Genomic DNA, 57,671 nt, shown 5'->3' on the forward strand with positions numbered 1-57,671 from the left:
CCGGCATCCGCAACGGCCGCGGACCCAAGCAGATCTTCGCCCACAACGACCTCGCCGATCTCGAAGCGCGACTTAAGAAAGTGCCGCGCGACACGCCGAAGATCATCGCCTTCGAAAGCGTGTATTCGATGGACGGCCACATCGCGCCGATCTCGGCCGTCTGCGATCTGGCGGAGAAATACAACGCCCTGACGTATCTCGATGAGGTGCACGCGGTTGGCCTCTATGGCCCGCGCGGCGGCGGTGTCGCCGAGCGCGAAGGCGTCATGCATCGCATCGACATCATCAACGGCACGCTCGCCAAGGGCTTCGGAGTCATGGGTGGCTACATCGCGGCGTCGAAGACGCTTTGCGACGCCATCCGGTCCTATGCCCCGGGCTTCATCTTCACGACCTCGCTGGCGCCCGCCATCGCGGCCGGTGCAGTCGCGTCGATCAGGCATTTGAAGACGAGCAACGTCGAACGTGAAATGCACCAGGAGCGCGCCCGCTCGCTGAAACGGCGTCTTGTCGCTGCCGATTTCCCCGTCGTTTCAGGTCCGAGCCACATCGTGCCCGTGCTGGTAGCCGATCCGGTCCGCTGCAAGGCGCTGACGGACGTGCTGCTCGATCGCTACGGTATCTATGTGCAACCGATCAACTACCCGACGGTTCCGCGCGGCACCGAGCGGCTTCGGCTGACCCCGTCGCCGCAGCACACGGACGCCGACATGGAACATCTCGTCGGCGCGTTGTCCGATCTCTGGTCTCAGTGCCCCTTGGCGCTGATGGAGAGCCTCGCCGAAGCGGCGGAGTAAGCCGGCCGAACCGCCTGAGTTGCGCTGCAAAACCCGTCACCCGCGCCTTTATTACGCGGGTGCCGATGGAGTTGAGCGCTGGCGTGCGAGCCCGTACTATGATTGAAACCGCGTCCGGCCGGGCTTGCTCCAGGGTACCCGCCAGCGTTACAAAACACTTCCCAAAATAGAGGAAAGCCCATGTCGACTGCACCGGCCGCAGCAACTTCGCAGACCTCCCGCTTTTTCAAGGCGCATCTGTCCGAGACCGATCCTGAGGTCTTCAGCGCGATCCAGAAAGAATTCGGGCGTCAGCAGAACGAAATCGAGCTGATCGCTTCGGAGAACATCGTTTCACAGGCCGTGCTCGACGCAGCAGGCTCTGTCCTCACGAACAAGTACGCTGAAGGCTATCCGGGCAAGCGCTATTACGGCGGCTGCCAGTTCGTCGACATCGCAGAAGAACTCGCGATCGACCGCGCCAAGAAGCTTTTCAACTGCGGCTTCGCCAACGTTCAGCCGAACTCGGGCAGCCAGGCCAACCAGGGCGTCTTCAACGCGCTCGCAAAGCCCGGCGACACCATCCTCGGCCTGTCGCTCGCAGCCGGCGGTCACTTGACCCACGGCGCGTCCGTCAACCAGTCGGGCAAGTGGTTCAACGCCGTGCACTACATGGTGAAGCCCGATACGCACCTCATCGACTTGGACGAGGTGAAGAAGCTTGCCCACGAGCACAAGCCGCGCATCATCATCGCCGGCGGCTCGGCCTATCCGCGCAAGATTGACTTCGCTGCGTTCCGCGCGATTGCCGATGAAGTCGGCGCGACGTTCCTCGTCGACATGGCACACTTCGCCGGTCTCGTTGCAGCCGGTCTCATCCCGAGCCCGTTCCCGCACGCCCACGTCGTCACGACCACGACGCATAAAACGCTCCGCGGTCCGCGCGGCGGCATGATCCTGACGAACGACGAAGACATCGCGAAGAAGGTCAACTCGGCGATCTTCCCTGGCATCCAGGGCGGCCCGCTGATGCACGTCATCGCTGCGAAGGCCGTTGCTTTCGGCGAAGCGCTGCGTCCCGACTTCAAGGTCTACATCAAGAGCGTGATGGATAACGCCAAGGCAATGGGCGAAACGCTGGTTCAGAACGGCTTCGCGCTCGTCTCCGGCGGCACTGACACGCACGTCGTGCTCGTCGACCTCCGTCCGAAGAAGATCACCGGCAACAAGGCTGAGAAGGCGCTGGGCCGCGCACACATCACCTGCAACAAGAACGGCATCCCGTTCGACCCCGAGAAGCCGATGGTAACGTCGGGCATCCGCTTGGGTTCGCCGGCTGGCACGACGCGCGGCTTCGGAGTCGCCGAGTTCCAGGAAATCGCCCGCCTGATCACCGAAGTTCTCGACGGTCTGGCGAAGAACGGCGAAGAGGGCAACGCGCAGGTCGAAGAAGCCGTCAAAGCGAAGGCCACGGCGCTGTGCGCACGCTTCCCGATTTATGCCTGAGCTTGATGCCAGGGATTGATCAATCGAGAGCGCCGGATACGTCCGGCGCTCTTTTCTTTTGCCCAGATGGTTGGGCGGATCGGGAATAATGCTCCTCCGAATGTGACACTGCTTCATGAGAAGTGCCGCCGCACGTGCTGTAATTTCCGCTAATCTCAGGGGCCGATCTAAGATCAACCCACGGAAGGCCCTTTTCACATTGTTGAAAACCTCTCCGGAGGTCATCTGGGCGATGTGTGCCGCCGCCGGAATCTGGCTTGTGGTGAAGCAGAAGTCTGTTTGATTGGAAACAAGGCGGTGCCGCGCCGTTGCGGAGCGGGCGATTGCGAGGAGTCTGAACGATGCGCTGTCCCTTTTGCGGAAGCGAGGATAGCCAGGTCAAAGACAGCCGGCCGTCGGATGAAAATGCCGCGATCCGGCGCCGTCGCATCTGCGCCGATTGCGGCGGACGTTTCACGACGTTCGAACGCGTTCAGCTTCGCGAATTGACCGTCCTTAAGCGTTCGGGCCGCAAGGTTCTGTTCGACAGGGACAAACTCTCCAAATCGATCTCGGTCGCGATGCGCAAACGCCCGATCGAGCCGGAGCGGATCGACCGCCTCGTCTCGGGCCTCGTGCGCCAGCTCGAAAGCTCCGGCGAAACGGAGATCACGTCTGCCGAAATCGGCGAGCTCGTCATGGCGGCCTTGCGCGAACTCGATCCCGTCGCGTATGTGCGGTTCGCGTCCGTGTATCGCGATTTTCGCGACGCTGCGGATTTTCACGCGGTTCTCCGTGAACTCGCGAGCAATGTCCACGATCCGCTCGATCTCACCGAACGGTTCGGCACGCCCGCTCTCGACGAGATCGCGATTCAAAAGAAGCACTGAGCAGGTATGTCGAGTTCGAGTTCCCCGGGTAGTGCGTTCGACGACGAGATGATGGCAGTCGCGCTGCGCATGGCCGAACGTGGGCTTGGCGCAACCTGGCCGAACCCTTCCGTCGGCGCCGTCATCGCGAATGAAGCGACGGGTGAACTGATCGCACGTGCGAGGACGGCAAACGGTGGCCGCCCACACGCAGAGACAACTGCGATAGCAGCGGCTGGCGACAAGGCGCGTGGAGCCACCATTTACGTCACGCTCGAGCCGTGCTCGCACTATGGACAAACCGGCCCATGCGCCGACGCGATCGTCGCAGCAGGACTGAAGCGCGCCGTCATCGCCATCGAAGATCCGGACCCGCGCGTCGCCGGCCGTGGTCTCGACCGGTTGAGAGAAGCCGGCATCGAAGTCGTTCGCGGAGTCGGGGCGGCCAAAGCGCGATGGATCACACGCGGCCACGTCGTTCGCGTCACCGAGCGCCGTCCGTTCGTCACGCTGAAGCTCGCACTCGATGAAAAAGGCGATATAGCTCGCGGATCGGGCTCTCAACCCATCTGGGTCACGGGTGAAAGATCGCGCGCTCACGCCATGGTGCTGCGAAGCGAATTCGATGCGATCCTCGTCGGCGCCGGTACGGTCAGGGACGACGATCCTGAACTGACATGCAGGCTGCCGGGCCTTTTTGATCGTTCACCGGTGCGCATCGTACTTTCGCGCACGCTCGATCTCCCCGTTGAAGCCAAGCTCTTTCGAAGCGCTGGGAAAGTTCCGGTTTGGTTGATGACAGCTCCGGGCGCCGATGCGGCGAAGAAGAGCGCAATCGCGGCCGGCGGCACCGACATCATCGAAGCAGGTGTCGTTGGCAAGTCGCTCTGGCTGCCGTCAATCATGGAAGCGCTCGTCGCGCGCGGGATCACGCGTTTGCTTGTCGAAGGCGGGCCCGCGATCTGGCATGCCTTCGCGAAAGCGTCGCTCGCCGACGAGATCATTCTTTACATGGCGGGCAGCCCCACCGACCTTGACGCGCAGACAGCAATCGCGCGTTGGCTCGGCCCGCTCGGCATGACGGTCGCCGAACGGCGGATAATCGGTACCGATACGATGTGGCGGCTTCACCGCCTTGCGGAGAAGGCCTAGCGGACATGGAAGGACGCTGATCAGATGTTTACCGGATTGATTACCGATGTCGGTGAGGTGATCGCCAAATCGCCGGGCGGTTTTACTTTGAAAACGGCTCACAAGCTTAAGCCCGAAGAAATCGGGCTTTCAATCTGCTGTGATGGCGTATGCTTGACCGCCACCACCATAACGCCGCTTGCCGATGGCGCTGAATTTACCGTCGACGTCTCGAACGAGACGTTGGCCAAGACGACGCTCGCCAAATGGCAGCCCGGCCGGCGCGTCAATTTGGAACGGTCGTTGCGGGCCGGCGATGAACTCGGCGGCCACATCGTCTCGGGTCACGTCGACGGTATCGCTAAAATCATCGCAATCACCAACGACGGGGAAAGCAAACGCTTTCTTTTGGAGGCGCCAGAGCATCTTTCACGCTATATAGCTCCCAAAGGGTCTATAGCGTTGGACGGGACTTCCCTGACGGTCAACGAGGTTGCGGAAGCCCGTTTTGGCGTCAATCTCATTCCGCACAGCTTGACGGCTACGACCTGGGGCGCGAAAACCCCGGGCGATCTGGTCAACCTCGAAGTCGATGTATTCGCGCGCTACGTGGCGCGCCTGATGGAGTTTCGCCCATGATGACGGGCTCGACGAATGTACAATCCGCTCATAGCGGCAGTGCGCTCTCGCCGATCGAAGAGATCGTCGAGGAGATGCAGAACGGCCGTATGGTCATTCTCGTCGATGCCGAGGATCGCGAAAACGAAGGCGACCTCATCATCCCGGCGCAAATGGCGACGCCCGATGCTATCAACTTCATGGCCAAGTATGGCCGCGGGTTGATCTGCCTCGCGCTGACGCCTTCGCGCGCCAAGGATCTCAATCTCGATTTCATGGTCCGCTCGAACGGCTCGCGCAATCGCACGGCCTTCACGCAGTCGATCGAAGCCCGCGAAGGCATATCGACCGGCATCTCGGCATTCGATAGAGCGCGCACGATCTCGACAGCCATCGATCCCACGAAGGGCGCGTCCGACATCGTTTCGCCCGGCCACGTTTTCCCGCTCATCGCGCGCGATGGCGGCGTCCTCGTCCGCGCAGGTCATACCGAAGCATCGATCGATCTCGCAAGGCTCGCCGGCCTTTCGCCCGCTGCCGTCATCTGCGAAGTGATGAACGAAGACGGCACGATGGCGCGCATGGCGGATCTTGCCCGCTTCGCCAAGGTCCATGATCTCAAGATCGGCGCGATCGAGGATCTGATCGCCTATCGCCTGAAGAACGATCGCATCGTGAAGCGCGTCGCGCAGACGTCCGTCGAGACGACGAGCGCGGGCAACTTCGATCTGTACGTCTACGAGACGACGGTCGAGGTTGGCGAACATCTCGCGCTCGTCAAAGGCAATATCGCAAAGGGCGGACCCATCCTTGTGCGCGTTCATGCCGTGAACGTGCTGCACGACGTGCTCGACATCAACGGCCACGCCGAGTCCGGTTCGGTCGTCGAACAGTCGATGCGCGCCATCGAAGCCGAGGGCCGCGGCGTCATCGTCCTCATTCGTGACTTGCGTCCGAAATCCGTGTCTGATTGGGTGACGCGGAGAAACACCCCCGGCGCGCTCGCAGACGTGAGCAAGGAACGGCGCCAAGTCGAAATTGGCGTGGGCTCGCAGATCCTCGCGGATCTCGGCGTCAAGGACATGGTGCTTCTCACGACATCGCCCCAGCACGTCTACGTTGGCCTCGAAGCATTCGGGCTGCGTGTGACCGGAACGAGAAAAATCGAGTAGCTCGACACATGGTTCAGAAAATCCCAGGAGCGCCGCGGGACGAAAAGAGCGCGGCTCCCATTCGTGCGCATATTCTTCTCATCGAAGCGCGCTTCTATGACGACATCGCCGATCTTCTCATCGAAGGCGCGATTGCCGAGTGCACGAAACGCGGCGCGACCTACGAACGGATTTCCGTTCCTGGCGCGCTTGAAATTCCGCAGGTGCTGTCGGCCGCGGCTGAAGCGCGTTCGGCTGGACGGACCGCGTTCGATGGAGCCCTCGCTCTCGGTTGCGTTATTCGCGGAGAGACAGGGCACTATGATATCGTATGCAACAATGCCAACCATTGGCTGATGGATGTGGCCGTGCGCCAGAACGTTCCGGTCGGCAATGCTATTCTCACCGTCGAAACGCGCGAGCAGGCATTGGCGCGCGCTGAAGGCGGTATTGCCGGTAAGGGTGGCGATGCCGCCCGCGCGTGCTTGCGATTGATCGAGACGAAGCGCGCTTTTTGGGGAACGCCGGCATGACCGCCAAAGGCAAATCTAAGCTGGCGGAAATAACCCCGCGTACGGCGGCGCGGATCGCAGCCGTACAGGCGCTCTATCAGATGGATATGGCGGGCACGGACGTGAACGACGTCATCGCCGAATTCATCGAACGGCACTTCGAAGGCGACAGTCGCGACGAGGTTCTGGCGACCGCCGACCGGGTTTTCTTCGCCGATATTTTACGCGCGACCGTGCGTCGTCAGCGTGAGATTGATCCGATGGTGGACGAGCAGCTCGCGATCGGCTGGAGCCTCGTGCGCGTCGATTCCATCCTGCGTGCAATTCTGCGCGGCGGCGTCGCCGAACTTCTCGACCGCGATGACGTTCCGGCGCGCGTCGCCATCAACGAATACGTCAACGTCGCACACGTCTTCTTCTCCGACGATGAGCCGCGCGTCGTGAACGGCGTGCTCGACAAGATCGCGCGACGGCTTCGCGGCCACGAATTCGTAAGGCGGATAACGCCATCCTGAGGGTGTAGCGCGCGAGCGCAGGGCTTGGAAAAGATGCCTCCATCGCACGCCAACGCGCCAGAGACCTCGCCGGGGTCCACCGATCGGATCGAAAACGAAACCGATCTCATCCAGACCTACTTGGCGCCGCTCGCGGCCGGAGCGCCGGGCGCCTTTGGACTTCGCGATGATGCGGCCCTGATATCTCCGGAACCCGGAACCGATATCGTCGTCAGCAGCGATCCCATCATCGCGGGCGTGCATTTTTTCCCGAGTGACGCTGTCGAGGACGTCGCCTGGAAGGCGCTCGCCGTCAACGCTTCGGACATTGCCGCGAAGGGCGCGGCGCCGCTCGCTTATATCTTAACGCTCGCTCTGCCTGAGGCGCCAACCCGGGACTGGATGGCGAGATTTTCTGAAGGGCTGCACAAAGCGCAGGAAAGTTTCGGCTGCCATCTTGTGGGCGGCGATACGGATCGCACCCCTGGGCCGCTCTCGATCGGCATCACGATGATGGGCTCCGTGCCCACCGGAAAATTCGTCCGCCGTCAGGGCGCCAGGAGCGGGGACCACGTCTTCGTGACGGGAACGGTCGGAGACTCGGCGCTCGGCCTTGCCGTCTGCCAAGATCCCGCGGCCTTTGATAAGGTCTTGAGCGATGAGGAACGCGCATTCGTCGTCAACCGCTATCTTCGTCCGAGACCGCGCGTGGCCCTCGCTCAAGCCCTCAGAGATCATGCCTTGGCCGCACTCGATATTTCCGACGGCCTTCTGAAAGATCTTGCCCGGCTCGCCGGACCCTCGGGAATTTCTCTTCGGTTGAGTTCCATACCCACGTCGTCGGCGGTCAGCGCCGCATTGGCCCATGACCCAGACATCGCTCGGCTCATCCTCGCCGGAGGAGACGACTACGAGATCCTCGCCGCTGTGCCGCCGGGCTCCGTCGCGGGCTTCAGACAAGGAGCCGAGAAAGCAGGGATCGCCATCGCACAGATCGGCGTTCTCGAGGCGGGACGGCCCCTCGAAATCCTGGATTCGAACGGAACATCGATAGACGTCCGGCGGTTTGGTTACGACCACTTTGCCGGGTGAGCACACGCGGATTTGCTCCGCGCTGACGAGCGGCAAGGCTGCAACACAGACCTGCATTTCGGTCTCTGTTTGCGACGGGTTGGCTTTGGTAGATCGTCACTGTTTAGCCATATGCGTGGTGGACTTAAGTGGCTGAAAAGGCACGTATGCTGCCGCATAAATGCGCGGCGACGAAATTCAAAAGCGTGCAGCGCGGAAGTTTTATAACTGGTACGCATTATTTAGCGGAAAGCCGGACAAGCGGGATGAGGGATTTGGTTTTGACAACACGGGTGAGAACCTCGGTTCTCAGAACGGCCGCGCTGGCGCTGATTGTTTCAACCCTTCAACTTCTTCCCCAATTCGCGACGCCGGGCCACGCCCAGATCAGCATTTGGGATCAGCTGCAGGGACCGAGCTACGGTCGCGGCGCAAGCGACCCGCCTCCGCCGGTAAAGGCCGATACCCTTGACGATCTGCGGCCCGACGCAACGCCCTGGCGTAGCGATGTCATGCTGAACGCCGTCGCTGCTGCGATTGAGCGTTATCAGAAGATCGTCGATAGCGGCGGCTGGCCCCTGGTTCCGCAGGGCCGCATGTTGCGCGAAGGCGACGATGATCCGCGCGTACCCATTTTGAGAAAGCGCCTCAGGATCAGCGGCGACATGCCCGCGAAGGGCTCCTATTACGATTCCGAGTCGTTCGACTCCGAATTGACCGAGGGCGTGAAGCACTTTCAAAAGCGCAACGGCCTCCGCGAGACGGGTCGCATCGAGCAGTCGGTCTATCCGGTGCTGAACATCACTGCCGAGCAACGTCTCGCGCAGCTCAAACTGAATTACGATCGTCTTCGCGGCCTCATGAACGGCGTCGAAGAGCGCTATGTGCTGGTCAACGTTCCCGCGTTCCAGCTCGAAGCCGTCGACAAGTTCGAGGTGCAGCTTCGCCATCGCGTGATCGTCGGACGGCCCGGACGCGAAACACCCGACGTGCGCGCGACGATCAAGGCGCTCAATTTCTTCCCGTACTGGCGTGTCCCTGAGAGCGTCGCGACGCTGGATCTCATCCCGCGTCTGCGCAAAGAGCCGGGCTACCTCGTCGAGGAAGGCATCCGCGTCTACAACGGCGTCAACGGGCCGGAGCTCGATCGCAACACGATCGATTGGTCGTCGCCCCAGACCGCCAATTACAAGTTCAAGCAAGATCCAGGCGAGAAGAACGCCCTCGGTTTGTTGCGGTTGGACATGTCCAACCAGTACGGCGTCTACATGCACGACACGCCGATGAAGAACCTGTTCGACCAGCGCAGCCGTGCCTTCAGCGCCGGATGCGTTCGCGTAAAGAACGTCTTCGATCTTGCGGATTGGATCGCGCATTACGAGGCCGGCTGGGAACAGCCCGGCCGTGTTCGCCAGCAACTCGATAGCGGCCAGCCGATGGAGTTGAAGCTGACGCGTCCTATCCCGGTTTACTTCACCTACATCACAGCATGGGCGGAGCCTTCCACCGGCTCGGTTGAATTCCGTCCCGACATCTACGGCCGCGATGGATCCGCTATGCAGGCATCCAACCAACGCGACGCCGACGATGCGCCGCCAGCGTCCGCTGCAGCCGCTTTAGCGCCCTGATTGCCTCCCGTTAGCGAAGCAAGCTCGATCCCGGCAGGGATCGGCTTGTGACCTCGCGCAGAACGAAGCTCGAATGTAGCCGGGAGACGCCGGGGAGCCGCGAAAGCTGCTCCTTATGGATCCTCTCGAAATCCGCGAGATCTCGCGCCAGCACCGTGATCAGATAGTCGTCCTGGCCCGACATCATGTAACAGGACACGATCGACGGCGCCGCTGATGCAGCCTGTTCGAAGGCCGCAAGCAGGTCTTCATTCTGGCTCTCGAGGCTGATCTGCACGACCACCATCATCGTGAAGCCGAGCGCCTTGCGATTGATTTTGGCCTCGTACCCCTCGATCACGCCCGATTGCTCAAGGGCCCGGATGCGCCGCGCAATGGCCGTCGGCGACAAGGGGACGACCTGTGACAGCTCGACCTGGCTCTGACGGCCGTCCGCGAGCAGCGCGGTCAGAATCGCCTTATCCAGCGCGTCCATGGCTACTTCCGCCATTTTTCTGCGTCCCCTAGCCGTTTCGCGAGGATTTTCGTCGTATTTCGGTTCTATGACAATCAGAATTGCAGGGTAACGGCGTGTCTTTTGTGCCATCCTACACTGTAGAAGAGGGCAGCAGGTGAGCGGGGCGAGCCATGCGGATCGGTGTTCCAACAGAAATTAAGCCGGATGAATTTCGCGTAGGCCTTGTCCCTGGCTCCGTGCGGGAGCTCACGGCGCGCGGTCACGAAGTCATTGTTCAATCCGGCGCCGGTGCCGGCATTTTTGTCAACGACGCCATCTACGAAAGAGCGGGCGCCCGTATTGTCGCCACGGCGGAAGAAGTGTTCTCCGACGCCCAGATGATCGTGAAGGTTAAGGAGCCTCAGCCGGTCGAGTGGAAGCGTCTGAAGCCCGATCAGATCCTGTTCACCTATTTGCACCTTGCCCCGGACGCGCCCCAGGCGATCGGCCTGATGGAGTCGGGTGCCTCGGCCATCGCGTACGAGACAGTCACCGACCCGGCAGGCGGTTTGCCGCTGCTGGCGCCGATGAGCGAGGTCGCGGGCCGTCTTTCGATTGAAGCCGCGGCTGTCGCGCTTCGCCGTCCGACGGGCGGACGTGGCGTGCTGATGGGCGGCGTGCCGGGCGTGAAGCCCGCGAAGGTCGTCGTGCTCGGCGGCGGCGTCGTCGGAACGCATGCCGCGCGGATGGCCGCCGGTCTCGGAGCCGAAGTCTCCATCATCGACCGTTCGCTTCCGCGTCTTCGCCTGCTCGATGAAATGTTCGAAGGCCGCGTCCGCACGCTCGCCTCGACGATGGAGATGATTGAGAACGAGGTGCTCGCTGCCGATGTCGTGATCGGCGCCGTGCTCGTCGCCGGCGCGAGCGCTCCGAAGCTCGTCAATCGCGCGATGCTGAAGGAAATGAAGAAGGGCGCCGTTCTCGTCGATGTGTCGATCGATCAGGGTGGCTGTTTCGAAACGTCGAAGCCCACGACCCATGCCCACCCGACGTTCGAAGTCGATGGCGTCATTCACTACTGCGTCGCGAACATGCCGGGCGCCGTGCCTGTCACGTCGGCACAGGCCCTCAATAATGCAACGCTGCCATTCGTCTTGAAGCTTGCGGAAAGAGGCCTTGCAGCGTTCGATAGAGATCCCCATCTCGCAGCTGGGTTGAACGTCAAGAACGGCCGCATCATGCATCAGGCCGTCGCCGCGTCTCTGGGTTTTGACAGCCTGGAGACCAGTCGTAAAATTCGTCTCGCTGCGGAATAAATTCAAGAACCTCCGTGCCGCCGGAACCCTCACCGGTGGCCAATAAGCCGGTCGCTCCTTCCCCCCAGGAGCGGCCGGTATTTTTATGAAGAACTTGTTCTCGCAAGCGGTCTATCGGCGACGATTGATCCAACACGTGCCTTCGAAATGTCGCGAACTCACCGCATCTTTCCTCAATGATTCAGCAAGACTTGTGATCGTTTCGCGGCAAAGCGACGGATAATTCCGTGGGCCGCGTTTCTCGGGACAGGCACATCCTTTCGGTGGGAACGCATCAATGATCAAACTGAAAAAACTAATCGCATCATCGCTCGTCGCCATGACCATGACGGCAACTTTTGCTGCAACTGAGCAAGCAGCGGCAGCACCCTTCAACGCAGGCGTATCTGCCATTTCGAAAGCCGCGGGGCCTGTAACCACCGTCGGCTGGCACGGTGGCGGCTGGGGATGGGGCCCGGGAGCGCTGGTCGGTGGCATCATCGGCGGCGCGCTGATCGCATCGGCAGTTGCCGAGCATCGCGCCGATCGCAACGACATGGATCGCTGCGCACGGGATTTCCCGGAGTTCAGCTATCGGACCGGCACGTACATCGATCGCCGCGGCGTCGAGCGTGTCTGCCCATATCTTCGCTGAGTTAGCGTTCGGAACTTGGGCCCCGATACTCGCATCCGTATCTTCCGGCGGCTGCTGAGGATCAACGCCTAGTCTGACGCATTAATTCGCGTACGAAGAAAATTACGGCGCCGGATCTTATGATCCCGGCGCCGTAATTTATTCTGCTTGCATTCTGCACTTTATCATCCCGGCCGAAGCACAGCGGCGAGCCGGGATCAAAAGCTAGCGGATGCTATTTCAAACTCGGAAAATTGAACTCAGCGCCCTTACGGATGCCAGCGGGCCAGCGCGCGGTGACAGTCTTCAAGCGCGTGTAGAAGTGGACGCCTTCAGGTCCGTAGATCGCATGATCTCCGAACATCGACCGCTTCCATCCGCCGAATGAATGATAAGCGACCGGAACCGGCAGCGGCACGTTGATGCCGACCATGCCGACTTCGATGCGATCGGCAAAGGCGCGAGCCGTGTCGCCGTCGCGCGTGAAGATCGCGGTGCCGTTGCCGTATTCGTGAGTGTTGATGAGGTCGGCGGCCTCGTCATAATTCTGAGCGCGAACGACCGAAAGCACCGGCCCGAAAATCTCTTCGCGGTAGATCGACATATCCCGCGTGACGCGATCGAACAGCGTGCCGCCGAGGAAGAAGCCGTTCTCGTAGCCCTGAAGTGTCAGGCCGCGGCCATCCACGACGAGCTTCGCGCCTTCCGCCACGCCCTTGTCGATGAGGGATGTGATGCGGCGCTTCGCATCCGCCGTCACGACGGGACCCATCTCCGATTCAGCATCCGTCGCAGGACCGATTTTCAGATTGGTAACCCGTGGCGCGAGAGCTTCGACGAGCCTGTCAGCCGTCTTCTCGCCTACGGGAACCGCGACCGAGATCGCCATGCAGCGCTCGCCGGCCGAGCCGTAGCCCGCGCCCATGAGCGCATCGACGGCCTGATCCATATCGGCGTCAGGCATGACGATCATGTGGTTCTTCGCGCCGCCCAAAGCCTGCACGCGCTTTCCGTTGGCCGAGCCGCGGCCATAGATGTACTGCGCAACGGGCGTCGAGCCGACGAACGAAACGGCGGCGATATCCGGATGATCGAGGATCGCATCGACGATCGTCTTATCGCCGTGCACGATATTGAATACGCCGGGCGGCAGGCCTGCTTCCTGGAACAACTCCCAGAGCAGCATCGGCGCCGACGGATCACGCTCAGACGGCTTCAGGATGAAGGTGTTTCCGCACGCGATGGCGACGGGGAACATCCACATCGGCACCATGGCCGGGAAGTTGAACGGCGTGATGCCCGCAACGACGCCGAGCGCCTGACGATCCGACCAGCTATCGATATCCGGCCCGACGTTGCGGCTGAATTCGCCCTTCAGAAGGTGCGGAATTCCGCAGGCGAAATCGACGACATCGATGCCGCGCGCAAGTTCACCGAGCGCGTCCGCATGCGTCTTGCCGTGCTCACGCGAAATCGCCCGCGCGATCTCGTCCGAGTTCTTTTCGAGAAGTTCCTTGAATTTGAAAAGCGGCCTCACTCGCTTCATTGGCGGCGTCGTACCCCACGACTGAGCGGCAGCCTTCGCCGCCGCGACCGCCGCGTTCAGATCCTCGACGCTCGACAGCGGTAGTCGCGCCACTTCCTCGCCCGTCGCCGGATTGAAGACCGGCATCGTACGCGCGGCATGGACGGCGGCGCGCCGGCCGTTAATGGCGTTCTCGATCATATGCATGGGTATCTCGTTTCCAATTTCGTCCTGCTCGATCGCGCGAGCTTGAATGCACCGTTTCTCGTGTCCCCTCCCCAGCGGGGAGGGGTCGGGGGTGGGGAGATGAGGCGAGTGCAATGCCTGCGTTCTTCCACCGTCCGCAGAGGATCACCCCACCCCAACACCTCCCCTGGAGGGGAGGGAAAAGAGGAATGAGGCGCCGCTCTCATCAGTTCATCGACTTCAGCACCTTGGTGAAGGTGTCGAACAGCTGATCGATATCGCCCTTCGAAACGATGAGCGGCGGCGACAGCGCGATGATGTCGCCCGTCTGCCGGACGAGAATGCCTTCTTCGAACGCTTTGACGAAGCGCTCGTAAGCGCGTTTTCCAGGCTGCGCCGGATCGGGCGCGAACTCGACGGCGCCGATGAGGCCGATGTTGCGGATGTCGATGACGTGCGGCAGCCCCTTGAGCGCGTGAAGGCGCTCTTCCCAGTAGGGTGCAAGCTCGGCCGCCCGCGTCAGCAAGCCTTCGTCAGCATAGGTATCGAGAGTTCCGATGGCCGCCGCGCAGGCGACCGGATGGCCCGAATACGTGTAGCCGTGGAAGAAATCGATCATCCAATCCGGGCCGTTCATGAACGCTTCGTGGATGTGCGATTTGACGAATACCGCGCCCATCGGAACCGTGCCGTTGGTCACGCCCTTCGCCGTCGTGATGATGTCGGGCGAGATGCCGAAGTAATCCGAGCCGAACGGCACGCCCATGCGGCCGAACGCGGTGATGACCTCGTCGGCAATCAACAGAATGTCGTGCTTGCGCGCGATGGCTTCGAGACGCTTCAGATAGCCCTTCGGCGGGATGAGTACGCCAGTCGAGCAAGCGACAGGCTCGACGATGACAGCCGCGATCGTTGAAGCATCGTGAAGCGCGACGAGACGTTCGAGATCGTCCGCAAGCTCGGCGCCGTGCTCAGGCTCGCCGCGCGAGAATGCGTTGCGGGCGAGATCGTGGGTGTGGCGCAAATGATCGACGCCGGCGACGAGCGAGCCGAACATCTTGCGATTGGGACCAATTCCGCCAACCGACATGCCGCCGAAGTTGACGCCGTGATAACCGCGCTCGCGGCCAATCAAGCGCACCTTCGTGCCGTTGCCTTTGACGCGGTGATAGGCGATCGCCATCTTGAGCGCGCTCTCGACCGACTCCGAACCCGAGTTCGTGAAGAACACGTGGTCGAAACCTTCGGGCGCGAGATCGACGAGACGGGTCGCGGCTTCGAAAGCGCGCGTATGGCCCATCTGGAATGTGCCGGCAAAGTCGAGCGTTTCGACCTGCGCCTTGATGGCTTCGGCGATCTTCGGGCGGCAGTGACCGGCGTTCACGCACCAGAGACCCGACGTTCCATCAAGAACGCGCCGTCCATCGTTGGTGATGTAGTGCATGTCCTTGGCGCCGACGAAGAGACGCGGATTTGCCTTGAACTGCTTGTTTGCAGTGAAAGGCATCCAGAACGCTTCAAGATCGTTCGGTTTGATTTGGACGTTCATGGTCTCTCTATCCTTTAGATCAATTATCAAGCCGCGCGAGCGACAGCGTCGGTCAACGCCGCCTCGAATATGTCCATGCCCTCGCGAACGAGTTCGTCGCTCGCCGTGAGCGGCACGAGAAAGCGAATGACGTTACCATACGTGCCGCACGATAGCAGGATCAGGCCGCGCTCGTTGGCGGCCTTCAAAAGGGCCGCTGTCAGTTCGGGCGCGGGTTCGCCGCTCGCCTTGTCCTTGACGAGTTCGACCGCGCACATGGCGCCGAGGCCGCGCACATCGCCGATGCAATTGAGGTTCGAATTGTTCTGAAGCTCGCTGCAGCGATCCAAGATGATCCGGCCGATGGCGTTGGCGCGATCGCAAAGCTTTTCCTCTTCGATCACGTCGAGCACGGCGTGAGCGGCGGCGCACGCAATCGGATTGCCTGCGTACGTGCCGCCGAGACCGCCGGGGTTCGACGCATCCATCACATCAGCGCGACCGACGATCGCCGAAAGCGGCAGGCCGCCCGCAAGACCCTTCGCCATGGTGACGACGTCGGCTTTGACGCCATAGTGCTCCATCGCGAACATCTTGCCCGTGCGCGCGAAACCCGTCTGGATTTCATCTGCGATCAGCAGGATGCCGTGATCGTCGCAGAGCTTGCGCAGCGCGACCATGAAATCCTTCGGCACGATATTGAAGCCGCCTTCGCCCTGCACCGGTTCGATGATGATCGCGGCGATGTTCGACGGGTCGGCCGTGTGCTTGAAGAGCGACTTCAGGCTCTTCAGGCTCTGCTCGGTGCTGATGCCGTGATAGAGGTTCGGGAATTCGACGTTGTAAATGTCGGACGGAAACGGTCCGTAGCCCTTCTTGTAGGGAACGACCTTTCCGGTCAGCGCCATGCCCACGAGCGTGCGGCCGTGAAACCCGCCTGCGAAGGAGATGATCCCCGGACGGCCGGTGAACGCCCGCGCCACCTTGACGGCATTCTCGACCGCTTCCGCGCCCGTCGAGACGAGCATCGTCTTCGCCGGACCCGAAACCGGTGCGATTGCGTTCAGGCGCTCGGCGAGGCTGACGTAGTTTTCGTAGGGCGTAACCTGAAAGCAGACGTGGCTGAAGGCCTTCAGCTGCTCTTCGATCGCCGCGACGAGGCGAGGGTGCTGATGCCCGGTATTGACGACCGCGATGCCCGCGCCGAAGTCGATATAGCGCTTGCCGTCTTCGCTCCAAATCTCCGCGTTCTTCGCCTTCTTGGCGAAGATCTGCGTGACGTTGCCGACGCCTCGCGGAATTGCTGCGACACGACGGGCCTGGAGTTCGGCTGAAGTAGCCATGAGCGTTCCTTCGTATTCGACATTGAGCTGGCGTACTTGATGGCTCAGCGGAGCAATAGTCGAATTGCTCCGCCGATACTTGACTGCTAGGCGCTGATCCCGCCAAGGCAGATGAATTTTGTCTCGAGATATTCGTCGAGGCCTTCCTGCGCACCCTCGCGGCCGAGACCCGACTGCTTGATGCCGCCGAACGGCACGACCTCGTTGGAGAAGACGCCTTCGTTAACGCCGACCATGCCGGCCTCCAGCGCCTCCGCCACCCGCCACGCCCGCGACAGGTTCTGGCTGAACAGATAAGCCGCCAGCCCGAACGGGGTGTTGTTGGCGATGCGGATCGCGTCGGCTTCCGTCTCGAAGCGGAAGATCGAAGCAACCGGCCCGAAGATCTCTTCTGACGCCAGCGCCATTTTATCCGTGATGCCGGTCACGATTGTGGGCGAGAAGAAGAGCTTGCCCTGATCGGAGACGCTGCCGCCCATCTCGATCTTCGCGCCGTGCGCAACGGCATCCGAAAGGAGCGATTGCACCTTCTCGATGGCTTCCCCGTTGATCAGTGGTCCGATCGTGGATTTGGCATCCCGGCCCGGCGCAACGGTGAGCTTTCCGGCGGCTGCCTTGAGGGCGGCGACGAACTTGTCGTAGATACCGGCTTGGACGAGAATGCGGTTGGCGCAAACGCACGTCTGGCCCGCATTGCGGAACTTCGACGCCATCGTGCCTGCAATCGCCTGCTCGAGATCCGCGTCATCGAAAACGATGAGCGGCGCGTTGCCGCCAAGTTCGAGCGTGAGCTTTTTGATCGTGTCGGCCGACTGGCGATAGAGGATGCGGCCAACCTCGGTCGAGCCCGTGAACGTCAGTTTGCGAACGCGGTCGTCGGCGGTCAGAACCTTGCCGCAGCCTGGGCCATCGAGCGTCGTGATGACGTTGAACACGCCAGGCGGAACACCCGCATCGACGGCGAGCTTGGCGAGGGCGATTGCCGAAAGCGGCGTCTCTTCCGAAGGCTTGACGACGATGGTGCAACCGGCTGCGAGCGCGCAGCCGACCTTGCGCGTGATCATCGCGATGGGGAAATTCCACGGCGTGATCGCCGCGCACACGCCAATCGGCTGCTTGATCGTGACGTAGCGGCGCGAAGCGACCGTCGTCGGAATCGTATGGCCGTAAGCGCGTTTTCCTTCTTCCGCGAACCACTCGATGAAAGAGGCACCATAGACGACCTCGCCGCGCGCCTCGGTGAGAGGCTTGCCTTGCTCGGCCGTCATCAGCTGAGCGAGCGGCTCCGTCTCGGCGATGATGAGTTCGAACCAGCGCCGCAGAATTTGCGCGCGTTCCTTGGCGGGCTTGGCAGCCCAAGCCGGGAATGCCTTGGCGGCGGCATCGATGGCGCGCTTGGTATCCTCAGGCGTCAGATCCGGAACATCCGCGATCTTCTCGCCCGTCGCCGGATCGAGAACCGCGAACGTCTTCGGCGAATTAACCCACTGTCCATCGATCAGCGCGGCTGTCGGGAACGGAGTGGAGGGTTTGATATTCATTATTGTTGTCTCCGGGAACGTCAGAACGTGATCGAGACCGACTTCAGGTCGGCATACTTATGTAGAGCGTGAAGCGAGCGGTCGCGGCCGAAGCCCGATTGCTTGAAGCCCCCGAACGGCATCGTGATATCGCAGCTGTCCCAGCCGTTGACCCAGACGAGACCGGCGCGGATTTCGCGAGCCGCGCGATGAGCGAGCGAGATGTCCTTCGTCCAGAGACCGGCCGCGAGCCCATAGTTGGTATCGTTGGCGATCCGGATTGCCTCGTCCGGCTCTTTGAAGCGGGTGACGGCGAGTACGGGTCCGAAAACTTCTTCGCGTGCGATCGTGTTCTCAGGCTTCACCTGATCGAACACCGTCGGCTCGACGTAGAAGCCGCCGCTATCGGCAAGCGCACGGCGACCGCCGAGAGCGAGCGAGCCGCCCTCCTGCTTTGCCGTCTCGATGTACCGGAGTGCCGTCTTCATCTGCTCTTCACTTACCATCGCGCCAGACGCGGTCGCAGGTTCAAGAGGATCACCAGCGACGATCTTGCGAGAGACCTTTATCAACCGATCGAGGAAATCATCCGCTATAGATTCCTGCACGAGGAGACGAGACCCGGCAGTGCATACCTGCCCTGAATTATAGAAGATGCCCCAGGCAGCTTCCGTCGCCGCGCGGTCAAGATCTGGGCAATCTGCAAAGATGATGTGCGGAGACTTCCCGCCGAGTTCGAGGCTGACGCGTTTCAGATTGCTCTGTCCGGAATACTGCATCAGCAGCTTGCCGACCGCGCCCGATCCGGTGAACGCAATCATATCGACGTCGTTGTGCAGCGCGAGAGCCTTGCCTGCTTCAGCACCGAACCCGGGCACGACGTTCAGAGCGCCCGCGGGCAGCCCGGCTTCGAGCGCAAGTTCGCCAAGCTTCAACGCGGTTAAAGGCGATTGCTCGGCCGGCTTCAGAACGACGGAATTTCCCATCGCCAGTGCCGGAGCGACCTTCCACATCGCCATGTGCAGCGGAAAATTCCACGGCACGATGGCGCCGATGACGCCAAGCGGTTCGTGAACCGCGAACGAGATCCGATCCGGCGCTTCGGGTCCGACTTCGCCGTAAATCTTATCGAGCGCTTCGGCGTAATAACGAAGAGACCGGATGGAGTTCGGAATATCGCCGCCGAGCGCGTTCGAGATCGGCTTGCCGACATCGAGGCTTTCGAGAACGGCCAAGGTCTCGATATCGCGTTCCATCAGCTCCGCGAGCTTCAGAAGTGTCTTCTTTTTTTCGCGATAATGAAGCTTCCGCCACGACCCATCGTCAAACGCCCGCCGTGCGCTTTTGACGGCCGCATCGATATCGGCCGCGCCACCGCGCGCCACACGATTGAGGAGGCGTCCGTTCCGCGGCGTGATGTTATCGAACGTCTCGCCGGAAGCGCTGGCGACGAGCTTGCCATCGATGACGGCCTCGCCCGGAATCTTCATCGAGCCTGCGACCGCTTCGAAGTGTGCGAGCGATGTCATGACACTAAGCCTTATGCAACTTGAGCGTACCATTCATAGTCGAGCGATGTGACGATGCGCTCGAACGCGATCCGTTCGGTCTGCTTCAACCGATAATATACGTCCTGGAAGGGCGCGCCGAAGGCCTCCCGGACGATATTCGATGTCCGGAATTTCTCGAGCGAGTTGACCCAGGCCGTCGGCAGTCCCGCGCCCTCGAGCGCTTCGGCATTGCCCTCGGCGTGCTGGCCAGGATCGATGCCGTTCGTGATGCCGTGGCGAATGCCAGCCAGGATCGCAGCAACCACGAGGAACGGGTTGGCGTCGGCCCCGGAAACGCGATGCTCGATGCGCGTTGCAGCACCCGAGCCGTGCGGGATGCGCAGCGCAACCGTGCGGTTGTTGAAGCCCCAATGCGCCGCCATCGGCACGTAGGATTCCGGCACGTAGCGGCGATAGGCATTGGCCGATTGCGCCCAGATTGCCATGAAATCCGGCATCGATTGGCATAAACCGCCAATGGCCTGCCGGAACAGCGGCGCCATCGGATCGCCAGCGAACAGGTTCCGGCCTTGGCTGTCGACGAGACTGACGTGGATGTGCATCCCCGAGCCGGTCCAATCGTGATGCGGCTTGGCCATGAAGGTCGCGTCGAGATCGTGAGCGCGGGCCGCCGCTTTGACTGCCCGCTTGAGCAACACGCCGTCGAGCGCCGCCGACATGGCATCGCTGTGCTTCAGGTTGATCTCGAACTGCCCGGGCCCGGATTCCTGCATCACCGCATCGACGGGCAAGCCCTGCGCTTCCGCAATCCGGTAGACGTCGTCGATGAACGGACCGAGCGTGTCCATTTCCTCGAACTGGAACGTCATTGGCCGTTCGGGATCGGCGGAGAGACCGGGCGGCGTCAGCAGCGTGAAGTTGCCGTCGGCCGAGCGACGCGTGACGTAGAATTCCAGCTCCACAGCGACGACGGGCTTCTGGCCGGCAGCTGCCAATCGTTCGACCTGACCTGCGAGCACGGCGCGCGGGCACATATCGCAGAAATCGACCGGTACCATCACAGCTTGCGCATGCGTACCCGCGCCGGCGGGAACCGGCTTCAGCGTGCCGGTAAGAATGCGGAACGGAATGTCGTGGTCGCCCGTCTCCCAAAGACGGCCCGTCTCCGCGATCGAATTGCCGCGCGGATCGAGCACGTAAACCGATGCGGGGAGAAGCAATCCATTCTTCGCAGCCCCGACGAGATCTGCGCGACGAACCCGCTTGCCGCGCGCCATGCCGTTCATGTCGAACAGAATGATGTCGATCCAAGTGACTGTCGGATTGGCGTCGAGAAAGGCCGTCGCCTCTTCGATGGTAAGGAAAGTGTCGGTCGTCATGCGGCCTGTCCTTTTGCGATCATGCCTCTCGCAGCATCGCCGAAGCGACGGAACAGCGCCAGGGATTGCGGATTGGAGTGAAGTTGCCACTCAGGGTGCCATTGCACGCCGAGCGAAAACGGATGACCCGAAACGGCCCGCACGGCTTCGACCAGCCCATCCTCGGCAAACGCTTCGGCGACGAGCGGTTGCGCAAGCCGGTTGAGGCCCTGCCCATGCAATGAATTGACCATGATCTCGTCCTGTCCGAGCCACTTTCTCAGTTCGCCCTTGAGCGTAACCGGATGCCGAGCCGCGAACATGACGTCGAAGTCCTTGACCTGCGGCTCGCGATGATCGGCGTAGTTTTCCAGATTGTGAACCGCCTGATGCAGCGTGCCCCCAAGCGCCACGTTGAGTTCCTGGAAGCCCCGGCAAATCGCGAAGAGGGGCACCTTGCTCTCGACGGCCGCGCGGATGAGCGGCAACGTCACCGCGTCCCGGTCGGTATCGATGGCATGCGGGAGGATCGGCTCCTCATTGCTGTAATGCTCTGGATGGACGTTCGAGATAGCGCCCGTCAGTAGAATGCCGGACGCCACATCGAGCACGGAGGCAATGTCGGCGAGGCCCGAGCCCACCGGCACGAAGAGCGGCTGGCACTCGGAACCCTCCGCGACCGCAACGGCGTATTTCCGCACGACGACGTCCGCCACGAGGCCGCCGACGGTTTCGGTGCTGCAAGGAATAACGACGATCGGCCGGCTCATGCCGCGAGTTCTCCGCTGACGTTCGCGAGTGTCTGATCGAGTGCCTTCTGAATGACGGCACCTGCTTCTTCGAAGTGCTCTTCCGTCCAAGTCAGGGGCGGTGCGCACACCATGGTGTCGTAGACGGCCCGCATGATGAAGCCCTCGCGGAAGAAGTGATCGCGGCAGATCAGGCCGACGCGGCCCGGATCGTCGAAGCGCTTGCGCGACTTCTTATCCGCGACGAGTTCGATCGCGCCGAGCATGCCCACGGTGCGGACTTCCCCGACGAGCGGGTGATCCTTGAAGCGTGCGAAAAGCTTCGCAAGCGCCGGACCCGTCGTCTCTTTCACTTTTGGGACGAGCCGGTCGCGCTCCATGATTTCGAGGTTCTTCAATGCGACAGCGCACGCAACGGGATGACCCGAGAACGTGTACCCGTGATTGAAGTCGTCGTCCTTCGACATCAGCGCTTCGACGATCTTGTCGTCGACGAGAACGCCCGAGAGCGGAATGTATCCCGACGTCGCCGCCTTCGCGAAGGTGATGAGGTTCGGCCGAATGCCGTAGAATTCCGAGGCAAACCACGTGCCGACGCGGCCGAAACCGGTGATCACTTCGTCGGCGAGAAGCAGGATGCCGTACTTGTCGACGATGCGCTGCACTTCCGGCCAATAGGTCGAAGGCGCAATCTTGACGCCGCCTGCGCCCTGAACCGGCTCACCTGCGAATGCCGCGACATTCTCCGGTCCGCAGCGAAGAATTTCTTCCTCGATCGCGCGCGCTGCGCGAAGACCGAATGCTTCCGGCGTCTCGCCAGGGAACGAGTCCCCGTACCAGTAGGGATCCATCACATGCCGGAACCCTTCGTAAACGGGATAGCTGTGCTGATGCACGTGGCTCATGCCGCCCATCGAACCGGCAGCGATCGTCGAGCCGTGATAGGCGTTCTTGCGGCTGATGATGATGCGCCGCTTCGGTTCGCCCTTGAGCGCCCAGTAGTGACGGATGAGGCGGATCGCCGTGTCGTTCGATTCCGAGCCCGACGATCCGAAGAAGACCTGATTGATATGGGCCGGGGCGAGCTCGGCGAGCTTGCGCGACAACGCAACGACCGGCGGATGCGTCGTCTTGAAGAACGTATTGTAGAATGGCAGCTCGACCATCTGGTCATAAGCCGCTTGCGCCAGCTCCTTATTGCCGTAGCCGATGTTCGTCGTCCAAAGGCCCGCCATGCCGTCGAGGATGCGGTGGCCTTCGCTGTCGATCACGTACGGGCCTTCGCCCTTCACGATGACGCGGACGTTCTGAGCCGCCCTGAGCGACTGATGATCGGAGAAGGGATGCAGGTGGTGCTGAGCGTCGAGGTCTTGGATCTGCTTCGTCTGAAATCGGTTGGACACGGGTTTTCCCTCCAGCGGAATAGATTAGGGCCGGCTTTCGGCCGGTGCGGGTGAAAATGCTGGGAGACGTCAGTGCGGCGTATAGCCGATGCGGGCGCAGAGCTTCAGTAGCTCGCGCTTCGGATGGGGAGCGCGCTTTCCGGCTCGCGCGGTCTCGTTGCGACCGGCGGAAGCCGATGCACTATTCGATAAGATAGCCGGGAGCCGGATATCCGACGGCGCCATTACCGATGTTCCCTGGCCGCTAGCATCACGCGATGCGACACGCTCGATCACTAACGATACCGTTACTTGCGTCTTCAACGACTTGGAGAGTATTCTCTACAGTGTAGAAGTCAAGGGCCGACGGAATGACAGAGCCGAAATCCAGGGCACGCCGAGGGGTCGAGAGATCGGAAATTCTCGACGCCGCGTTTACCCTTTTCGCAGAGGTCGGCGAGCAGGGGTTCTCGATCCGCAAGCTTGCCGCCATCGTCGGTGTTGACCCGATGACGGTGCTGCATCATTTCGGCTCGAAGGAAGAACTGCTTCGCGCCATCGCCGACCACGCCTTGCGCGGGGTCGAAATACCGGAAGCGACCGCGAACTGGCAAAACGATCTCAAGGCCGTCGCCAACGCCTATCGGATGCTCGCGCACCGGCATCCGCGCGTTTTTCATCTCCACTTTCGCTACAACGCCACCGGTCCCGCCGATCACATTTCAAGTGAGGTCGTCTATTGCGCGCTGCGGCACGCCGGACTTGCCGATGCTCAAGCCGCTGGGCTTGGTCTCGCATTTTACGCGTTCGTCCTAGGCTTCGCGCTGGCCGAGGCCGAAGGCCTGCTGCGCCCAATCGGCCAAAGTGAAGAAGCGGAACTCCAAGCCCTCGATGCCGAAGCCTACAAAGCAACCCGCGCGCTTATACCCGCGCTGAAAACGCTCGACCCCGATGCCGCCTTCGACGATTCGATGAACGCTTTCATCGCGGGCGTCGCCGATCTCGCCGGGCGCCAGCCCGACCAATCCTCACCAAAGCGAAAAACTGACGTCGCTACGCACTAGCGTGCACTGCAAACGAGCGGATGATGGTCCACTGAGCACGATTTGAAGCTTGCGCAGAAAGCATCAAAAGACATTATTGGCAAAGCGACCGGGAGATCGGAGAGGGCCATGTACAGGGTGCACGCTGGCGGAACGACCTACGTATTCTCATCCCTGAAAGAACTTTTGGCTAAAGCCACGCCGCCGCGATCGGGCGACGTGCTGGCGGGCGTAGCGGCGACATCGGCCGCCGAGAACGTCGCCGCCAAGATGGCGCTCGCCGACGTGCCGCTCAAACAATTTCTCAACGAAGCGATCATTCCCTACGAGGACGACGACGTCACGCGCCTGATCGTCGATACCCATGATGCGGCGGCCTTCGCGCCCGTCTCGCATATGACGGTCGGCGAATTCCGCGATTGGCTTCTCTCGGAAAAAGCGACGCCGCTGAATGTTTCCGCGCTTGCGCCCGGACTGACGCCGGAAATGGTCGCCGCCGTCTCGAAAATCATGCGCAATCAGGATCTCGTGCTCGGCGCCAAGAAAGCGCACGTCGTGACAAGGTTCCGCAATACGATCGGCATTCCGGGCCACATGGCCGTGCGTCTACAACCCAATCATCCTACCGACGACAAGAAAGGCATCGCGGCCTCGATCGTCGATGGCCTGATGTACGGCTGCGGTGATGCGGTTATCGGCATCAATCCTGCGAGCGATAATCTGAACGCCATCACCGACCTGCTGGTGATGATGGACGACATCATTCGCCGCTTCGAGATCCCGACGCAGAGCTGCGTGCTGACCCACGTCACGACCACGATCGACGCCATCGCCAAGGGCGCGCCGGTCGATCTCGTATTCCAGTCGATTGGCGGCACGGAAGGCGTCAACTCTTCCTTCGGAGTGACGCTTGCGCACTTGAAGGAAGGTCGCGACGCCGCTCTCAGCATCAAGCGCGGCACGGTCGGCGATAACTGCATGTATTTCGAAACGGGGCAGGGATCGGCTCTCTCGGCCGATGCGCATCACGGCTGCGATCAGCAGACGATCGAAGCCCGGGCTTATGCCGTGGCGCGGCAGTTCAAGCCGCTCCTCGTCAACACCGTCGTTGGCTTCATCGGCCCCGAGTATCTTTACAACGGCAAGGAAATCATCCGCGCTGGGCTGGAGGATCATTTCTGCGGCAAGCTGCTCGGCCTGCCGATGGGTTGCGATATCTGCTACACGAACCACGCCGAGGCCGACCAGGATGACATGGACATCCTGCTGATGATGCTCGGTGCAGCAGGCGTCAACTTCATCATGGGTATCCCCGGCGCCGACGACATCATGCTGAATTACCAGTCGACGTCCTTCCACGACGCGCTCTACGTGCGCGAGGCGCTGGGCCTCAAACGCGCGCCGGAGTTCGAGGCATGGCTCGCCCGCATCGGTGTGACGGACGCGAGCGGCCACCTCGCACCGCACGGTCCCGGCAATCCTCTTCTCTCGCACGCACAGGCGCTGGCGGCATGACCATGACAGAAGATCCCTGGGCAAATCTGAAGCGGTTCACCGACGCGCGTATCGGCCTTGGCCGCTCGGGTTCCGCGATGCCGACGCGCGAAGTTTTGAACTTCGCTCTCTCGCACGCCATGGCGCGCGACGCGGTGACCACGCCGATCGATTGGAACCCGATCGAAAAGGGTCTGTCGGCTTTGGGCCTCTCGACTTTGCGAATAGCAAGCGCGGCGACTGATCGCTCAGAATATTTGCGCCGTCCCGATCTCGGTCGCCGGCTGTCTGATGAATCGCGAGAGGCCCTCGTGCGCGCGTCCGAAATCGAAGGATCGGCGAAACCCGACCTCGTCATTCTCGTCGGCGACGGCCTGTCCTCTCTCGGCGTCGCGGCCAATACGCTCGCGTATATGTCGGCGTTCATGCCCTATGTCGTGAAGGCCGGCTGGAAATTATCGCCGGTACTGCTCGCCGATAATTCCCGCGTGGCGCTGGGCGATGAAGCCGGCGAGATCCTCGGCGGCAAAGCCGTCCTTGTTCTGATCGGCGAACGTCCGGGCCTGTCGTCGCCCGATAGTCTCGGAGTCTACCTAACGTTTTCGCCGCGCATCGGCATCAAGGACGCCGACCGCAACTGCATCTCGAACATTCGCCAGCGCGGACTGTCTTACGACGAAGGCACGTTCAAAACCGCGTGGCTGCTCCGCGAAGCCTTCCGCCGCGGCCTGACCGGCGTCAACCTGAAGGACGAGTCCCAGTTCCTGATTGAAGGCCAGCCCGGACCTGAGCTGATCAAGTAGCGCCATCTGTCATCTCGGCCAGAGCGATAGCGAAGAGCCGGGACCCAGGGCTAACAAACACTCCGTCATCCCGGCGAAGGCCGGGATCCAGGCAAAGTGCAGAGCATTCGCACGTGCTGTCCGCGCGGAGCGAACAGCATCTTCTGCTTGTGTTGAAGCTTGTCTGGGTGCCGACCTACGTCGGCATGACGGCGGTTGTGGCGGATTGCATGGTCCATGACCGCATTCCACCACTAGTCATCCTCGGCCGGAACGCGCCGTCGGCGCGTCGAAGGCCGGGGATCCAGCGCAAGACTCGCCGAAGGCGCGAAAGCAATAGGGAGTCTTCGACGGTTCTTGCGCTGGATCCCCGAACGCGTCGCTGCGCTCCTTGTTCGAGGATGACGGCCCCGCTGAAACGCGTCACACCGCCGTAAAGCAGTTATCGACGAACAGGTGCGCGCCGTTGACGAAGCTGGCCTCGTCGCTCGCCAGGAAGAGAGCAGCCCGCGCGACTTCTTCCGGCTCGCAGAGACGGCCCTGCTGGACGGCAAGAGCGGCGTCCGACGCGTCGACCCCGCGCTTCGACAGCTCGGCGACTTCGTGCAGGCCGTGCGGGGTCTTGACGAAGCCCGGGCAGACCGCATTGCAGCGAATGCCTCTGTCGCGATACTCGACCGCGATGGATCGCGCGAACATGTGGCAGGCGCCCTTCGACGTATTGTACGCCGTCTCCATAGGCGTTGCCGCAATAGCCGAAATCGACGACGTGCAGACGATCGATCCGCCGCCGATCTCGAGCATTCCGGGCAGAACGGCTTGCGTCATCAGATACATGCTCGTCACGTTGATGCCCATCAGCCATTCCCACTCCTTGAGCGTCGTCTCGAGGAAGGGCTTGATGATGATCGTGCCCGCGTGATTGAAGAGCACGTTGGCCTGGCCGATCGCGGACGTGACGCTCGCAACCGCAGCATTCACCTGCGCTTGATCCGCGACGTCGGCTGCCGCGAAGACAGCCTTGCCACCCTTATTGTTGATCTCGGCGACCACGGCGCGCCCGGCCTCTTCGTTGCGGTCGATCACGCCGACCGCCGCGCCCTCGGCGGCAAATAGGAGGGATGAGGCGCCACCCATGCCCGTCGCTCCGCCTGAAATGATCGCAATCTTACCCTTAAGCCGGTCTGCCATTCTCATGCTCCTGTCGAGACGTTTGGCGGGATGTGTAACAGATGCGGGCCGGATCGATTGATCCGGCCCGCACTATTTTTTGACATCAAGGACGCAGTGGGCCGTCAGCTCTTTTCGCCGACTGCCGCCTCGGCTGCTTTGATCTCAGCCGCGCGTTGCGCGATGTCCGCACCGATCGGAGGCCCCTTGAACCGGCGGTTCTCGAACAGCACCCAGATGATGAGCGACAGCACGATAAAGCCGATCGTGATTTCGAGCGCCCAATCGTTCGGAGGCTGGATGCCGATGTAGAAGATGACGGCCATCGAAATCAGTGACAGCAGGCACACGAGCTTGAAGAGGCCAGCCCCAAGATCCCACGGGCCGGGCTTCGGGAAGCTCGGGCCGCCGTACTTGAACAGCGCCAGAGCGATCGGCACTGCGAACGACAGGAACAGGAAGATGACCGTGCAGGACACGACGATCGAATAGGCTGGTGTGCCCGCGATGGTGATCGCAGACGTGAACCAGACAAACAAGGTCGCCAGCAAGGCACCGAACCAGATGGCGTTCTGAGGCACGCGGTATGTCGGGCTGACCTTCGCCAGCCAACCGGAAATTCCCGGAATGCCACCGTCGCGCGAGAAGGCGAACAGCATGCGCGAAACCGATGTCACGGTCGCCAGGCCGCAAAGCCATTGCGACACGAAGATCAGGGCGTACAACGCATTCTTGATGCCCGGCGGAACCTGCTTATCCATGGCCCAGAAGAAGACGTTCCAGCCCTGTTTTGCAGCTTCGTCCATGTTGGGGATCATCAACACGAACGCACACAGCATGATGTAGCCGAAAACACCCGACCACAGCACGGCGGAAACCATGCCCTTGGGCACCGCCATCGAGGCGTTGACGGTTTCTTCGGCCGTATGGGCCGAAGCGTCATAGCCCGTGATCGTGTAAATCGGCAGCAGCAGGCCAAGCGCGAACGCCATGCCCGTCGAGACCGCGTTCGGCCAGACGCCGTTTGCACCTTCCGTGCCCGTGTAGTTCGAAAACGTCCACAGACGCGAGATTTCGTAGCTCGGTGCAAAAATCAGACACACCACCGCCACGAGCACGGCGCCGAATAGAATGATGTAGCCCGAAAAGTCCGTGAGCTTCATCGTCAGGCCGATGCCGAGATGGTTGATGAGCGCCTGCAGGCCCGTGATCGCCGCCATGAACAGAACGCGGTGCGTCAGCGTATCTTCGATGCCGAAGTAGGGACCGAACGCGCCGAAGAAGAAGTAGAACGTGCCGACGTTAATGGCGCCCAGCACCGTGATCAGACCGAGCAGGTTGAGCCAAGCAGCAAGCCAGCCGGTGAACCGGTTGCCCAAGATAGAGCCCCAGTGATAGAGGCCGCCGGCTGTGGGATAGGCCGACGAGATTTGCGCCAGCGCCATAGCAAACACGCCGGAGATGAGAACGCCCAAAGGCCATCCCAGTCCGACCGCCGCCCCGCCCGCGCCGGCGGTCGCCTGTCCGAGCGAGTTGATACCGCCCGAAAGAATGCAGATGATGGAAAACGAAATAGCGAAGTTCGAGAACGCGTGCATGCGCCGGGAAAGTTCCTGCGCATAGCCCATCGAGTGAAGGACTTTTACGTCCTCATCGACCACTTTCGATTCGGATGACATGTATTAGTTCCCCAGAAAGTCATTCCTTTTGGGAAATCTTGGGCGACGTGACGCTTTTCGCTACTCGGAGCGTAACGGCGTCCAATTCTTCCGCTCGTAGTGTGGTGGGAAGCCCGGCAAAGGTCAATCGCTAGGCGCGGCTAAATAGTGTGCATGGTTTTCCTCGGCCGCACAGCAATTATGCGGGCCGAGGTTCGGACCAAAGGAATGTTCTTTGCGACGCAACAGGAATCCTCTGTCAGTCGCGACCAACCGCTAGGGCTCTGTCTTGACCTTGGCGACCTGATCGGTCAGCGGCTCGATGCGATAGATCGAGGCTTCGGAGCTGTCCGTCATTAGATAAATGTATCCGTCCGGAGCAACCGCGACATCGCGGATACGCCCGATTTTATGGTGCAAATAGCGTTCTTCTTTGACGACCTTGCCCGAGTCCATCCGCAGCCTGATCAGACATTCTCCAGCCAGCGTGCCAACCAGAAAGTCTCCGCGCCAGTCATCGGGCATGACGTTACCGTAGTAGGAAACGAGACTGGCCGGAGCGACCGATGGAACCCAGACGTATATCGGGTCGACCATGCCAGGAGCGGACGTCAGTTCCGAGATGACCGAGCCGTCGTAGTTCACGCCATAGGTGACGACCGGCCAGCCGTAGTTGCTGCCGCCGGTGATGAGGTTGAGTTCATCACCACCTTTTGGACCCTGCTCGATTGACCAGAGTTGTCCGTCTCCGACGTTGCCGATTAGCCCCTGCGGGTTGCGATGTCCGTAGCTATAGATCTCCGGCAGCACGTCGCTTCGGCCGACGAACGGATTGTCTTCCGGGATCGAGCCGTCGACATTGATGCGGATGATCTTGCCGCCGTCGTCGAGCAGATTTTGAGCGCGTTCTTTTTGGAAACGATCACCGATCGTCAAATAGAGAGCCTTGTCGGGTCCGAACGCTAAGCGACCGCCGATTTGATCGAGCCCGTTCGCTGCGGGCCGGCTCTCGAAAATGACCTGCTTATCGACAAGGTTCATGCCGTCGAGCACGGCGCTGGAAATTCGTATCGTTCCGGCTTCCGGCGTCCCATGCATATAGGAGAGAAACAACCGGCGATTTTTCGAGAAATCGGGGTCGACGAGAACGTCCAGAAGCCCGGAGTGGCTGCCCGAAAGAACGGTCGGCACGCCGGTGATCGCCAGCGGTAGCAGTTCATCGCCCTCAATAACGCGAAGGCGTCCGGGACGCTCGGTGACGAGAATCCGGCCATCGGGCAAGAATGCCATGGCCCAGGGGCTTTCGAGCTTGTCGGCAACTTTTCGCAGCTCAAATGGAAACTCGCCGTCCTCCATCTCGCGAACTTCGACTTGCGGCGGGAGCGAATCGATATGCGTCTCTTCGCTTCCGATTTCCGCTCGGGCAGGTTCCGGTGCGCCAAGCATGAAAGCCGCAAAGAACGCGCTTGCGAAGCCGGAACGAAGGCCGAGTTGCCGCCCGCTGGCCGATGTTACGCTATCCAAATTACCCCCATTTCCCTCGTCTTTCTGCGATCTTGAACGATTTGTGATAGATTTAAGACTATGCAGAAAATTGACGCGAGCAAGCTCAAAAAATGAATGTGCGGTTCACCTGAAAAGTCTCGTCGGTCCATAAAAATATCGTCCGACGGCCGTGTTCATCGACATCGTCTGACGAGTCGTCAGAGTGCTTCGACTTTCAAACGTCCGAGCGGGGGCACTATGCCGCGTAATCTTCAACGTGCGAGAGTGGCGGGCACGCCGACACACCCGACGCAATCTCCACGTTCTGACGAAGGGCTCCGCCGGCCCATGGATGCTGACCGATGGATTTTGGTTTGAGCCGCTTGCCACTCTCATTTCTCATCTCCGTGGCGTTGCTCGCGGCATGCCTCGCGCTGCGCATCGCAGATCCCGAACCGGTGGCGCGTCTCCGGCTCTCGGTTTTCGATTCCTACCTCCGAGCATCGCCAAGAGAGGCCAATCCGGCGTTCCCGGTGCGCATCGTTGCGATCGACGAATCCTCGCTCGCGCGCATCGGCCAATGGCCATGGCCGCGCTCCAAACTCGCGACGCTCGTATCGAAGCTCGTCTCGGCCGGAGCCGCGTCGATTACATTCGACATGGTTTTCGCCGAGCCGGACCGGCTCTCTCCAGAAGAGCTTCTCCGTTCCTTGATGGATGACGCGGGGCAGGCGACTGCCGTTGCCGAGTTGGGACGGCTTTCCTCCAACGACGCAAGGTTGGCGGCCGCGATCGAGAACGCACCGGTCATTCTCGGCGTTGCGGGAAACGCCAGCGCATCCAATAAGATTGAGCCGTACCCCGGAGCTGTTTCCTACGCGGGCGATGATCCTTTGCTCTTCGTCCACGCCTTCGCCGGCGGAGTGGAAAATCTGCCGAGCCTCACGAAGGCCGCCCGCGGGATCGGAGCGGTCAATTGGTTGCCGTCGAGCGATCAGGTCGTGCGCCGGATACCGCTTCTCGTTTCGATTGGCGGCTCGCTTTATCCCTCTCTTGCGCTCGAAGCATTTCGGGTCGGCACGAAACAATCGACCATTTTCATCAAGTCGTCGGGTGGAAGTGGCGTCGACGCTCTTGGACAAAAGACGGGGATAGAAAGCGTCCGCGTCGGCGACACGGTTCTTCCTTCCGACGGACGCGGCGAGCTGTGGCTGAAGTTCGCGCCCAGTGATCCGAAGCGCACGATATCGGCGTTGAGCATTATCGACGGAACGGTGAACGCGGACGACATAAAATCCCGGCACATCATTATCGGCGCGACCGCAACCGGCCTGCTCGACCTCAGGGCAACGCCACTTGAACCTGCTGTTCCGGGTGTCGAAATCCATGCTCAAGCTTTAGAGCAGATGCTCTCCGGTCAGCACCTCGTTCGCCCGGCCTATGCTACAGGCGCCGAGATCGCATTCCTTTTGGTCATCGGCGTGCTGGTCGCTTGGCTGATAGAACGATCAGGCGCTCTGCGTGCTGCAATTGCCGGACTGACATCGATCGCCTTCATTATCGCGCTATCGTGGTTTGCCTATTCCAACGGCGGACTGCTGTTCGATCCCGTTTATCCATCGCTCTCCGTAGCGCTGCTTTATTTCGGCGTATCGCTGACGAGCTACGTGAAATCCGAAATTGCACGCAGCGAAATCCGCTCGGCTTTCAGCCATTACGTGGCGGCGCCGTTGATCGAGGAACTCGCCAAAAATCGCGACAAGCTGAAGCTTGGCGGCGAGACGCGCGAGGTAACGCTTCTCTTTGCCGACGTTCGCGGCTTTTCGAAAATATCGGAAGGGATGCGCGCGGAAGAATTGATCCGTTTCGTCAATCGCCTCTTCACGCCCTTGACGGATGTCATCCTCGCTAATCGCGGCACCATCGATAAGTTCATGGGCGACGCGGTGATGGCATTTTGGAATGCGCCGCTGCTCGACTCCGAGCACTCAGCCAACGCCTGCCGCACGGCGCTGGCCATGCTTGATGCCCTTGTCAGTCTGAACGCCAGCTTGAAAGCCGAATCCGAAGCGGCGGGCTTGCCGTTTTCGCCCGTGCGAATGGGCATCGGCTTGAACACGGGAGAATGCGTCGTCGGCAACGTCGGCTCGCCACAGCGCTTCGACTACTCCGTTCTCGGCGACGTCGTGAATGTTGCAGCCCGCTTCGAGGAGGCGACGAAAACATTCGGAGCCCGCATCGTCGCCGGTGAACGAACGGCAGCTGAGGCCAGCCAATTCGCGTTTTTGGAGCTTGGCTCCGTTACGCCGCGCGGCAAAGGTCGGGCCGAAAATGTCTTCGCGTTGGTGGGCGACGAGACGTACGCGGCTTCCGATGATTTTCTAAATGTTCGCCGCGCGCATGTCGCGTTTCTAGCCGCTCGTCAGTCGGGCGATGCTGTCCGGACGGAGGAAGCTCTCGCAGCCTGCATGCGCATCGCGCCTGAAGATATGCTGACGTTCTATCGCACCATCGCGACCGAGAAAGTTCGACCTGAAGCGTTGAACGGATAGAGGGCGCGGAGCTTTCAAATCAGCGCCCGCGGCCACCGTAATTTCCGCCGTCTCCGCCGCCGCCACCGCGATGGCCGCCGAACCCGCCCATCCCGCCGCCGAGCACGATTCCCATGCCGGTCATGCAGCCTGGGCAATCGTCACCGTAGCCACCATCCCGCTTCGGCTTCCGCGTAGTGGCAACTTTTTGCTTCTTCTTTGGCTCGGCCTTGCGCGGCGTTTCAGCTTTCCGCGTTTTGACCGGCGGATTGATCTGGATCGGCGAATGGGGATTTATGCATTCTTTTGCCGGCACGTCAGGAAAAGAAGCCTCGATGATTTGCGCGCGCGTCAAAAGCGGATTGGGATCGATCGACGGCGTATTGATCACGAACGGAAACGCCGTATCGAACGCTACTGTATTGCCGTCAGGCAGCTTCGACCAATTGTAAGGGCCTGCGACCCTGCCGTCGCTCCCAATGTGCATCATCTGTCCCGGCTGATCGAGAACACGGCAGACACTCTTTTTGCCTGTCGCCTCGAGCGCGCCTTCGTGAAGCAGCACCCACACGGATTTGTCCGGCAGAATGTAAGTATCGAAAATCGTGCCGCGCACCGTTATCGACGCGTTCGGCGTATTGATGACGTATGTTGGCTTCGCGGCGACGCCGGTGATGAAGCGAAACGCGCCCTTCGCCATGTTGAGAATGATCGAGCCCGTCTTCTTATCGCTGTCGTAGACGAATTTATCGAGTACGAGCCGCGAACCCGGACCAAGCGCAAGCCTCGTGTCGTCGTCGAGTTTGAACTCGCCCTGCGCATCCGTGTTGACCTCGATGATCTCGTCCTGGCGAACGTCATCGCCACGCGCGAGTTTGCGCTGCTTCTCGGCGAAATCTGCCATGACGATATTGGTGATCGCGACGGCATCGCCGATGCGCTCACCCGATGCTGCGTGCGCTGACTCACGATGCGAGGAGACGAGACTGCCTGCTGCAGCGATCAGGGCGATGATCGCAAACTTCTTGCCTGAAGATCTCGACATGGATGGTCCTCGGATACGACGCATCGAGCGCTATGCACCTTATGAATACCACAGTTGCGCTTTGTGGAATTGTTTACGTGCTTTCGACGCTAAGTCGATGTTCCCGCCGTGACATGCATTGATGCAATGCGGGGAATTTTCCCGATGGATTCAAAATAGCTGAATATAACGCATAAAGTTGAGCCTTCCGTATGTCGCGAAGGCAACTAAGCGACGATGATCGCCGCTTGAATCTGATCGATGTTCACGGACCGTTTAAACCAATTACGCTTTGAGCAGTTGTGGCATTGCGAAACGATGACCACGATCGCTTGTCATGAACGCCCCACTCGACGGCGCGACATGCGCCGGGTGTCATGGAGCGGGCGTGGGGGCCGCCCGGTCGGTGCCGACTTCACATCAGGAAAGTGGCTCTGGAGCGACGGCAGCGTCGACGGCATCACCAAGACGATTTTGGCAGGCGTGCCCGAACCGAAAGAGCATTCGGGCGCAATGCCGTCGAAGGGTGGCGTCGAGATGTCTGATGATCACGCGAGGGCCGTCGCCGCCTACGTCGGGGCGCTCGGCCATCAGAAGAAGTAGAAACCATGAGCGCGCTGCCTCCGAGGTGGCGCGCTCATCTCATTCAGAACAGGCGCGCGCCGTTCGGAACCTTGATGTCGGGTTTAAACATCACGACCTCTCCGTTCTCATCCGGAAAGCCGAGCGTCAACACTTCCGACATGAACTTGCCGATCTGGCGCGGCGGAAAATTTACGACCGCCGCCACCTGACGTCCGACGAGCGTCGCGCAATCATAATGGCGCGTAATCTGCGCGCTCGATTGCTTCACGCCGATACCGCTGCCGAAATCGATTTTGAGTTTCAACGCCGGCTTCTTCGCTTCCGGATAGGGTTCAGCGGCAATGATGGTGCCGACGCGAATATCGACCGCAAGAAACTGATCGAACGTGATCGTCGCCGCGGCAGGCGCATTGGAATCGTGAAGGAGATGCATCGTTCTATCTTACCCGAGCTTACCTGTTAGAAATTGCGCTTCGCCGTTTCCAAACGACCAGTCGGCATCCGTGTTGGTGACGAAGTTCACCATCACATCGCTCGGCGCGATGCCGCAACGTTTGGAAAGCGCCTCCGTCAGAAGGCGATAGAAGGCTTGCTTCTCTTCGGTAGAGCGCGGCCTCGTCGTCACTTGGACCAGAACGACTTTCTCAGTGCGCTCGATGCCAAGGCCAGTATCTTCGATCCGCACGCGGCTCGGCTCGTGCTCATGCACGATCTGATAACGGTCGCGGACGGGCACCTTGAACGCCGCGAGCATAGCCTCGTGCGCCGCATCGAGCAGCGTCGCAATCTCGTCGTCGGTGCGTCCCTTGATGAGATCGAATCTGAGAAATGGCATCGATTATTTCCTTGAGATTGAAATTTCTATGAGACGTTAGGATTGATTGCCGATCTCGACAACGAGACGGCCGCGCACTTTCCCGGCGAGAAGATCGCCCGCGGCGTCGATCGCCTGATCCAACGGAATGATCCGCGTCATGCCGTCGAGCTTTTCGAAATCGATCTCGTGGGCGAGGCGTTCCCAAGCCGTCACGCGATCGGCAAGCGAGCGGTAGACCGAGTTGATGCCGACGAGCGTAACGCCACGCAGAATGAAGGGCGCGACCGTCGTCCGGAAGTCCAAGCCCTGTGCCAAGCCGCACGCGGTGACGACGCCATCGTCCTTCATGCTGGCGCAAACATTCGCAAGCGTATGGCTGCCCACGCTATCGACGGCGCCCGCCCAGCGAGCCGTTTGAAGAGGTCTGCCGGGCTCTGACAGCGCTTTACGATCGATGATCGTCTTCGCGCCGAGGCCCTTGAGGTAGTCGGCTTCCTCGACGCGGCCCGTCGATGCGGCGACGTCGAAACCGAGACGCGAAAGAAGAAGAACCGCAACGCCGCCAACGCCGCCGCCCGCACCCGTCACGATGATCTCACCCTTGTCCGGCGTGACGCCTAGCCGTTCGAGCGCCATGACACAAAGCATCGCCGTATAGCCCGCCGTGCCGAGCGCCATCGCGCGGCGCGCACTCAAGCCTGCGGGAAGCGGCATAAGCCAGTCGCCCCTGACGCGCGCATATTCCGAAAGGCCGCCCCAGTGATTTTCACCGACGCCAAATCCGTTGAGCAGAACGGCATCGCCCGGTTTGAAACGAGCATTGCTGCTCTCTTCGACGACGCCTGCGAAGTCGACGCCCGGCACCATGGGAAACGAACGGATGATCGGCCCCTTGCCCGTAATCGCAAGACCGTCTTTGTAGTTGAGTGTCGAATGACTGACGCGGACCGTAACGTCGCCGTCGGGGAGTGCCGACTTGTCGAGTTCAGCAAGACGAGGCGTTGCACGCTCGCCGTCTTTTTCAATCAGGATCGCCTGAAACATATCGCGCCTCCGTGGGATTTGGCGCGTGTACCCTTCGCAGGCATAGGAGGCAAGATGCGAAACGGCCGCCATCGCTGGCGGCCATCACTTTCGCATGGGAGATATGCGGCGCTTCACATTTTAACGCGCTTCTTCTCCGGATCGTAGAACGGGAACGGCACGACCGTTGCCTTGAAGCGCTTCTGCAGGCCGTCGAGGCGTCCGATCTCCAGCGCTGTCCCCGTCGCCGAATGCGTCACGTCAACCCGCGCGAACGCAAGTGTCTTCTTGAGAAGAGGCGAACGCATCGCGCTTGTTACCGCGCCGACTTGCGCCCGGCCGACGAAAACAGGATCTCCGTGCGCGGGTTTCTCGTTGCCCTGGATTTCGAGGCCGACCAGCTTCCGAAGCGGATTAGCGCGGCGGTTCTCGATCGCAGCCTTGCCGATGTAATCTTCTTCTTTCTTCGTCGGAACGGTGAAGCCGATGCCCGCTTCGAGCGGGTCGGTCGTTGAATCGAAATCATGTCCGCCGAAGACGAGGCCAGCTTCGATGCGAACCATATCGAGCGCATCGAATCCAAACGGCTGAATTTTGAATGGCGCGCCGGCTTCCATGATCTTATCCCAAACCGCAGGCGCGTCCTTGGGATGGCAGAAGACTTCGAATCCAAGTTCGCCTGTATAGCCGGTTCGCGAGACGAGAACCGGAATGCCAGCAACGCCGCCGATGCGTCCGACTGTGAAACGGAAAAGTCCCAGTTCCTGCATCGTCGGCCGGCCGGGCGGCGTCTCGATGATCTTCTGAAGTATCTCCCGCGACTTCGGACCCTGGACGGCGACGTTGTTGATTTCGGCCGTCGCGGTCTTGAGATGCACTTTATAGTTGGTCTTGGCGAGCTGCTCTTTGAGCCAGATGAGGCTCGTATCGTCGCCGCCGATCCAGCGGAAATTGTTCTCCGCCAACCGGAAGAGCGTTCCATCGTCCACCATGCCGCCGTGCTCGTAGCACATGGGCGTGTAGTAGATTTGTCCGACTGAGAGCTTGCGAACGTCGCGCGTGATGATGCCTTGCAGGAACTGCTCCGCGTCCGGACCGAGTACCTCCATCTTCCTGAGCGGCGAGAGATCCATGATCACAGCGCCCTCGCGGCACGCCCAATATTCCTGGATCGCTCCCGCGTTCGAATAGCAGTGCGGCACCCAGAAGCCGCGGTAGTCGCCGAAGTTGCGCGTGAGAGCCGACGTGCGCGGGTGAAATCCCGATTCTCTTGTCAGCTGGAGAGGAGCATCCGGTGCCATTCTGAATCCGATCGAGCGCTTGAAGGGGGTATCTTTCGGATAGACCCGAACGTGTATCTCGGTCAGGTGCCAGCCGTTGGAAGCGTCAATGTCCGCAGGACATGCGGAGGTGCCGCAGACGAGATCCGTCAGTGCGCGCATCATCACGTAATCGCCGGGGCGAGACCACGGCTCGTCGGACCATATGTTGTTATGGCAGTCGACGTTGGTGTTGAAGAAGAAGTTGATCGCCGGCCAGCCCTTGTAGTTGCCGATCGGGTAGTCCTTGAGTGCGTCGTTGAAATTGTCGGTGCAGTTCGGATGCCCGAAGTAGCCCATATTCTCATAGTAGCGTGTCGTGCAGGCGAGGTTGAACGTATCGTGACGCCCGACGGTATCTTGCACGATTTCGACGAGCGGATTTCGATCCTTATCGAAGAACTTCGAATAGAGGCCGGGCTTCGGATACGCGGCGCCGATCATCGACCGCGTCGTCGTCGACTCAAGGCCCAGCACTTCGCCGCGGTCGAGCGCGCGGCGATTGAAAGCCAGAAAATCCGAGCACTGGCGTCCTTGCACGTCGATGATCTGAATGTATTCACCTTCGTGAACCTCGAAGCTTTCCGCGCTCGAAATATTGATGCGGATGTCGAGACGTGGCTCGGCGATCGGATCCGGCAGCTTGGCTTCGTTGAGAAGCCGCGGATTGGCGCGTTGAATGAAGACCAGGATATCGGTGGCCGGCGTCTGATCCCAAACGATCATCGGCTCGGCCGGCGCACCGAAGACGGCGAGAACTGAGCGTTCCACCTGCAGCGCGACAACATCGCCCGGAACGCAATCCGGTCCGAGCACGCTCGCAGCTTTCACGCGACCGATATCGAGTCCGCGACGGAACAATCCGAAGCGAACGCGTTGTGCGTCTTCGCTATCGGCTTCAAGTGCCCGCTGAATGCCGGCCGGCGTGCCGCGCCCTTTGAGGCCGAGTGCCGCAAGATCGCTCTTGCCGCCTGGCGCGAACGCTGCGATCTCCACGCCTTGTCCGCCTTCCAGCGGACTGAGTTCGACGCGGTCTCCCTTGTCGAGTTCGAACACGGCCGTGCCGCCGCCCTTCAAAACGTAGCGTTCGACGCCCGGCTCCAGCGAAGCTTGACCTGGGACGAAGAGTTTGGGCCGGGCAGGGGACGTCAGAACTGTGTCGCTCATCTTGTCCTCTTGTCGCTAAATGGCGGGACTGGCCGCGCATGCGACCAGTCCACTATTCGACTTCTGATGCCGGCGCCGAGTTACTCGGCGGCGACTTTGCTTGGTTGATTGAGGAACGCTTCCATCGAGTCGTCTGCGGCTTTCATCCAGGGTGTGTGATGGATGGGCGCCTGCGTGCCGGTCAGCACCGATTTGTGCGAACGGTCGCGGTAGGTCAGGATATCTTCCATCTTGTGATGTTCCCATTCCTTGAACATCTTCGCGACGGCATCGACATCGAGACGCGGATAATCCGTCGGCGTGATGAGATCGCGGACATACTCCGTCTGGAAGTCGATCGCCTCGGTCGCGTCGGCGATTGCTTCTTCCTTCTCGGTCCACTTCTGGATGTCATCGAACATTTCGGGCTTCGACGGCAGCTTGATGCGTCCGAGAACGACATCGCGCGCGTACCACGCCTGGGCGTCGAACATATTGAACGTATAGAACTGATCCTGCATGCCGATGTACATCAGCTTCGGATTGTCGAGCCAGAAGATGCCCTTGTAGAGGAATGGCGGATAGAGCCGGTTGCGTGACTTGAGGCGCAGCGAGTCTTCCATGAACGGGTGGTGGTGGAGATATCCCGTGCAGAGAATGATCGCGTCGACGTCTTTCTTGGTGCCATCCTTGAAATAGGCAGTCTTGCCTTCGACGCGCTCAAGCAAGGGGACTTCGTCCATGCGGGCCGGCCATTTGAAGCCCATCGGCTTCGTGCGCCACGAGAACGTGACGGACTTGGCCCCATACTTGTAGCACTGAATGCCGATGTCTTCCGACGAGTAGCTCGCGCCGACGCACAGAACATCCTTGCCCGCGAACTCATCCGCCGAGCGGAAGTCGTGCGAGTGCAGCGTGCGTCCGAGAAATTTATCGAGCCCCGGAAATTCCGGAATATTCGGCGTCGAGAAGTGGCCGCTGCCGCAGAACACATAGTCGAACTCTGACGACGAGAGCGTGTCGGAGACGAGATCCTTCACCGTTACGGTGAACTTCTGCGTCTCGTCATTGAAGGTGACGTTGCGAACGGCGGTGCTGAGCTTGATGTAGTGCATGATGCCGCTGCGTTCGATGCGGCCCTTGATGTAGTCGTGCAGCACGGCCCGTGGTGGGAATGAAGGTATCGGACGGCCGAAGTGCTCTTCGAACGAGTAGTCGGCGAACTCCAACGCTTCCTTCGGTCCGTTCGACCAAAGGTAGCGATACATGCTTGCGTGGACCGGCTCGCCGAACTCGTCTGTTCCCGTGCGCCACGTATAGTTCCAGATGCCCCCGCAATCCTTCTGCCGCTCGTAGCAGACCATTTCGGGGATTTCTGCTCCCTTACGCCGTGCGCTCTCGAACGCTCGCAAAACCGCCATACCGCTGGGGCCGGCGCCGATAATCGCTATTCGCTGTGCCATATTTGGTCCTTCCGAAAAATCAATTCGCTAGGATTTCTACGTGCGTGCGTGGATGGATTAGATTTCGTCGCGTGGATGAGTGCGGAGGCGGAGCGGATCGTAGAACGGCATCCGCACCACGGTCGCCGGCCAGTCGCCGCCGTCATGAACGACGAGTTCGGTGCCGAGCTTGGTGTAAGCAGGTTCGATCTGCGCCATCGCGAGCGATTTCATCAGATGCTTGCTGTAGGTCGTGCTGGTGACGACACCGACCTGCTTGCCGTTCGCCGTGATCTTGGAACCGGGCGCAATGGCTTTCGTGTGATCGACCTCGAGGCCTGCAACGAATGTGCGTTCCTTGCCCTTCTTCTCGACAAGCGCCTTCTTGCCGATGAAATCCGGCTTCGAGAGATCAACCGTCCAATCGGCCTTCACTTCCCAAGGCGTCGTATCTTCGTTCGTCATCTCGCACGGGAAGAACAGCAAGCCGCCTTCGACGCGCACGATGTCGAGGCACGCCCACGAAACAGGGATGACGCCCTTATCCTTGCCCGCGGCCAGGATAGAGTCCCACATCTTGTGCGCATCCTTGGCCGCGCAGAAAACCTCATATCCAAGCTCGGCCGAATAACCGCCGCGAGCGAGACGCACTGGCGTTCCGAACAGTGTGGACTCCTGGTGCTTGAAGTAGCCGAGCCCGGCGAGGTCCATCGGCGTATGCGGCGCCAGAATTTCGAGCGATAACGGTCCCTGCAAAGCGAGAACGTGCACATCGTCATCGCGCTCGACCTTGACGTCGTACTTCGGCGCGAGCGCGCGGATCGCCTCTTCGACCTTGCCCGCTCCATGAGACAGTCGGTACTCGGTCGGGCTATCGACGTAGATGAGAACGTCGTCGATCAGGCCGCCGTTTTCATTGACGATATTGGAAATATGCGAGTCACCGGGCTTGGCTTTGGTGATATCGGATGTCAGCACATAATTGAGCAGCTTCGTCGCGTCCGGCCCCGACACGTTGAGAATTTGCAGCGAGGAAACGTCAAAGAGACCCGCCCGGCAACGAACGGCTTCGACTTCGACATAAGGATCGGTAGCGTACGTCTGCGGAAGTGGCATGTTGTTCCACGAGACGGATTCCAAATCTCCGCCATTCGCTCGATGGCGATCGTTCAGAATGGATTGACGTGGCAGATCGGCTAGGGACATGAGCACTACCTCTTGCTTGTTTTTTTGATGGTCTGCGCGAACTCTGTCTTGAAAGTGATTTCTTAATCCGGTCCGCCGCCGGGTGAGGTTGGGGCGCCGTCGTCGTATTTCGAAAGGTACGCAATCGCCATGTCGCGGTAGCGGCCGAGGCTTTTGTACTCGACGAGTTCAGGCGGCAGCGAACTCAGCACGCGCGGCAGGCGGCGGCCCCACTTCGGCACCGTGACGATCTGCTCGAGGCTCATCAGGTAGCCGCGGATCGAGAACAGGATTGCGTTCGAGCGAGGCAGCCTGAAGAGGCCCTGCATCTCGACGCGGAGATGCACTTTCTGGCCGACATTCTCCGGCGTCACCGTCATGCGATCGCTGGCCCACTTGTGATAATTTTCAGGGCTCGTATCGAGACGCGGATTGATCGTCATCGTCCAGTTCAAGCGGCGAACCGGATTGCCGATCTGCAGGTTGAGGAGAAATTTCAAAGCGCGCTCGAACACGCCGGCTTCGTGCGCCAGCGGCACGGGGCCATGCCATTCGAAGAAGTTCATGCCAACATCGAAATCGAGCGACCAGTCGGCCTGCGATGTGATGATGCCCGCATCCATCCAAAGCTGATTATCGCGCTGGTCCTGGATCGAGAAATCGCCCTGCACCTGACGGCCGATGAATTCCATCGGCTGGTAGGGCAGCGTGCTAGCGTCGAGGAACGTGAACTTCTGGTCGATGCCGAGCGGCCGATTGATCCAATGCCACGCTGAGCCGTCGCGATGGAGCGTAAAATGCTCGGGGTAATCGCGCGCCAGCGATGTCATGAGCAGCTCGAGCATGTCCCACTGCGCCGTCATCATGTGCGGCAGCGCCTGACATCTGAGCGGATCGGCTTCGAGAACCAGCGCACGATCGCGCATTTCCGACACATAGTGCTCGTCGACATCGAAGTGGTGCTCGAAGGGAGACCCCTTCGGACCCGGCGTATGCGGTTCGATGTTCACCGAATACCGGTACTGATCCTCGACGAAAGGAAACGGAAAGCGCCGAATGTTCGAAGGACTATTTGTGTACGTAAAGTCGTCTCGAAAGGTCTCGTTTCTAAATGTCAGTCCCATGCCAAGGTCTCCCGGGAAGATTTTTTGAAATTGCGCATCAGAGATCAAGCGTGATTGATCCGGTCTGAATGCGAGACATGCAGATCATGATCTTTTTGCCGCTGACCTTCTCGGGCTCGGTAAGGTAATGATCGTTGTGCTCGATGAAGCCGTCGCAGGCGACCACATTTGTCTGGCATTGTCCGCACGCGCCGCCACGGCAGAGGAATGGCGCGTCGACACCATTCTCCTCCAGCGCTTCGAGAATGCTCTGATGCCCGCGAACGACGATCTCGCGACCGGAGCGGGCGAGCTTGACGACGAACGGCTTACCCGGAGGCGGAGCACTAAATTGCTCCGAATGAACGTTCTCATCGGGCCAACCAAGCAGCTTCGCGGTTTGCAAAGCCCAATCGATCATCGGCTTCGGCCCGCAGACGTACATATGCGTGCCGAGGCGCTGGCCGCTCAGAACATTTTCGAGCGGGATCAACTGGCCTTGATCCTGCCGGTAGATGTTGATGCGCGAACCGTAGCGCGATTGGAGATATTTGCAGTACGCGCCGTCCTCGAGCGAACGAACACCGTAGTGCAGTTCGAAGTCGGAACCGAGACCGTCGAGCTCGTTCATCATCGACATGAAGGGCGTGATGCCGATCCCGCCTGCGATGAACACATGCTTCTTCGCAAGCTTCGCCGGAGGAAAGAGATTGAGCGGCTGCCCGATCTCGAGTTCCGTGCCGACCGTCACGTTCTCATGCATGAACCTCGAGCCGCCGCGAGATGGGTCGCAGTTCAAAACGCTGATTTGATAGCTCGACGTATCGGAGGGCGCACCCATCAGCGAGTATGGGTTGCGCAGCAGGCGGTCGCCCGCGTGCATCACGACCGAAATGTGCGAGCCGCCCGAGAATTCGGATAGCGGAGCGTTGTCGGCATCGACCAGGCGAAAGCGCTTGATGCGGTTTGCTACAGGCTCGACCTCGGCGACGCGAACGCGACGTAGAAGAGATCCGCTCATTGATACAACGCCTCCGTCGGTGGAATTTCGCCGGGGACTTCGGCATCGATGCAAACGCCCTGGAATGCGGCGAGGCGGCGGGAATAGTGATCTCTGACCAGCAACGTGAGGCCACAGTGCGTGCATTTCACCGGGTTCGTCGTGACGTTCTCGATAAAGCCTTTGCAATGGACGCATTGCACGCGGCGCATCAGCGAGCCGCGATGTTCGGTGCGGATCGACAGATGATCGATCGAGAAATCGCCGCCAGCCTGCACGACGGAGCCGATGAGAGGTTCGGAGCCAGCAGCATAGAGGCGCAATCCCATGGGCGCCGACTCGAGCAGCTGCCGCAAACGCGCGATGCCGTCGGCAAGCGTCGTGTGGAATTCGATGTTCGCTGACGCGAGTTCGCGAGCGGTCGCTTGCCGGTCTTCGTCCGCAAGACTGTCGGCAAGGATGACCGTCGAGCGTTTCACGAAGGCGTCGTCGGCGCGCGAAAACAACTCGGCGACCGCCGCTGCCCCGGCTTTGTCCGTGACGATGATATTGCTGCGCGCATTGAGATCCGGGCTGAGGCCCGGATAGATCGGTCGGCTTTTTATCGTACTTGGTGTCATTAAGTGCTCCCTGGATCCGTCAAGTCCTCGTGCCGGGGACCGGCGGAAATGGATCAGAGCAGACCGGAGCGGCGGAGGAAACCGCCCCGGGCTGCAATTTCTTTAGGCGGGCAGCTGAAAGAACCAGTTTGACGCCAGTACGACGAGCAGGCCAGCCACGAGCACCAGATAAGGAAGCACCCCGGCTTTCCGCTTTTTCAGGTCGTTCTGAGTGAGCCCCAGATCCTGCAGCATGTGGGCAGGAAAGACGCCCTTATCCTGCACGTAGTGCCGGTAGCAAAATACCGGAATAATCAGCGACGCAGTGAACAATCCCGCCCATAGAGCGATGGGATTCCAGACCTTCGCTCCCGCGCCCATGAAGACGGCATTGACGAACGCAAAGACCGCGCCGATGGCGAGCACGAACGTCGGCGCGCGCCACGGACGAGGCACGTCCGCGTTATCGATGCGGTGGATCCAACCCGAATTGAGGTTCAGGAAGTTGAAGATGATGTACCCGCAGTTCGATACCGCGAGGATGAAGAAGAAGCTCGTGGCGTCCGCGCACGCGATCGCGAGGACTGCAAGGTTGATCACGAGATCGGTCCACATCGCTCGCGTTGGTGCACCATGTTCATTGACGTGGCTGAGGTAGCGCGGCAGCCAGCCATCGCGCGAGCCCTGGTAGAGCGTGCGCGATGATCCGGCCATAGCGGTCATCAGGCAGAGCATCAAAGCCAAGATCATCAGCATGACGAGGAGACTGGTCACCAGTCCGCCGTGGCCGACCATACCGGCCATAGCTGCCGCGACGCCGGAGCCATCGACGATCGAAGGCTCGAGCATGCCTTCGAGGCCCAGAACACCCTGGAAGGTGAATGGCACGAGCGTGAAGAGAACGAGGCAGAGCAGACCCGAATAGAAGATCGCCTTGAACGTATCTCGGCCGGGATCCCGGAACTCGCTCGTGTAGCAAATGGCGGTTTCAAAGCCATATGTCGACCATGCGGCAATGAACATGGCGCCGAGCACAAGCGTCCAGCCGGCAATATCCCAATGCCCCATCTCCGGCGCGTATGCGGCTTTCAGCGGTTCGAGCGGCGTGAAGTTCGACCAGTTGATTTGCCCCGTGAGGATCGGCACCACGCCGACGATGAGCATCGGTATGATCACCGCGAGGCCGATATATTTCTGCACGCTCGCGGTACCGAGAATGCCCCGATGCTGAATGGCGAACGTGATCAGCATCAGCACCGCGCCGATGAAGAACGCAGCATTGAAGGAGAACGACACCGGGCCGAGCGTCCCATGGAAGAGGGCCCAGTTGCGAACTTCCGGCGTCAGCGCGGAGATGGCATCCGCCGAAAGAAGTGCGGCCACCGCGTCCGCTGCCGCCTTGCCTTGGTTGGCTGCGAGCCACTCGGCAACCCGTGGCGAGTCGAGCGGGATCGAGCTGGCGTGAGCGCTGATCCAAGCCGCGATTTGCGGTGCGTCAGCGGGCGGTATCGGCGCGAGTGAGTTGAGAATGTAGGCCGCCGCGATCGAGCAGCCGAGCGAGAGCACCGGCGACCACGCGAACCAATTGCACCAGACGGACAACGGCGCGATCAGTTTCGAATACCTGACCCATGCCGCCGCGCCATAGACCGATGCGCCGCCCGATTTACTGGGAAAGAGACCCGCGATTTCCGCGTACGTGAAAGACTGGATGAACCCCATGATCATCGAAGCGAACCAGACGAGAAAGGCAACCTTTCCCGCAACGCCCGCGATGCCGCCGATGGAAAACAAGACCAGAGCCGGGACTCCACTTGCGACCCAAAAAGCTCCCCGCCAGTCGATGGCTCGTACGAGTTGACCGGACGGAGCGCTATGCTCTCTGCCCGCAGTAAGCGTTCCAGTTTCTATGGCCATTATCGCTCCGCCTGAGCCTGTTTATTGAAAAGATTCGTACAGTGATTGATCCCTGAGTTGGTCCGGCGAGCGTCGCAATCGCATGGACCCAAAAGAATACGTCCCCCGTCGGAAGCGGCGTTAACGAGACGCAAGCAGATGATTTTGCGACATAAACCAATTTAAACCAGAAATTACCGCAATTGATCCGACGTGGCCATGTTAGGGAACGTCGAATTACCTTCAAGTCAAAAAAATCACCAAAAAGAAACGGCTTTGACTGTTTCGCAGGCACAAAATCCAGATTCTATCGATATTAAATACGCTTAGACATTTTATCGCATGTGCGAACCTACTTTGGGCGGAATTGGTCTAGCCCGGTTGCATTCTGTTCGGAAATAGCGAATTCTCTTTCTTATCGGGGTGCAATTCCTCGGAAATTGGAATTCCGCGCGTGCCTGTGGACGAAACCAAAAATTGGACTGATCTGACAGTCAGCGCATTCGCAGCATTGGGACGTGGGCGGACGAATGACGCTGCCCGATTGTGGCTCCAGGCGGCGGCAGTGGTGGATGAGGCGACCTCTACCGCATCGATCATCGCCGCCAGCCACTCGAACGCCGGCATTGCGCATCTCATCCTCGAGAACCGTCGTGAGGCTGATGTTGATTTTCGCGAAGCCGATGAGCGTTGGAGCGAAGTGATCGAAAGCGTCGCGACACTCGACATACCGATGACCGGTTCGAGTTCGTTTCACTTCCGTCTCGCAACGAAAGTTCCGCAGCTGCTGATCGAGGCTGGCCGGCGGCGATATCGTCATATCGCCGAGGCAGCGCAGGCGATCACGCGCTTCAATCGTCTGTTTGTCGATGCGGACAATCTGGCGTCCGGATTGGTCGACCGCGAGGCGCGCGAGCTTGCTTCCACGCTTGGCGAAATCTTGGGTTCAGCCTCAGCCGAAGTTTGCCTACTTACGATGACGAGCGAGCGTGCCGACGACGCGACCATCTTCTCTCACTACAACTCAAAAATAGCGGATTTTGCTCACCGTCAGCCCGCGCTTGCGAGCGCGCTCTCGGCAGACTGCGCGGCTTTTGAAAAAGCTGTCGCGCTCACCGCGCTGCTGGGGCCTCGGGCATTTTCCGCCATCGAGCGCCAGAAGGAAAACGCCGAAACCCGCTTCGAAAATTCAAACGTCACCAGAACCTGAGCTGAAACCATGTCTGACACATACGACTTCGAATCGCCGCCTTGGATCGATGATGTAGCGCGCCATCCGCTCGTCACGCCGCGCGTGAAGGAGATCGCGACTAGCCTTTTTGCGCGCTTTGCTTCGGGAGAATATCAGTTCGGAACACGAATTCCGGCCGAACGGGATTTGGCTGATGCCTTCGGCGACAGCCGCGCAACGATACGCCAGGCGCTCGAATTCTTGTCGACGTACGGCATTGTAGCCCGGCGACCGGGCAGCGGAACGTTCGTCTCATACCAAAAAAAGCGTTCGCCTCGCGAGAGCCGCAATGGACGCGCATCCGCCTTTCTCGATGTCGATCAACTCGCCGAGACAGCATCTCCGTTCGCAATGAATATCGCCAGTTCCATTCTGGCGCCCGAGATAACCCGCCTCGCGACGATCTACATGTCGACGCGCGACATCGCCGATCTTCAAGGCCAGCTCACCCGCCTCGAAGCAATCGTGACTGAAGCCGACGAGTTCGCTACGTTGGAACAAGAGTTTCTGATGAGCATCGCTCGAGGGACACACAACTCGCTGATCGTCGCGATGTACGCCATTGTGCACGAAGTGCGCGGCCATCCGCAGTGGGCCGCAGCGCGCCAGCAGGTGCTGACCCCGGCAAAGATCAAGAGCATCCAGTTGATGTTCAGATCGCTCTACGACGCCATCGAAAGGCGAAATGTCGAGACCGCCGTAGAGATCATCAAGCTCTACGTCGCCAATGCCCACGAAGACATGATCTACGAATCGTGAGCGGTCAGCCGATCGAGCGTCTCGGCGGAAGCCGCAAGGTGCTCGCGCTGGTCCCACATCAGGTTCAACGCCCGCATGTGCTTGACGAGTATTGACCGGTGTTTCGACCACCAGTCCGCGATCGAACAGAACTCCTGAATCCGTGCCTTGCCGTCGATGATCGCAACGACAGGCCAATCCCCGACGAGCGCGTTATCGATCCCGAACAGATCCTTCCCCCACCATCTGGCTTCGCCGAAAGCGTGGGGACCGACGCCGCCGACCTTCATCGCCGCGAGCACGGAGAAGGGCTCGAAAGTGCGCGCCCGCTGCACGGCTGATTTCCAGAGTTCCAGCGTCGACGCATATTCCCACGACACAGCACTCCATGTTCCGGGAAAGCGACGGCAGAATTCGTCGTAGAATTTGCCGGGATCTTCGAAGTTCACATGACTCTCGTTGAGACGAGGATCATCGAAGTCCGGAAACTGAAAGACGAAGCCTTCCATGAATTCGGCGCTCGTGCGCCGGATGAGTTCGGGATAGTTGTCGCACGTGCACGACAAGAGGTGCCCACTAAAACCGCGTTTGAAGGCCTCGATCGTGAGCGCGTGCACGAAGGGCTCATAGGCCGTATCCCAGCAGAGAATGTCCGGCTTCTTCGCCATCAACTCATCGACGATCGGCCCGAAATCGCTTGTATCTGGATCGAACAGCCGCTCCGCGACAAGCTCGATTCCAGCCGCTTCGAACGCCGCTCGATAGGTTGCGATCGACGGCAGTCCGAGAAGATCGCGCTGCGCGCACAAGGCCGCGGTCTTGATCTCGGGATGTTTCCGCTTCAGCCACTCGACGCCCGTGACGTTGAAGATCGGATGCACCTCGCTGGGCGCAACGAGCGTCGGCACGTCCGGCGAAAGGTCACTCGGCAGAAGCGTTGCCACGAGCATCCGATGCTGACTGATGAGCCGTCTGACTTCCGCCGTCAGATCATCGCCGCCGATCATAAGGATGAGCTTCACGCCATCTTCCATGATCAGCTTCCGTGCACCTTGAAGTGCGCGGTCCGGCTGATACATGGTGTCGTACTGAATGAGCTCGAGCATGTATCTGCGGCTGCCGATCTTCAGCCCGCCGGCAGCGTTGATGCGCTCGACCCAAATGAGGCCCCCGTTGAGTCCGGGGAGAGCCCAGGCCTTGACCGGACCGGTGAGGGGGGCGAGAAACCCGATCTTCAAAATTGTTTGAGATCCGAGCCCGAAGTCCCTCATTGCAACCGCCAGAGCCGATGCAACGGCGCTTCTGGGTCTAACGGCCATGGTCTGGCTTTACCGGACTTGAAAATTGTCGAGGCACTGGTTCAACTTCTTGGCATCTTGTCAGGGCCGCGCGCAATCGCGTCAGCCTTCACTTATTGAAGAACTTACGATGACGCTGAACGCGGCGCTAGGTCCTGTCGATAGAGCCGCGCAAAGAAGTTCGAGCGCCGTTCCGCAACAGCGAAAAATGGGCAACCTCTCAGCCGCAGCTAGTGGGTCGCTCCGGTGGTTGCGATTGCTGACGTTTCGATCGAGGGCGCAGGTTGTCCAGGTTTGGCGGCGATCTCAAGCTGGTGGGTGCCGCGGACTTTCGTCAGAAAGCTATCGAGACTCGGACCCCAGATATCCCAGCCTTGCCGATCGTCAGCGATCGAGTGCCCGTCGCTGCCGTAGGCGGGAAGAATGTGTTCTTCCGCGTTGCCCCCGGCGCGATTCCAGGCTTGCGCCAAATCTTCCGCGAGAGCCGGTCCGAAATAGCTGTCGTTCTCGGCGTAAAACCAGATGCTCGGAACGTGCGCCTTGCCGCCGTACGTGTTGGCCGCCGAAACCAGATCCTCACGTCCGCAAACGGCGTTGGAGCGGCCGTAGGCGTGACCGCCGCGTCCGCCAGCAAAATTCACGATGGCCTGCACCTGCGGGAGATTGCGCGCAGCAAGCGCCAGTGATGCCCATCCACCCGTCGAGACACCGGCGACGATCGTCTCCTTCTGGGCGACGAACGATTGCTGGCTCATGTAATTGACGGTCGCCGCGATATCATCGGCCGCGATGGTGCCGGACAGATAATGGTTCGGGTGGTCGCACGTCCCGATCGCTTCCGAGAGCGGGCCGCCGGTTGCGCCGTGGCCGCGACGCTGCGGCAGCACGACGGCATAGCCGCGCTCGACGAACCACCGCGACAGCCAATAGTAGACCGGCATGGAAACGGCGAGGCGCGTCGCTTCATCCGTACCGTGATTGATCACGACGAGCGGATATTTCTTATTGGGGTCCGATGGATCGGCCTCGGGACGGAAGACAGTCGCGCGCAGCGCTCGTCCTTCTTCGCCGCTCGGCATAATCCAAAGCTGCTCGCGCATGCGCGCGCCTTCGGGCCCGAAAGGGCCGAACTGACGGTCGTCCGCATTTGCGGGCCAGCACGACAGCATCGTCAGCATCATCAGTGCGGCGATCAAAATGTATTGGGTATTCACAAGCCGGGCCGATCTGCCCATCGACTGGGACAGAAAAGTTCCCCTTACGAAATCCATTAACAGTTCCCCGTGCGATCGTATTCTTGCACCGCCAGTGGAAAGCGCTGGCGCGTCTCAGTCAAGGGCCCCAGCGACACACCTTGATTTGATGCACAAAATGCCGGTTTTCCTGCGCATTTTGCGGTCTGAGCGTGGCTTCCCTGAACCGGCTTGGTCTCACAATTTCCGCATTTCACACAGCGCGGGCACAGGCAGAAGAGGCTTTTTCGATGCGGCAAAAGAAAGCGCCGGGACATGCCCGGCGCTCGTAACCGCTAATCGCTGTGTCGGGCCGTTACCACCAGCACAAGCCAATGCAGTAGCCGTACCGGGGATAATCATGGCGCCGGTACGCCGGCTGATACGAGTTGTAATAATAGTGCCGCCGATACTCTTGGTTATGGCGGTGATAGTAGCGGTGACGCCAGTACCGGTCGCGCCAGTGCCGATGACGCCAGCCGTGATGATGCCCGTACCCGTTACCCCAATGGCGGTGATGCCAGCCATGATGCCGGTAGCCGCAGTGGCGATAACCGTGGCGCCACCAGCAACGATAGCGCGCTTGCTGAACGACTTCGGGCTGGTCCCCCTTCAACGTCAAAACGTTGCTCGTAATCACCGCGGCCCGCGCCGGCTGGGCATTCACCCCAAATAGAACGGCCATCGCGCAGCTCAGCGCGATGAGCGAAAGCAATTTTTTCATGGGCTCCCTCCCGATCACAATCAGCCTCGGGCGCCGTGCGACGTTCCGAGGACAGAGCGTTCTGGATACAGCATTTGGCAAATGTCAGTACAACCCCAATCCGGCGCAAATGAACCGGACGAAAGCCGCTTGTGACGGCACTGTGGCTCGTTCGCGCCACCATTGAGAGCGCCGTTGAGACGGAAGCGATAACGCAGAAGCGATGAGCAAAAACCTCGGGTGTACTTTTCAGTAGATTACTGGCGGCTTGGCCTTGCTCAGCGGATGGGCTTCGATATAGTGATGTAAGAGTATGAAATTAAATAATATTTTTCACAGCTGATTATAACCTTCCCACGCTTAAAGGGAGTGTCGGCAGACCATATGCGTTCGCCGACGCAAATATCGCACGTTCCAGCACGGGTACTGCTGTGCAAAGCGCTGTCGGTCGAGCGAGCGAGCCCTGTGCCGTAATAGTGAGCCGGCGTCCGTTGCGCCGGGGGCGGCATCTGATCACGAACCTGCTCAGCACATTTTAAGGCGACCGGTCGCGACTAACTGACCGATTCAAAAATGCGATCGCTGATTTGCGGGTCGTCTGGCAGAAGATAATTCGGGTTCAGATCGTTTAATTCGGGAATTGTCTTTGAATGCGCGATGTCGTCGATCGATTCGATAACGTAAAAGCGATTATTCGCGGCTTTTAAAAGCGGAGTATCTGCGAGCGAGTTGCCAAATGCCGTGGATATGGAGAATTCCTTTTTCAGAATTTCAATCGCATTTTCTTTCTCCGACAGATTACCGAAATTTTGCGAAACGCGCCGTGTGTGGATGCCGCGATTGTCCTTCTCGATTTGCAGCGCCAGAACGCGATCTGCATGGATCTGCGGCGCAAATGCTTCAAGGACCTCGACTGGGCTTCCGCTGACCACGATAATGGTCATTCCCATCTTGGACAGTCGCGCGGTGGTGTCCCTGGCAAATGAGAAAAGACCATTGTCCTGCTTGGCGAATTGGATTGCGACCTCGCGCACATCATCAGCCGCGATCCCTTCCAGGGTCGCTGCATAGGCGTCGGCAATGTCATCGATCAAGTCGCCGTACGAAATGCGTTCGGCATGAAAATCGTCAAAAATTTCCGTTACGCGATTTTGATGGACGGCTGGCAAGTTCAATTCTCGACTGAGAAACGGCATCCAGTCGAGGAACATATAGCCCTTGCGTAGCGTGCCGTCCCAATCCACAAGGCAAGCGCTCGGTTTTTCGTCTTTGTATTCCATTTATGGATCTTTCTCTCTTTGCGGCATGGCGCAGTTATCCGTCGCGCGACGAGCGTCGCGTCAATAGGAAGCGCCAATAGGATTCAAATGGTTTTTGTGATGCGGGCTACTCGCTATATGCGATTTAGCGATCTATAACGCCACGATCATTGAACCTCACGATAAGGCGCGGTTGAAAGTCGATGAACCAGATCAAAGGTCTCCTTTTCGATAAAGACGGCACTATTCTGGATTTCTATAAGACGTGGATTCCCATCAACCGAAGCATGGCGCTGGACGCTGCAGGTGGAGACGTCGAACTCGCTGCTGAGCTGCTCCGAGCAAGCGGTCATGATCCGGATACCGATATCGTCGCGCCAGGCGCTGTGCTGGTCGGGGCCGATGCCAGCGAGCTCGCCATATTTTTTGCCGATTTTCTGAAAGAACGGGCGCCGCCGAATTTGCTCGAAATCATTGCGAGGAATTTTCGCGAAGGCGGCGCCAAGTACGCAACGTTGATCGACGGCGCGACTGATGAAATCGCGAGGTTAGGTTCTTCGGGATACCGGCTAGGGCTTGCGACGAATGATACCTTTGATGGCCTGGAAGCGTCGCTAGGGCGCTTCGGGCAACTGCTCGACATGTTTGAATTTCGCGTCGGGTGCGACAGCGGCCACGGTGCGAAGCCTGATCCGGGAATGGGATTGGCGTTTGCTGAACTCGTCGGGCTCGAGCCGTCTGCCTGCGCGATCATCGGAGATTCAACCCACGACCTCGAGATGGGCCGACGCGCGGGCTTCGGACTTTGTGTTGGCGTTCTTACCGGTCCGTCTCGGCGCGCCGACCTTGAGCCGCACGCGGATATCGTGATCGACAGCATCCTCGATCTCACCAAAGTCCTCGGGGAACGCGGCGCGGGGGCGCCCGAATAAAGCGCTCGCGCTTGCAAAAGTGTTGTACTCGTCGCAGAAAATGTTGCAATCTCCAAAATCGTGATCATGGATCGGTCCTAGGTAGCGGGGACCGGCTGTCATGATTGCCGCCCCGCGCCAGGAATATGACCCGCGCGCATGGGCGGATTTTTTGGAGGATTGAATGCCGGACAGTGGGCAAAAGACAGTCCAGATTCTGGAGCTCAATGCGTACGGCGGCGATCCGGAAAGTGGATCGCAAAGCCCGCTTCTGAAGCGCAGACTTCAGAATACCGGCGCATCATCGGTGCTCTTCTATCGCGAGCCCATCGAGATGGTTTCGGCGAGCGGCGCATGGATGACGGCTGCGGATGGCAAGCGCTATTTGGATTTCTACAACAACGTCCCATCAGTCGGACATTGTCATCCGCACGTGGTCGCTGCTGTGGCAGATCAGATGGCCCGGCTCAATATCAACACGCGCTATTTGAATGCGCGCGTCGATGACTACCTCGACCGGCTGAAGTCAACGTTCCCATCCGCGCTCTCGAACGTCGTCCTTACATGCAGCGGCAGCGAGGCGAACGATATCGCGATGCGCGTCGCAATGGCGGCCACGGAGAAAACCGGCTTCATCGTCACTGAGAACGCCTATCACGGCAACACCGCATGCGTGACGGAGATTTCGCCGGCTGCTCTTAAGAAGCGCACGTTGCCGGATCATGTCATAGCTATTCCGGCTCCCACTTCGGGCCCGCTTGCCGGGAAAAACTTCGCTGCAGACGTGGAGCGCGCGATCTTCGAACTGGCGGCGCGCGGGCACGGACTTGCGGCATTCATCTGTGACTCGATTTTCTCGAGCGATGGAATTTTTGCAGATCCTGCAGGCTTTTTGAAAGAAGCCGTCGAGAAGACGCGAGAGGCGGGCGGCCTCTATATCGCGGATGAAGTTCAGCCGGGCTTTGCGCGCAGCGGTGATTCATTCTGGGGGTTCGGCCGCCACGGCGTTGAGCCCGACATCGTCACTATGGGAAAGCCGATTGGAAACGGTTTCCCAATGGCCGGCATGGCGACGCGCCCTGAGCTGCTCGAACGTTTCTGCCGCGACGTCGGCTACTTCAACACGTTTGGCGGCAATCCTGGTGCCGCTGCCGCAGGTATGGCTGTTCTTGAGGTCATCGAAGCCGAAGGGCTGCAAGAAAACGCGCGGAAAGTCGGCGGATATCTGAGGGGTAGACTCGAGGACATTGCGCGATCGGTATCGAGTATCGGCGAGGTTCGCGGTGCGGGTCTTTTTATTGGCGTCGATATCTGCAGCGATGGTCAGCCGGACGCGAAGAAGACTTCGGACGTGATCAATAAGCTCAAGGCCGAGGGCATATTGGTGGGTGCCGCTGGCGTGTTCGCCAATACGCTGAAATTGCGGCCCCCGTTGTGTCTGACTGAGAGCGAAGCCGACATCTTCGCCGACGCGTTGCGGGATGCTCTTTCGACCTGAAACGAGGAGCGAATTCCATTCGCGTTTTCGAGCGACGTCCCGTCGCCCTCGCGCGGCCTATTCCTCGGCGACGATGATCTCCACGTCGGCTTCTTCGAGCGCTTCGAGAAGCTCTCCCTCGGGAGCAACGTCAGTAATGAGTATGTCGACGTCATCGAGCTTGCAGACGAGTTCCAAGCACGTATTGCCGAATTTCGAATGATCGACCATCAGGACGGTGCGGGCCGACTGAGCGACGATCGCGCGTTCCGCCCATGCGATACCCGAAACGACTTCGGTCCCGCCGAGAGGGCTTAGGCCGCTGACGCTCAGCAACGATGTGTCGAAGCGAAATTTGCCGATGAATTCGGTCGTTTCGGGTCCCCAAGTGCAACCCTCTGCGGGATCGTATTCTCCAGGCGCAATGACGACACGGGTCCGCGAGTCCGGTGCGAAGCAACTACTCGCGGCCAAGTTGTTTGTGAACACGGTGAGCCGGCGATTTTCTGCTGCGAGATGCTTGGCAAAAATATAGGCGGTTGCGCCAGGGCCAAGCATCAGGACATCCTTGTCCGAAAATAGCTGGATGGCGCTACGTGCAATCGCCGACTTGATATCGGCAAATGCGGTCAACCGCTCAGCCCAGGGCGGCTCAGAGCCGACCGACTTCGCAACGGCGCCGCCGTAGTGTCTCTGAACCAAATCTTTTTCATGCAGGTAATCGAGATCTCTCCGGATCGTTTCGGTGGAGACGTTCAGCGAGCGCGCCAATTCGGTGATGCGCAAAGATGCGTTGGTGTTGAGCGCCTTGAGAACGCGATCACGACGATCGTCCGGCCGAAGCTTCGTCATCTTCTTAAGGTCCTTGGGCAGCTGTTCAGCCATTCTTGTTGTCCTTATTTGCGCTGTTTGCCAATGTCCGACCAAAAAATGTGTAACTTCCAACAAAAATTGTTGAGGTCGCAATAATCTTCGATTACAAAACATCACATGTGACGGATCGCCCGTCGAATGGGGTGCGAAGTGATCGAGACTGGATCGTCGAGCGGAACTCTAAGAGCGCAGATAGAAGCTCTTCCGTTTTGGCGCGGTCCCGTCGCTCTCCGCCCTCTCGTCGGCGGTCTGTGTAACGATAACTTCGTCGCGCAGGATATCTCCGGCAGCTATGTCGTCCGCTGCGGACGTGACATTCCAATTCACGGAATTTTCCAGGGCTTCGTTCAAACGGCGATGAACGCAGCGACGGAAATCGGCGTTACGCCGGCACTTCGTTATGCAACGCCAAATATCAGCGTCATCGACTTCGTCGAAGGGCGCCATCTGCAGTCTGAGGACATTCGCAACGAGGCGATCCTTGCCGCACTCGTCGGCCGTATTCGCAAATTGCACGATGGCGGCGAGGCGATCCGAGGGTCTCTCACCTATTTCTGGCCGTTCCAGGTCGTTCGCCAGTATGTGCGCTATTGTTTGGAGAACGGCGCGCGGCAGAAGGACGAGCTTGAGGTTTTGGGCGATCATGCCGCTGCGCTGGAGCGCTTGGTCTCGCCGTTCCGGCCCACCTTCACCCACAACGATCTCGCTCCGCAAAACATTATGCTGAACGAGCGCGGGCAGGTGTTGTTGATCGATTGGGATTACGGCGCCTACGGGCATCCGCTATTCGATCTTGCGGCAATTACTGCAAACGCCGACGACTGCGATGAAGTCGAGCCCAAGATCCTCAATCTCTATGCGGGCGGTTCACACTATGAGCTGTGGAAGCAGTTCCGTTTGTTCAAGCTCATCGTCAATCTGCGGGAAACGCTCTGGGGCGCCGTCCAGGAAATCGCTTCGCCGTTGAAGCAGGAAATCGTCCAGGCCGGAATGGCCTCGATCTACCCTGATCAAGAGCAGGGATACGCGGGCTACACCGAACTCAACCGCAAGCGCTTCTATCGAAACTTCTCTCAATTCAAAAGTCTCTACGGCTGACGTCTGCAGCCGCTAGCAACGCTTTGGAAAATTGAAATACCGCTAGGAATCCTAGGAATACAATGACCAAAAGTCTCCCCACACAAGCTCACATCGTGATCATTGGCGGCGGCATCGTTGGCTGCTCTGTTGCCTATCACTTGGCGAAGATGGGCCAGAAGGATGTCGTACTTCTCGAGCGCCACAAGTTGACGTCCGGCTCGACGTGGCACGCAGCCGGCGCCATCGGACAGCTACGCTCGAGCTCAAATATCACGCGGCTCCTGGGCTATTCTGTCGAGCTTTACGATCGGCTCGAGGCTGAAACCGGTCAGGCGACCGGATGGGTGAAGAACGGGTCGTTGCGA

52 protein-coding genes (2 of these 52 only partly in view) are annotated in these 57,671 nt (G+C 60.0%); 23 read left to right on the forward strand and 29 right to left on the reverse strand.

The genetic code is table 11. From position 1 onward, the window contains the following. The 10 genes from hemA to G359_RS08090 form a co-directional block, all read left to right on the forward strand. Positions 1-797, forward strand: the 3' portion of a protein-coding gene (gene hemA / locus G359_RS08045) for a 5-aminolevulinate synthase (RefSeq protein WP_045835691.1). 436 nt of this gene lie to the left of the window's left edge; only the last 797 of its 1,233 coding nucleotides appear in the window; its start codon lies off the left edge, out of view; its stop codon occupies positions 795-797. A 180-nt stretch (positions 798-977) separates the two neighbouring features. Continuing rightward, positions 978-2,282, forward strand: coding sequence for a serine hydroxymethyltransferase (gene glyA, locus G359_RS08050; RefSeq protein ID WP_045835692.1), 1,305 nt, complete (start codon positions 978-980; stop codon positions 2,280-2,282). A gap of 341 nt (positions 2,283-2,623) precedes the next feature. Continuing rightward, the gene (nrdR, locus tag G359_RS08055; RefSeq protein ID WP_045835693.1) at positions 2,624-3,151 is read left to right on the forward strand and encodes a transcriptional regulator NrdR; all 528 of its coding nucleotides are present in this window, start codon (positions 2,624-2,626) and stop codon (positions 3,149-3,151) included. A 6-nt stretch (positions 3,152-3,157) separates the two neighbouring features. After that, a complete protein-coding gene (ribD, locus tag G359_RS08060; protein WP_045835694.1) occupies positions 3,158-4,282 on the forward strand; it encodes a bifunctional diaminohydroxyphosphoribosylaminopyrimidine deaminase/5-amino-6-(5-phosphoribosylamino)uracil reductase RibD in 1,125 nt (374 codons plus the stop codon). Positions 4,283-4,306: 24 nt separating this feature from the next. Next, entirely contained in the window at positions 4,307-4,900 is a 594-nt protein-coding gene (locus G359_RS08065; protein WP_045835695.1) for a riboflavin synthase, read from the forward strand. Further along, positions 4,900-6,051, forward strand: coding sequence for a 3,4-dihydroxy-2-butanone-4-phosphate synthase (gene ribB, locus G359_RS08070; RefSeq protein WP_045837804.1), 1,152 nt, complete (start codon positions 4,900-4,902; stop codon positions 6,049-6,051). The genes G359_RS08065 and ribB overlap by 1 nt, the downstream gene beginning before the upstream one ends. 8 nt (positions 6,052-6,059) lie before the next feature. Further along, positions 6,060-6,563 carry a 6,7-dimethyl-8-ribityllumazine synthase gene (gene ribH, locus G359_RS08075; protein WP_045835696.1) on the forward strand — a complete coding sequence of 168 codons (504 nt, stop codon included), beginning with the start codon at positions 6,060-6,062 and terminating at the stop codon, positions 6,561-6,563. Next, positions 6,560-7,057 carry a transcription antitermination factor NusB gene (gene nusB, locus G359_RS08080; protein WP_045835697.1) on the forward strand — a complete coding sequence of 166 codons (498 nt, stop codon included), beginning with the start codon at positions 6,560-6,562 and terminating at the stop codon, positions 7,055-7,057. Before ribH ends, nusB begins: the two co-directional genes overlap by 4 nt. 33 nt (positions 7,058-7,090) lie before the next feature. After that, the gene (gene thiL / locus G359_RS08085; protein WP_052699486.1) at positions 7,091-8,128 is read left to right on the forward strand and encodes a thiamine-phosphate kinase; all 1,038 of its coding nucleotides are present in this window, start codon (positions 7,091-7,093) and stop codon (positions 8,126-8,128) included. A 260-nt stretch (positions 8,129-8,388) separates the two neighbouring features. Continuing rightward, a complete protein-coding gene (locus tag G359_RS08090) occupies positions 8,389-9,735 on the forward strand; it encodes a L,D-transpeptidase family protein (RefSeq protein WP_245279962.1) in 1,347 nt (448 codons plus the stop codon). A gap of 10 nt (positions 9,736-9,745) precedes the next feature. On the opposite strand, the gene G359_RS08095 is transcribed toward G359_RS08090, so the two are convergent. Beyond that, positions 9,746-10,225, reverse strand: coding sequence for an Lrp/AsnC family transcriptional regulator (locus G359_RS08095; protein WP_045835699.1), 480 nt, complete (start codon positions 10,223-10,225; stop codon positions 9,746-9,748). A gap of 137 nt (positions 10,226-10,362) precedes the next feature. On the opposite strand from G359_RS08095, the gene ald reads away from it, so the two are divergent. Beyond that, entirely contained in the window at positions 10,363-11,487 is a 1,125-nt protein-coding gene (ald, locus tag G359_RS08100; RefSeq protein WP_045835700.1) for an alanine dehydrogenase, read from the forward strand. A 277-nt stretch (positions 11,488-11,764) separates the two neighbouring features. Then, positions 11,765-12,121 carry a hypothetical protein gene (locus G359_RS08105; RefSeq protein ID WP_045835701.1) on the forward strand — a complete coding sequence of 119 codons (357 nt, stop codon included), beginning with the start codon at positions 11,765-11,767 and terminating at the stop codon, positions 12,119-12,121. 214 nt (positions 12,122-12,335) lie between these two features. On the opposite strand, the gene G359_RS08110 is transcribed toward G359_RS08105, so the two are convergent. The 9 genes from G359_RS08110 to G359_RS20405 all read right to left on the reverse strand — a co-directional run bounded on the left by G359_RS08110 (position 12,336) and on the right by G359_RS20405 (position 23,448). Further along, on the reverse strand, positions 12,336-13,832 hold the full coding sequence (locus G359_RS08110; RefSeq protein ID WP_045835702.1) for a CoA-acylating methylmalonate-semialdehyde dehydrogenase: 1,497 nt from the start codon (positions 13,830-13,832) through the stop codon (positions 12,336-12,338). A 205-nt stretch (positions 13,833-14,037) separates the two neighbouring features. Beyond that, the gene (locus G359_RS08115) at positions 14,038-15,360 is read right to left on the reverse strand and encodes an omega-aminotransferase AptA (RefSeq protein WP_045835703.1); all 1,323 of its coding nucleotides are present in this window, start codon (positions 15,358-15,360) and stop codon (positions 14,038-14,040) included. A gap of 26 nt (positions 15,361-15,386) precedes the next feature. Beyond that, the gene (gene gabT, locus G359_RS08120) at positions 15,387-16,682 is read right to left on the reverse strand and encodes a 4-aminobutyrate--2-oxoglutarate transaminase (protein ID WP_045835704.1); all 1,296 of its coding nucleotides are present in this window, start codon (positions 16,680-16,682) and stop codon (positions 15,387-15,389) included. An 86-nt stretch (positions 16,683-16,768) separates the two neighbouring features. Beyond that, positions 16,769-18,223 (reverse strand): NAD-dependent succinate-semialdehyde dehydrogenase, encoded by a 1,455-nt coding sequence (locus G359_RS08125; RefSeq protein ID WP_045835705.1) that lies wholly within the window; start codon positions 18,221-18,223, stop codon positions 16,769-16,771. Positions 18,224-18,243: 20 nt separating this feature from the next. Continuing rightward, positions 18,244-19,731: an aldehyde dehydrogenase gene (locus G359_RS08130; RefSeq protein WP_045835706.1), complete on the reverse strand. Its 1,488-nt coding sequence runs from the start codon at positions 19,729-19,731 to the stop codon at positions 18,244-18,246. Between the two features lie 11 nt (positions 19,732-19,742). Further along, a complete protein-coding gene (locus G359_RS08135; RefSeq protein ID WP_052699259.1) occupies positions 19,743-21,092 on the reverse strand; it encodes a glutamine synthetase family protein in 1,350 nt (449 codons plus the stop codon). Beyond that, a complete protein-coding gene (locus tag G359_RS08140) occupies positions 21,089-21,841 on the reverse strand; it encodes a gamma-glutamyl-gamma-aminobutyrate hydrolase family protein (RefSeq protein ID WP_045835707.1) in 753 nt (250 codons plus the stop codon). Before G359_RS08140 ends, G359_RS08135 begins: the two co-directional genes overlap by 4 nt. Beyond that, complete coding sequence (locus G359_RS08145) at positions 21,838-23,223, reverse strand: aspartate aminotransferase family protein (RefSeq protein WP_045835708.1); 1,386 nt, start codon at positions 23,221-23,223, stop codon at positions 21,838-21,840. The genes G359_RS08140 and G359_RS08145 overlap by 4 nt, the downstream gene beginning before the upstream one ends. Positions 23,224-23,292: 69 nt before the next feature. Then, complete coding sequence (locus G359_RS20405; RefSeq protein WP_156150709.1) at positions 23,293-23,448, reverse strand: hypothetical protein; 156 nt, start codon at positions 23,446-23,448, stop codon at positions 23,293-23,295. Between the two features lie 125 nt (positions 23,449-23,573). On the opposite strand from G359_RS20405, the gene G359_RS08150 reads away from it, so the two are divergent. The 3 genes from G359_RS08150 (at position 23,574) to eutC (ending at position 26,542) form a co-directional block, all read left to right on the forward strand. Next, entirely contained in the window at positions 23,574-24,266 is a 693-nt protein-coding gene (locus tag G359_RS08150; protein WP_045835709.1) for a TetR/AcrR family transcriptional regulator, read from the forward strand. A 108-nt stretch (positions 24,267-24,374) separates the two neighbouring features. Beyond that, positions 24,375-25,760 carry an ethanolamine ammonia-lyase subunit EutB gene (locus tag G359_RS08155; RefSeq protein ID WP_045835710.1) on the forward strand — a complete coding sequence of 462 codons (1,386 nt, stop codon included), beginning with the start codon at positions 24,375-24,377 and terminating at the stop codon, positions 25,758-25,760. A 2-nt stretch (positions 25,761-25,762) separates the two neighbouring features. Further along, entirely contained in the window at positions 25,763-26,542 is a 780-nt protein-coding gene (gene eutC, locus G359_RS08160) for an ethanolamine ammonia-lyase subunit EutC (RefSeq protein ID WP_082072872.1), read from the forward strand. 402 nt (positions 26,543-26,944) lie between these two features. Here eutC and G359_RS08165 read toward each other — a convergent pair whose 3' ends face one another. The 3 genes from G359_RS08165 to G359_RS08175 all read right to left on the reverse strand — a co-directional run bounded on the left by G359_RS08165 (position 26,945) and on the right by G359_RS08175 (position 30,873). Further along, the gene (locus G359_RS08165; protein ID WP_045835712.1) at positions 26,945-27,712 is read right to left on the reverse strand and encodes an SDR family NAD(P)-dependent oxidoreductase; all 768 of its coding nucleotides are present in this window, start codon (positions 27,710-27,712) and stop codon (positions 26,945-26,947) included. A gap of 104 nt (positions 27,713-27,816) precedes the next feature. Further along, a complete protein-coding gene (locus G359_RS08170) occupies positions 27,817-29,370 on the reverse strand; it encodes an amino acid permease (protein WP_045835713.1) in 1,554 nt (517 codons plus the stop codon). Between the two features lie 255 nt (positions 29,371-29,625). Then, complete coding sequence (locus tag G359_RS08175) at positions 29,626-30,873, reverse strand: PQQ-dependent sugar dehydrogenase (RefSeq protein ID WP_052699260.1); 1,248 nt, start codon at positions 30,871-30,873, stop codon at positions 29,626-29,628. Positions 30,874-31,196: 323 nt separating this feature from the next. Here G359_RS08175 and G359_RS08180 point away from each other — a divergent pair, with 323 nt between their 5' ends. Continuing rightward, positions 31,197-33,386, forward strand: a complete 2,190-nt coding sequence (locus G359_RS08180; RefSeq protein WP_045835714.1) for a CHASE2 domain-containing protein — start codon at positions 31,197-31,199, stop codon at positions 33,384-33,386. A gap of 19 nt (positions 33,387-33,405) precedes the next feature. Here the strand turns inward: G359_RS08180 and G359_RS08185 are convergent, their stop codons facing one another. Beyond that, on the reverse strand, positions 33,406-34,410 hold the full coding sequence (locus tag G359_RS08185) for a FecR family protein (protein WP_045835715.1): 1,005 nt from the start codon (positions 34,408-34,410) through the stop codon (positions 33,406-33,408). A gap of 342 nt (positions 34,411-34,752) precedes the next feature. Here G359_RS08185 and G359_RS08190 point away from each other — a divergent pair, with 342 nt between their 5' ends. Further along, on the forward strand, positions 34,753-34,992 hold the full coding sequence (locus G359_RS08190) for a cytochrome c family protein (RefSeq protein WP_045835716.1): 240 nt from the start codon (positions 34,753-34,755) through the stop codon (positions 34,990-34,992). Positions 34,993-35,035: 43 nt separating this feature from the next. Here G359_RS08190 and G359_RS08195 read toward each other — a convergent pair whose 3' ends face one another. From G359_RS08195 to G359_RS08240, 10 genes are all read right to left on the reverse strand, one after another. After that, positions 35,036-35,407: a tRNA-binding protein gene (locus G359_RS08195; protein ID WP_045835717.1), complete on the reverse strand. Its 372-nt coding sequence runs from the start codon at positions 35,405-35,407 to the stop codon at positions 35,036-35,038. 9 nt (positions 35,408-35,416) lie between these two features. After that, complete coding sequence (locus G359_RS08200) at positions 35,417-35,809, reverse strand: tautomerase family protein (RefSeq protein ID WP_045835718.1); 393 nt, start codon at positions 35,807-35,809, stop codon at positions 35,417-35,419. Between the two features lie 36 nt (positions 35,810-35,845). Then, on the reverse strand, positions 35,846-36,835 hold the full coding sequence (locus G359_RS08205; protein ID WP_045837808.1) for an acrylyl-CoA reductase (NADPH): 990 nt from the start codon (positions 36,833-36,835) through the stop codon (positions 35,846-35,848). A 113-nt stretch (positions 36,836-36,948) separates the two neighbouring features. Continuing rightward, entirely contained in the window at positions 36,949-39,300 is a 2,352-nt protein-coding gene (locus tag G359_RS08210) for a DUF1989 domain-containing protein (protein ID WP_045835719.1), read from the reverse strand. 80 nt (positions 39,301-39,380) lie between these two features. Then, the gene (locus tag G359_RS08215) at positions 39,381-40,742 is read right to left on the reverse strand and encodes an NAD(P)-binding domain-containing protein (protein ID WP_045835720.1); all 1,362 of its coding nucleotides are present in this window, start codon (positions 40,740-40,742) and stop codon (positions 39,381-39,383) included. 57 nt (positions 40,743-40,799) lie between these two features. Continuing rightward, positions 40,800-41,927, reverse strand: coding sequence for an aminomethyltransferase family protein (locus G359_RS08220; RefSeq protein WP_045837809.1), 1,128 nt, complete (start codon positions 41,925-41,927; stop codon positions 40,800-40,802). A gap of 62 nt (positions 41,928-41,989) precedes the next feature. Then, positions 41,990-43,030 carry a heme-dependent oxidative N-demethylase family protein gene (locus G359_RS08225; RefSeq protein ID WP_045835721.1) on the reverse strand — a complete coding sequence of 347 codons (1,041 nt, stop codon included), beginning with the start codon at positions 43,028-43,030 and terminating at the stop codon, positions 41,990-41,992. A gap of 37 nt (positions 43,031-43,067) precedes the next feature. Continuing rightward, positions 43,068-44,030, reverse strand: coding sequence for a PDR/VanB family oxidoreductase (locus G359_RS08230; protein ID WP_045835722.1), 963 nt, complete (start codon positions 44,028-44,030; stop codon positions 43,068-43,070). Further along, a complete protein-coding gene (locus tag G359_RS08235) occupies positions 44,027-44,629 on the reverse strand; it encodes a C1 domain-containing protein (protein WP_045835723.1) in 603 nt (200 codons plus the stop codon). Before G359_RS08235 ends, G359_RS08230 begins: the two co-directional genes overlap by 4 nt. 102 nt (positions 44,630-44,731) lie before the next feature. After that, positions 44,732-46,525 carry an APC family permease gene (locus G359_RS08240; RefSeq protein WP_045835724.1) on the reverse strand — a complete coding sequence of 598 codons (1,794 nt, stop codon included), beginning with the start codon at positions 46,523-46,525 and terminating at the stop codon, positions 44,732-44,734. Between the two features lie 433 nt (positions 46,526-46,958). On the opposite strand from G359_RS08240, the gene G359_RS08245 reads away from it, so the two are divergent. After that, positions 46,959-47,714, forward strand: a complete 756-nt coding sequence (locus G359_RS08245) for a hypothetical protein (protein WP_156150710.1) — start codon at positions 46,959-46,961, stop codon at positions 47,712-47,714. A 9-nt stretch (positions 47,715-47,723) separates the two neighbouring features. Continuing rightward, positions 47,724-48,494, forward strand: coding sequence for a FadR/GntR family transcriptional regulator (locus G359_RS08250; RefSeq protein ID WP_045835726.1), 771 nt, complete (start codon positions 47,724-47,726; stop codon positions 48,492-48,494). Here G359_RS08250 and G359_RS08255 read toward each other — a convergent pair. The 4 genes from G359_RS08255 to G359_RS08270 form a co-directional block, all read right to left on the reverse strand. After that, the gene (locus tag G359_RS08255) at positions 48,482-49,792 is read right to left on the reverse strand and encodes an ABC transporter substrate-binding protein (RefSeq protein WP_045835727.1); all 1,311 of its coding nucleotides are present in this window, start codon (positions 49,790-49,792) and stop codon (positions 48,482-48,484) included. The two genes, G359_RS08250 and G359_RS08255, sit on opposite strands and share 13 nt — an antisense overlap. A gap of 209 nt (positions 49,793-50,001) precedes the next feature. Next, on the reverse strand, positions 50,002-51,042 hold the full coding sequence (locus G359_RS08260; RefSeq protein WP_045835728.1) for an alpha/beta hydrolase family protein: 1,041 nt from the start codon (positions 51,040-51,042) through the stop codon (positions 50,002-50,004). Between the two features lie 277 nt (positions 51,043-51,319). Continuing rightward, a complete protein-coding gene (locus G359_RS08265) occupies positions 51,320-51,727 on the reverse strand; it encodes a hypothetical protein (RefSeq protein ID WP_045835729.1) in 408 nt (135 codons plus the stop codon). A gap of 533 nt (positions 51,728-52,260) precedes the next feature. Further along, positions 52,261-52,986, reverse strand: coding sequence for a haloacid dehalogenase-like hydrolase (locus G359_RS08270; RefSeq protein ID WP_045835730.1), 726 nt, complete (start codon positions 52,984-52,986; stop codon positions 52,261-52,263). Positions 52,987-53,168: 182 nt separating this feature from the next. On the opposite strand from G359_RS08270, the gene G359_RS08275 reads away from it, so the two are divergent. Then, complete coding sequence (locus G359_RS08275) at positions 53,169-53,897, forward strand: HAD family hydrolase (protein ID WP_045835731.1); 729 nt, start codon at positions 53,169-53,171, stop codon at positions 53,895-53,897. 163 nt (positions 53,898-54,060) lie between these two features. After that, a complete protein-coding gene (locus tag G359_RS08280) occupies positions 54,061-55,374 on the forward strand; it encodes an aspartate aminotransferase family protein (protein WP_045835732.1) in 1,314 nt (437 codons plus the stop codon). Between the two features lie 57 nt (positions 55,375-55,431). On the opposite strand, the gene G359_RS08285 is transcribed toward G359_RS08280, so the two are convergent. Continuing rightward, a complete protein-coding gene (locus G359_RS08285; RefSeq protein ID WP_045835733.1) occupies positions 55,432-56,238 on the reverse strand; it encodes a DeoR/GlpR family DNA-binding transcription regulator in 807 nt (268 codons plus the stop codon). A 138-nt stretch (positions 56,239-56,376) separates the two neighbouring features. Here G359_RS08285 and G359_RS08290 point away from each other — a divergent pair, with 138 nt between their 5' ends. Beyond that, complete coding sequence (locus G359_RS08290; RefSeq protein WP_197077552.1) at positions 56,377-57,324, forward strand: choline/ethanolamine kinase family protein; 948 nt, start codon at positions 56,377-56,379, stop codon at positions 57,322-57,324. A 62-nt stretch (positions 57,325-57,386) separates the two neighbouring features. Then, a protein-coding gene (locus G359_RS08295; RefSeq protein WP_045835735.1) for a GcvT family protein crosses the window boundary here: on the forward strand, positions 57,387-57,671 show its start. 2,163 nt of this gene lie beyond the right edge of the window; 285 of the gene's 2,448 nt are visible here — the first part of the coding sequence; it begins with the start codon at positions 57,387-57,389; its stop codon lies beyond the right edge, outside the window.

The organism is Hyphomicrobium sp. 99, from assembly GCF_000384335.2.
Lineage (GTDB): Bacteria > Pseudomonadota > Alphaproteobacteria > Rhizobiales > Hyphomicrobiaceae > Hyphomicrobium_B.

What these genes read in the sequence shown, in the direction of transcription:
- glyA (WP_045835692.1), top strand. Translation starts at nt 978, where the DNA reads ATGTCGACTGCACCGGCCGCAGCAACTTCGCAGACCTCCCGCTTTTTC.
- nrdR (WP_045835693.1), top strand. Translation starts at nt 2,624, where the DNA reads ATGCGCTGTCCCTTTTGCGGAAGCGAGGATAGCCAGGTCAAAGACAGC.
- ribD (WP_045835694.1), top strand. Translation starts at nt 3,158, where the DNA reads ATGTCGAGTTCGAGTTCCCCGGGTAGTGCGTTCGACGACGAGATGATG.
- G359_RS08065 (WP_045835695.1), top strand. Translation starts at nt 4,307, where the DNA reads ATGTTTACCGGATTGATTACCGATGTCGGTGAGGTGATCGCCAAATCG.
- ribB (WP_045837804.1), top strand. Translation starts at nt 4,900, where the DNA reads ATGACGGGCTCGACGAATGTACAATCCGCTCATAGCGGCAGTGCGCTC.
- ribH (WP_045835696.1), top strand. Translation starts at nt 6,060, where the DNA reads ATGGTTCAGAAAATCCCAGGAGCGCCGCGGGACGAAAAGAGCGCGGCT.
- nusB (WP_045835697.1), top strand. Translation starts at nt 6,560, where the DNA reads ATGACCGCCAAAGGCAAATCTAAGCTGGCGGAAATAACCCCGCGTACG.
- thiL (WP_052699486.1), top strand. Translation starts at nt 7,091, where the DNA reads ATGCCTCCATCGCACGCCAACGCGCCAGAGACCTCGCCGGGGTCCACC.
- G359_RS08095 (WP_045835699.1), bottom strand. Translation starts at nt 10,225, where the DNA reads ATGGCGGAAGTAGCCATGGACGCGCTGGATAAGGCGATTCTGACCGCG.
- ald (WP_045835700.1), top strand. Translation starts at nt 10,363, where the DNA reads ATGCGGATCGGTGTTCCAACAGAAATTAAGCCGGATGAATTTCGCGTA.
- G359_RS08105 (WP_045835701.1), top strand. Translation starts at nt 11,765, where the DNA reads ATGATCAAACTGAAAAAACTAATCGCATCATCGCTCGTCGCCATGACC.
- G359_RS08110 (WP_045835702.1), bottom strand. Translation starts at nt 13,832, where the DNA reads ATGCATATGATCGAGAACGCCATTAACGGCCGGCGCGCCGCCGTCCAT.
- G359_RS08115 (WP_045835703.1), bottom strand. Translation starts at nt 15,360, where the DNA reads ATGAACGTCCAAATCAAACCGAACGATCTTGAAGCGTTCTGGATGCCT.
- gabT (WP_045835704.1), bottom strand. Translation starts at nt 16,682, where the DNA reads ATGGCTACTTCAGCCGAACTCCAGGCCCGTCGTGTCGCAGCAATTCCG.
- G359_RS08125 (WP_045835705.1), bottom strand. Translation starts at nt 18,223, where the DNA reads ATGAATATCAAACCCTCCACTCCGTTCCCGACAGCCGCGCTGATCGAT.
- G359_RS08130 (WP_045835706.1), bottom strand. Translation starts at nt 19,731, where the DNA reads ATGACATCGCTCGCACACTTCGAAGCGGTCGCAGGCTCGATGAAGATT.
- G359_RS08135 (WP_052699259.1), bottom strand. Translation starts at nt 21,092, where the DNA reads ATGACGACCGACACTTTCCTTACCATCGAAGAGGCGACGGCCTTTCTC.
- G359_RS08140 (WP_045835707.1), bottom strand. Translation starts at nt 21,841, where the DNA reads ATGAGCCGGCCGATCGTCGTTATTCCTTGCAGCACCGAAACCGTCGGC.
- G359_RS20405 (WP_156150709.1), bottom strand. Translation starts at nt 23,448, where the DNA reads ATGGCGCCGTCGGATATCCGGCTCCCGGCTATCTTATCGAATAGTGCA.
- G359_RS08150 (WP_045835709.1), top strand. Translation starts at nt 23,574, where the DNA reads ATGACAGAGCCGAAATCCAGGGCACGCCGAGGGGTCGAGAGATCGGAA.
- G359_RS08155 (WP_045835710.1), top strand. Translation starts at nt 24,375, where the DNA reads ATGTACAGGGTGCACGCTGGCGGAACGACCTACGTATTCTCATCCCTG.
- eutC (WP_082072872.1), top strand. Translation starts at nt 25,763, where the DNA reads ATGACAGAAGATCCCTGGGCAAATCTGAAGCGGTTCACCGACGCGCGT.
- G359_RS08165 (WP_045835712.1), bottom strand. Translation starts at nt 27,712, where the DNA reads ATGGCAGACCGGCTTAAGGGTAAGATTGCGATCATTTCAGGCGGAGCG.
- G359_RS08170 (WP_045835713.1), bottom strand. Translation starts at nt 29,370, where the DNA reads ATGTCATCCGAATCGAAAGTGGTCGATGAGGACGTAAAAGTCCTTCAC.
- G359_RS08180 (WP_045835714.1), top strand. Translation starts at nt 31,197, where the DNA reads ATGGATTTTGGTTTGAGCCGCTTGCCACTCTCATTTCTCATCTCCGTG.
- G359_RS08185 (WP_045835715.1), bottom strand. Translation starts at nt 34,410, where the DNA reads ATGTCGAGATCTTCAGGCAAGAAGTTTGCGATCATCGCCCTGATCGCT.
- G359_RS08190 (WP_045835716.1), top strand. Translation starts at nt 34,753, where the DNA reads ATGCGCCGGGTGTCATGGAGCGGGCGTGGGGGCCGCCCGGTCGGTGCC.
- G359_RS08195 (WP_045835717.1), bottom strand. Translation starts at nt 35,407, where the DNA reads ATGCATCTCCTTCACGATTCCAATGCGCCTGCCGCGGCGACGATCACG.
- G359_RS08200 (WP_045835718.1), bottom strand. Translation starts at nt 35,809, where the DNA reads ATGCCATTTCTCAGATTCGATCTCATCAAGGGACGCACCGACGACGAG.
- G359_RS08205 (WP_045837808.1), bottom strand. Translation starts at nt 36,835, where the DNA reads ATGTTTCAGGCGATCCTGATTGAAAAAGACGGCGAGCGTGCAACGCCT.
- G359_RS08210 (WP_045835719.1), bottom strand. Translation starts at nt 39,300, where the DNA reads ATGAGCGACACAGTTCTGACGTCCCCTGCCCGGCCCAAACTCTTCGTC.
- G359_RS08215 (WP_045835720.1), bottom strand. Translation starts at nt 40,742, where the DNA reads ATGGCACAGCGAATAGCGATTATCGGCGCCGGCCCCAGCGGTATGGCG.
- G359_RS08220 (WP_045837809.1), bottom strand. Translation starts at nt 41,927, where the DNA reads ATGTCCCTAGCCGATCTGCCACGTCAATCCATTCTGAACGATCGCCAT.
- G359_RS08225 (WP_045835721.1), bottom strand. Translation starts at nt 43,030, where the DNA reads ATGGGACTGACATTTAGAAACGAGACCTTTCGAGACGACTTTACGTAC.
- G359_RS08230 (WP_045835722.1), bottom strand. Translation starts at nt 44,030, where the DNA reads ATGAGCGGATCTCTTCTACGTCGCGTTCGCGTCGCCGAGGTCGAGCCT.
- G359_RS08235 (WP_045835723.1), bottom strand. Translation starts at nt 44,629, where the DNA reads ATGACACCAAGTACGATAAAAAGCCGACCGATCTATCCGGGCCTCAGC.
- G359_RS08240 (WP_045835724.1), bottom strand. Translation starts at nt 46,525, where the DNA reads ATGGCCATAGAAACTGGAACGCTTACTGCGGGCAGAGAGCATAGCGCT.
- G359_RS08250 (WP_045835726.1), top strand. Translation starts at nt 47,724, where the DNA reads ATGTCTGACACATACGACTTCGAATCGCCGCCTTGGATCGATGATGTA.
- G359_RS08255 (WP_045835727.1), bottom strand. Translation starts at nt 49,792, where the DNA reads ATGGCCGTTAGACCCAGAAGCGCCGTTGCATCGGCTCTGGCGGTTGCA.
- G359_RS08260 (WP_045835728.1), bottom strand. Translation starts at nt 51,042, where the DNA reads ATGGATTTCGTAAGGGGAACTTTTCTGTCCCAGTCGATGGGCAGATCG.
- G359_RS08265 (WP_045835729.1), bottom strand. Translation starts at nt 51,727, where the DNA reads ATGAAAAAATTGCTTTCGCTCATCGCGCTGAGCTGCGCGATGGCCGTT.
- G359_RS08270 (WP_045835730.1), bottom strand. Translation starts at nt 52,986, where the DNA reads ATGGAATACAAAGACGAAAAACCGAGCGCTTGCCTTGTGGATTGGGAC.
- G359_RS08275 (WP_045835731.1), top strand. Translation starts at nt 53,169, where the DNA reads ATGAACCAGATCAAAGGTCTCCTTTTCGATAAAGACGGCACTATTCTG.
- G359_RS08280 (WP_045835732.1), top strand. Translation starts at nt 54,061, where the DNA reads ATGCCGGACAGTGGGCAAAAGACAGTCCAGATTCTGGAGCTCAATGCG.
- G359_RS08285 (WP_045835733.1), bottom strand. Translation starts at nt 56,238, where the DNA reads ATGGCTGAACAGCTGCCCAAGGACCTTAAGAAGATGACGAAGCTTCGG.